Origin of the sequence: uncultured Rothia sp. (genome assembly GCF_963555405.1) — a bacterium.
Taxonomy (GTDB): Bacteria; Actinomycetota; Actinomycetes; order Actinomycetales; family Micrococcaceae; genus Rothia.
Genome location: NZ_CAUVVO010000003.1, coordinates 230,686 through 278,399 on the forward strand (window position 1 = coordinate 230,686; position 47,714 = coordinate 278,399).

At 59.8% G+C, this 47,714-nt stretch carries 33 protein-coding genes; 12 read left to right on the forward strand and 21 right to left on the reverse strand.

Annotated features, from left to right (window positions below):
* Positions 1–511: 511 nt before the first annotated feature.
* Positions 512–2,110: a ribosomal protection-like ABC-F family protein gene (gene abc-f / locus RWL87_RS03750; protein ID WP_049356978.1), complete on the reverse strand. Its 1,599-nt coding sequence runs from the start codon at positions 2,108–2,110 to the stop codon at positions 512–514.
* 291 nt (positions 2,111–2,401) lie between these two features.
* Between abc-f and RWL87_RS03755 the strand changes: the two genes are divergently transcribed.
* Genes RWL87_RS03755 through RWL87_RS03765 form a run of 3 tightly spaced genes read left to right on the forward strand, consistent with a single transcriptional unit; the run spans position 2,402 to position 4,633 of the window.
* Positions 2,402–3,043 (forward strand): biotin transporter BioY, encoded by a 642-nt coding sequence (locus tag RWL87_RS03755; RefSeq protein ID WP_313968962.1) that lies wholly within the window; start codon positions 2,402–2,404, stop codon positions 3,041–3,043.
* A gap of 32 nt (positions 3,044–3,075) precedes the next feature.
* On the forward strand, positions 3,076–3,969 hold the full coding sequence (locus tag RWL87_RS03760; protein WP_313968963.1) for an ABC transporter ATP-binding protein: 894 nt from the start codon (positions 3,076–3,078) through the stop codon (positions 3,967–3,969).
* On the forward strand, positions 3,959–4,633 hold the full coding sequence (locus RWL87_RS03765; protein ID WP_313968964.1) for an energy-coupling factor transporter transmembrane protein EcfT: 675 nt from the start codon (positions 3,959–3,961) through the stop codon (positions 4,631–4,633). The genes RWL87_RS03760 and RWL87_RS03765 overlap by 11 nt, the downstream gene beginning before the upstream one ends.
* Positions 4,634–4,765: 132 nt before the next feature.
* Here RWL87_RS03765 and RWL87_RS03770 read toward each other — a convergent pair whose 3' ends face one another.
* On the reverse strand, positions 4,766–5,620 hold the full coding sequence (locus RWL87_RS03770) for a DUF4253 domain-containing protein (RefSeq protein WP_313968965.1): 855 nt from the start codon (positions 5,618–5,620) through the stop codon (positions 4,766–4,768).
* A gap of 549 nt (positions 5,621–6,169) precedes the next feature.
* On the opposite strand from RWL87_RS03770, the gene RWL87_RS03775 reads away from it, so the two are divergent.
* Positions 6,170–6,670 (forward strand): HD domain-containing protein, encoded by a 501-nt coding sequence (locus tag RWL87_RS03775; protein ID WP_313968966.1) that lies wholly within the window; start codon positions 6,170–6,172, stop codon positions 6,668–6,670.
* Between the two features lie 96 nt (positions 6,671–6,766).
* Here the strand turns inward: RWL87_RS03775 and RWL87_RS03780 are convergent, their stop codons facing one another.
* The 5 genes from RWL87_RS03780 to RWL87_RS03800 all read right to left on the reverse strand — a co-directional run bounded on the left by RWL87_RS03780 (position 6,767) and on the right by RWL87_RS03800 (position 11,699).
* Entirely contained in the window at positions 6,767–7,096 is a 330-nt protein-coding gene (locus tag RWL87_RS03780) for a metal-sulfur cluster assembly factor (RefSeq protein WP_060824818.1), read from the reverse strand.
* A 39-nt stretch (positions 7,097–7,135) separates the two neighbouring features.
* Positions 7,136–7,894, reverse strand: coding sequence for a Fe-S cluster assembly ATPase SufC (sufC, locus tag RWL87_RS03785; RefSeq protein ID WP_294631093.1), 759 nt, complete (start codon positions 7,892–7,894; stop codon positions 7,136–7,138).
* Positions 7,895–7,913: 19 nt separating this feature from the next.
* Positions 7,914–9,188, reverse strand: a complete 1,275-nt coding sequence (sufD, locus tag RWL87_RS03790) for a Fe-S cluster assembly protein SufD (RefSeq protein WP_313968967.1) — start codon at positions 9,186–9,188, stop codon at positions 7,914–7,916.
* A complete protein-coding gene (sufB, locus tag RWL87_RS03795; protein ID WP_005506110.1) occupies positions 9,188–10,645 on the reverse strand; it encodes a Fe-S cluster assembly protein SufB in 1,458 nt (485 codons plus the stop codon). Before sufB ends, sufD begins: the two co-directional genes overlap by 1 nt.
* 187 nt (positions 10,646–10,832) lie before the next feature.
* Complete coding sequence (locus RWL87_RS03800) at positions 10,833–11,699, reverse strand: metalloregulator ArsR/SmtB family transcription factor (protein WP_294626461.1); 867 nt, start codon at positions 11,697–11,699, stop codon at positions 10,833–10,835.
* Positions 11,700–11,875: 176 nt separating this feature from the next.
* Between RWL87_RS03800 and RWL87_RS03805 the strand changes: the two genes are divergently transcribed.
* The 8 genes from RWL87_RS03805 to RWL87_RS03840 all read left to right on the forward strand — a co-directional run bounded on the left by RWL87_RS03805 (position 11,876) and on the right by RWL87_RS03840 (position 22,330).
* The gene (locus RWL87_RS03805) at positions 11,876–13,009 is read left to right on the forward strand and encodes an ABC transporter ATP-binding protein (RefSeq protein WP_070616332.1); all 1,134 of its coding nucleotides are present in this window, start codon (positions 11,876–11,878) and stop codon (positions 13,007–13,009) included.
* Complete coding sequence (locus tag RWL87_RS03810) at positions 13,006–13,941, forward strand: ABC transporter permease (protein WP_313968968.1); 936 nt, start codon at positions 13,006–13,008, stop codon at positions 13,939–13,941. Before RWL87_RS03805 ends, RWL87_RS03810 begins: the two co-directional genes overlap by 4 nt.
* Positions 13,942–14,592: 651 nt before the next feature.
* Positions 14,593–16,695, forward strand: coding sequence for a transketolase (gene tkt / locus RWL87_RS03815; protein ID WP_313968969.1), 2,103 nt, complete (start codon positions 14,593–14,595; stop codon positions 16,693–16,695).
* 171 nt (positions 16,696–16,866) lie between these two features.
* Positions 16,867–17,967 carry a transaldolase gene (gene tal / locus RWL87_RS03820; RefSeq protein ID WP_049327155.1) on the forward strand — a complete coding sequence of 367 codons (1,101 nt, stop codon included), beginning with the start codon at positions 16,867–16,869 and terminating at the stop codon, positions 17,965–17,967.
* A gap of 277 nt (positions 17,968–18,244) precedes the next feature.
* Positions 18,245–19,792: a glucose-6-phosphate dehydrogenase gene (gene zwf / locus RWL87_RS03825; RefSeq protein WP_313968970.1), complete on the forward strand. Its 1,548-nt coding sequence runs from the start codon at positions 18,245–18,247 to the stop codon at positions 19,790–19,792.
* The gene (locus tag RWL87_RS03830; protein WP_049347008.1) at positions 19,789–20,775 is read left to right on the forward strand and encodes a glucose-6-phosphate dehydrogenase assembly protein OpcA; all 987 of its coding nucleotides are present in this window, start codon (positions 19,789–19,791) and stop codon (positions 20,773–20,775) included. Before zwf ends, RWL87_RS03830 begins: the two co-directional genes overlap by 4 nt.
* A complete protein-coding gene (locus RWL87_RS03835; RefSeq protein WP_313968971.1) occupies positions 20,768–21,862 on the forward strand; it encodes a 6-phosphogluconolactonase in 1,095 nt (364 codons plus the stop codon). The genes RWL87_RS03830 and RWL87_RS03835 overlap by 8 nt, the downstream gene beginning before the upstream one ends.
* Before the next feature lie 120 nt (positions 21,863–21,982).
* Positions 21,983–22,330 carry a type II toxin-antitoxin system HicB family antitoxin gene (locus RWL87_RS03840; protein ID WP_294627951.1) on the forward strand — a complete coding sequence of 116 codons (348 nt, stop codon included), beginning with the start codon at positions 21,983–21,985 and terminating at the stop codon, positions 22,328–22,330.
* A gap of 152 nt (positions 22,331–22,482) precedes the next feature.
* On the opposite strand, the gene RWL87_RS03845 is transcribed toward RWL87_RS03840, so the two are convergent.
* The 14 genes from RWL87_RS03845 to RWL87_RS03910 form a co-directional block, all read right to left on the reverse strand.
* Entirely contained in the window at positions 22,483–25,086 is a 2,604-nt protein-coding gene (locus tag RWL87_RS03845; protein WP_313968972.1) for a hypothetical protein, read from the reverse strand.
* 449 nt (positions 25,087–25,535) lie between these two features.
* Positions 25,536–27,155 carry a DUF6493 family protein gene (locus RWL87_RS03850; protein ID WP_313968973.1) on the reverse strand — a complete coding sequence of 540 codons (1,620 nt, stop codon included), beginning with the start codon at positions 27,153–27,155 and terminating at the stop codon, positions 25,536–25,538.
* A gap of 6 nt (positions 27,156–27,161) precedes the next feature.
* Positions 27,162–27,893, reverse strand: a complete 732-nt coding sequence (locus tag RWL87_RS03855; protein ID WP_313968974.1) for a hypothetical protein — start codon at positions 27,891–27,893, stop codon at positions 27,162–27,164.
* Complete coding sequence (locus RWL87_RS03860; RefSeq protein ID WP_313968975.1) at positions 27,886–30,786, reverse strand: endonuclease; 2,901 nt, start codon at positions 30,784–30,786, stop codon at positions 27,886–27,888. The genes RWL87_RS03855 and RWL87_RS03860 overlap by 8 nt, the downstream gene beginning before the upstream one ends.
* Before the next feature lie 78 nt (positions 30,787–30,864).
* A complete protein-coding gene (locus RWL87_RS03865) occupies positions 30,865–33,648 on the reverse strand; it encodes a DUF6493 family protein (RefSeq protein WP_313968976.1) in 2,784 nt (927 codons plus the stop codon).
* A gap of 69 nt (positions 33,649–33,717) precedes the next feature.
* Positions 33,718–35,127 (reverse strand): SWIM zinc finger family protein, encoded by a 1,410-nt coding sequence (locus RWL87_RS03870; protein WP_311449214.1) that lies wholly within the window; start codon positions 35,125–35,127, stop codon positions 33,718–33,720.
* A 187-nt stretch (positions 35,128–35,314) separates the two neighbouring features.
* Positions 35,315–35,572 (reverse strand): preprotein translocase subunit SecG, encoded by a 258-nt coding sequence (secG, locus tag RWL87_RS03875; protein ID WP_005506130.1) that lies wholly within the window; start codon positions 35,570–35,572, stop codon positions 35,315–35,317.
* A 108-nt stretch (positions 35,573–35,680) separates the two neighbouring features.
* On the reverse strand, positions 35,681–36,145 hold the full coding sequence (locus RWL87_RS03880; protein ID WP_049345374.1) for a hypothetical protein: 465 nt from the start codon (positions 36,143–36,145) through the stop codon (positions 35,681–35,683).
* Between the two features lie 238 nt (positions 36,146–36,383).
* Complete coding sequence (gene tpiA / locus RWL87_RS03885) at positions 36,384–37,160, reverse strand: triose-phosphate isomerase (RefSeq protein WP_005509126.1); 777 nt, start codon at positions 37,158–37,160, stop codon at positions 36,384–36,386.
* Positions 37,161–37,404: 244 nt separating this feature from the next.
* Positions 37,405–37,980: a histidyl-tRNA synthetase gene (locus tag RWL87_RS03890; RefSeq protein ID WP_313968977.1), complete on the reverse strand. Its 576-nt coding sequence runs from the start codon at positions 37,978–37,980 to the stop codon at positions 37,405–37,407.
* Positions 37,981–38,049: 69 nt separating this feature from the next.
* The gene (locus RWL87_RS03895; protein ID WP_313968978.1) at positions 38,050–38,904 is read right to left on the reverse strand and encodes a DUF6318 family protein; all 855 of its coding nucleotides are present in this window, start codon (positions 38,902–38,904) and stop codon (positions 38,050–38,052) included.
* A gap of 29 nt (positions 38,905–38,933) precedes the next feature.
* Positions 38,934–39,533, reverse strand: coding sequence for a DUF6318 family protein (locus tag RWL87_RS03900; RefSeq protein ID WP_313968979.1), 600 nt, complete (start codon positions 39,531–39,533; stop codon positions 38,934–38,936).
* Positions 39,534–39,545: 12 nt separating this feature from the next.
* Positions 39,546–46,418, reverse strand: coding sequence for a DUF6531 domain-containing protein (locus tag RWL87_RS03905; RefSeq protein ID WP_313968980.1), 6,873 nt, complete (start codon positions 46,416–46,418; stop codon positions 39,546–39,548).
* 281 nt (positions 46,419–46,699) lie between these two features.
* The gene (locus tag RWL87_RS03910) at positions 46,700–47,560 is read right to left on the reverse strand and encodes an IS3 family transposase (protein ID WP_313968981.1); all 861 of its coding nucleotides are present in this window, start codon (positions 47,558–47,560) and stop codon (positions 46,700–46,702) included.
* Positions 47,561–47,714: the final 154 nt, after the last annotated feature.

The following is a 47,714-nucleotide window of genomic DNA, read 5'->3' on the forward strand; positions in this document are numbered from 1 at the left end:
CCTCGCAATGGCGGGAACAGTTATAAGTCTACGCCCCACGCATGTTGTGTTTCTACCATTTTTCCCACAATGTATGTAGAGACACATGAAAAATTCGAAAAGCCCACACAGACCCCCTGAAATATCGCCTGAGAGCTTTTCTTTCCCTCAGAAAAACCCACAAGGCAACATTATTTCCCGTCAAATACGCCGCAAGTTTCGTGTGTCAGAACCCACAGTTCCCATGCACAGGAACGCAATTACACCACATATGATCAGAAAACAATACAACCCCACGGGTCAGGTCACATTTTTCCGCACTATTCACGAGATAAATACCGACAATATCTCCGCAACACATTTTCAGAACACAAAAATACGCCCTGGACAATACACCCCAGACAATACGCCACAAACAATACCCACCGGACAATAAAACAACGCGCAATACACGCAAAGAGGCCCCGGCACCACACGGTACCGGAGCCTCCCCCGTACTTTTATGTCGGCTTTTATGTCAGCGGATAATGCTTTACGCCAGCGAAATCAAATCCTGGTAATCCTTCGACCATAGGTCCTCCACCGCATCCGGCAGGAGCAGCACGCGCTCAGGATCCAGCGCCTCCACGGCACCCTCATCGTGAGAAACCATCACGATAGCGCCCTGGTACGCCTTCAACGCGTTCAGAATCTCCTCACGCGAGGCGGGGTCCAGGTTGTTGGTCGGCTCATCGAGCAGCAGCACGTTCGCGCTCGACGCCACCAGGGTCGCCAGGGACAGACGGGTCTTCTCACCGCCGGAAAGCACACCGGCAGGCTTATCCACGTCATCACCGGAGAACAGGAACGAACCCAAAATCGTGCGCACGCGGGTGTCATCCAGATCCGGCGCAGCAGACTTCATGTTCTCAAAGACAGTGCGGTCACCATCAAGAATTTCGTGTTCCTGCGCAAAATAGCCCAGCTTCGCGCCGTGACCGTACACGACCTCACCCGTATCAGGCTCGGTGGAACCAGCCAGCATGCGCAGCAGAGTGGTCTTACCGGCACCGTTCAGGCCCAGCACCACCACGCGCGAACCGCGGTCAATCGCCAAATCAACGTCCGTGAAAATCTCCAGAGAGCCATAGGACTTCGACAGGCCCTGCGCAGATAGCGGGGTCTTACCGCACGGCGCCGGATCCGGGAAGCGAATCGCCGCAACCTTATCGCTCTGACGCTCATCCTCCAGGCCGCGCAGAAGCTTCTCAGCACGCTTAATCATCTGCTGAGCAGCAACAGCCTTCGTCGCCTTCGCGCGCATCTTATTCGCCTGCTCCATCAGAGCATTCGCCTTCTTCTGCGCATTCGCACGCTCACGCTTGCGGCGGTGCTCATCCTGCTCACGCTGAGTCAGGTAGTTCTTCCAACCCATGTTGTACTGGTCAATCACGCAGCGGTTCGCGTCCAGGTAGAAGACGCGGTTGACGACCAGCTCCATCAGCTCAACATCGTGGCTAATGACCATCAGGCCACCTGAGAAGTTCTTCAAGAAGTCGCGCAGCCACAGAATCGAATCGGCGTCCAGGTGGTTGGTCGGCTCATCCAGCAGCATGGTGTCCGCATTGGAGAAGAGAATACGCGCCAGCTCCACGCGGCGACGCTGACCACCCGACAGAGTAGACAGCGGCTGGGCGAGCACACGCTCCGGCAGGTCCAGGTTGGAGGTGATGACCGCCGCCTCCGACTCAGCCGCGTAGCCGCCGCCGGCAATGAACTCAGCCTCAAGACGGTCGTAGCGGCGCATACCCTTAGCGCGCACCGCCGGGTCCTCACTCGCCATATCGTCCTGCGCCTGACGCATCTTGCGCGCCACACCATCCAGGCCACGCGCCGAAAGGATGCGGTCACGCGCCAGCTGGCTCATGTCATCCACCTTCGGGTCCTGCGGAAGGTAGCCGATAGTGCCGCTGCGGGTGACCGTACCGTCAGCGGGCAGGGTCAGACCGGCAAGCACCTTAGTCATAGTGGTCTTACCAGCACCGTTGCGGCCCACCAGACCAATCTTGTCGCCCTTATCGATGCGGAAGGTGACCTCTTCCATGAGCAGGCGCGCGCCTGCACGCAATTCGAGGTTCTGTACAGCAATCATGGGTGCCTTTCCGGATGGCGGTCTGGTGTGTGGGTTGATAGTGCTCGGTAGGCGGGATTTGCCGGGTTAGAGGCGGCGAGCGCGCAGAGCACCTCATCAATTTTAGTGCAGGTGTGCCGAGTGCGCATGTGGGGCACCTTTTGTTTTTGTGGTATGCGGTGTACTATACATACCGAACACCATTCATAGAACATTGTTCAAAACTGGGTTGTGACAAACAGTCAACCACCGCCACCCTCAACTCTGTAGAAAAATCTGCAGAGCAATACGCATCAAAGGAGTACCACCCCAATGACCGATTCCGTGCGCGAATCAGCCCAGGAACCCCAGGCACCCCAGGCACCGCGCCGTAACGTAGCGGCAAAGACCTCCCTCGCCACCGACCTCTCCCTCATCGCAGTGTTCGCGGGCTTCATCGCCGCGCTCGCCATCATGCCCGCCGTCAGCTTGGGCGGCGTTGCGGTTCCCTTCACCTTCCAAACCCTCGGCATTTACATCACCGCTCAGGTACTCGGCGGCAAGCGTGCCACCGCCTCCGTGGCGCTGTACCTGCTGGTTGGTTTCGCTGGCCTGCCCATCTTCGCTAAGGGCGGCGCCGGTTTGGGTACGCTCGCCTCCCCGAGTGCCGGCTACCTGCTCGGCTTCCTGCCCTTCGCCGCTATTGCCGGTACCCTCGCCTACCTGTTCACCCGCAACACCCGTTCGGTTGGTGCGACCTTCCTCATGGCTCTGGTCGCGAACTTCTGCGGTTTTGTGGTTCTGACCGCCTGCGGTATCGCCGGTATGATGGTGAACGCCCACATGACTTTTGACGCCGCGTTCAGCGCGGCAATGGTATTCGTTCCCTGGGATCTGGTGAAGTCCACGATCGCGGTTCTGGTTGGTCTGTCGGTACGCCGCGCCTTCCCGTCCCTGGCTTCTACCCAGCGTTAAAGGCACACGATGTGCCACACGAGAGGATAGCTATGTTTTTTCGCCGCTCCACGCGCCAGAATGCACCGCAGCAGGTGCAAGGCGAGCAGGCGGTGAGCGCCTCTACCAGCATGCCCGCTCTTGAGCTTGAATCGGTGAGTGTTTTCACCGAGCTGCCCGAAGGCGGGCATCGCCGTATCCTCAAGGATGTGAGCCTGCGTTTCACGGCGAAACGCACCGCGGTGCTGGGCCTGAATGGTAGCGGCAAGTCGACCCTGCTGGGGCTTTTTAACGGGCTCACCCACCCGGATGAGGGTATTGTGCGCGTGAACGGTGTAGACACCCTGGAGGCGCCGAGCCGCGGCTCGAAGAGTGCTGGTTCTCACGCTGGTTCTCAGGGCGCTTTTGAGGGTGTGGGCATGCTCTTCGCCCAGCCGGAGGCGCAGCTGATTATGCCCACCGTTGCCGAAGATATTGACCTGAGCCTGCGCCGTGCCGCAGCCGTTGAAGGTAGTGCCCTCAGCGGTGAGCAGCGCCGCGAGCGGATTCGTGAACTGCTCCGCGAGCGCGGCCTCGAACGTCTGGAGGGCCAGAGCGTTTTTACCCTCTCGGGAGGCGAAAAGCAGCTGGTCGCGCTCACCAGTGTGCTGGCGGCGCGCCCGCAGATTCTTCTGCTGGATGAGCCGACCACCCTGCTGGATTTGCGTAATCGCGCGCGGCTACTGAAGCATTTGGAGTCGCTGGATCAGATGCTGGTGCTCAGCACGCACGACCTGGATTTGGCGGCATCCTGCGATGAAGCTGTCATTATTCATGACGGCCGCCTACTCGCTCAGGGGGATGCGGCGCAGCTGGTACAGCAGTACCGCGTATGGTGCGCCGAAGGGTTCCCCAACGAGGATGCTACCGAAGGTCTAGACTCGTCAGGAGGCACGCATGGGCGCTAACACGCCGCGCGTGAATCCTCGCCCCGCCTCCCAGGGCTCGGATTTCAACCCCGGTACTTTGCTGGTGGGTTTCTACCAGCCGTTGAACACGCCGGTGCATCGGGCGCCGCTGTGGTTCAAGGGCACGCTCTTCTTTGGGCTGTTTCTGCTGTTGGCAGTGACCGGTTGGCAGGTGGCGCTGGTGGCTTTGGCGGCATCCACGCTGTGCGCTCTATGGGCTGGTGTGCCCGCCTCCCAGCTGTGGCTGGTGGTCCGCACGCTGTCTCTGCTGCTGCTGATTATGGTCGCCTACTACGTGTTCACGGGGCAGTACGCCTCCGGCGCGGACGCTATCGCGACCATGCTGACGGCTTTCTACGCTTCCCGCGCTCTGCTGGTGAGTACTCCCCTGCCGGTTCTGATTGACGGCTTTGTGCGGCTCTGTTCGCCGCTGCGTTTCGTGGGTCTTTCGCCCGAGCGACTGGGTCTGCTGATTGCGTTGATGGTCCGGTCGATTCCGGCGCTCATGGACCGCTGGGGTGCGTTGCGTCGCGCGGCGGTGGCGCGTAACCTGCCCAAGCGCATGTATTGGCGACTGCTGATTCCGTGGGTGGTGCAGGCGGTTGATTACGCAACGGCGACCGCGCGTGCTTTGCGGGCGCGGCACGTGGACGAGCTGAAATAGCGCACGTAGCACAGCATCGCAACCCGGAACGGACCTGCATATATACGCGAAAAGGCGCAGACACGCAAAAGGGTGGGGCGAACCATGTAGGTTCACCCCGCCCCTCCTTTTAACTCACATTATTCAAGCGGTTTAGAACGGCTCGACAACTAGTGCCGCCGGGAGCTGCTCCCACCACAAGTACCAGTCGTGCTGGCCGTAGAGCGCCTCCACAAGCTTGTCGAAGCCGCGGTAGACGCGCACCGGCATCGCCGAGGAAACCATCGTGTGCTCGACCGCCAGGATCTCTGCGTCGCGGCGGGTCGTGACCGGTACCGGCGTGTAGAACTCGATAAAGTCCGAGGCAATAACAGCCGGGTAGGCATCATCGCGTTCAAACCAGTAGCGGGCGATGGACAGCATCGCCTCGGGGCTGGGGCTGGAATCCCACCCGCCGAAGGGCAGGTAGGCAAATACCCCGGAAGCGTCCCGCAGTGGCAGGTCCATAATCAGCAGTTCCGCGGCGCTGTCAATGTCGGTGGCTTTGACCTTCTCATTGATGATGCCGGCGGTCAGCTCGAAGGGGTACTCCGCTTTCAGGGGCGTGCCGATGTCATCTTCACCGAGTTCGCCGTTCTCCATGAGGCGGCGGTAGGTCTGCAGGTAGGCGCTCTCGTTCAGGTGACGGAATGCCTCGTGCGCGGCGATTTCTACACCGACCTGGTCCAGGTAATGGTGGTGGTCGGTGATGAGGTCGTGTGCGTACCGCTCGATGGTTTCGGCGGTGATGTTCTGCACGGGCGTTGAGGTGCGCAGGGAAACGTTATTCTCAATGGTCCCGAGCAGGGTCGGGTCGAGGGCAACCACGATGGGGGTTGTTCCCCGGTTCTTGCCCTCGTAAAGGTGTTCGAGGTATCGCCGGTTAAGTTCGGCTCGTGGGGCGCCGTGGCGGATTCGCTCGTGTGGGTAGGGGTACAAAGCGACGAAGCGCTCGTAGAGCTCTGCCATGGTGTTCTCCGATGTTTGGTTGCCCCCAGTTTAGCGTGTATTTTCGCGGAAAAATACGGGTTTCTGGAGGTTTTGGGAGGGCACACAGGGCGGGTGATTTTTTCGTTTGATGAGTGTGTATCGGTGTGTGCTAAACACGCTTAAACTGCCTTTGTGTTGGGCGGTTTGCGTGCCTGTTTTCGCCAGAAAAAGTTAGAAATTTTTCGCCACCATGTGAGATTTTGGGCGGGTTACGCCGGGCGGTACCGAAGGGTACGGCAGACACTTTCGCGGAGGTGATGGGCGCCTCCTGCGGCGCTATCTTCAACCGCAGATACGAGGCAGAACGGGTACCAAACCCACCATTTTTTGAGGATAAACACCCTATTTTCTTCTTCGGCGCGTCATATTTGACGTATTACGGGTATTTTGGGCGAGTTACGCCACAGCCTCCCCACAGCTGGCGTAGAGTGTTGGTACCAGCTACCGTTCCGTATCGGCTTAGCGCAACGTACCGGCACGGTGGCGGGTGCCGTGAACTCGTAAGAGTTTTAACCAATGGAGGTTCTCATGTCGAATAGCTACTACAAAGAGATGATTCGCCTGGCTGACAGCATTGCTGATAAGGCGCATGAGGGGCAGACTGACCGTAACGGCTGGCCCTACATCTCCCACCCCCGCCGTGTGGCTCTTGGGGCGCGTAAGCTTGCCTCTGAAATGGCTGCCGCCGTTCATCCCGATGTGTCTTTGGAAGAGCTGAAGACCGAGGCTCAGATTGTGGCGCTGCTGCATGACACGGTGGAAGATACCGGCGTTTCTCTCGCATATCTGGCGCGTCATTTTTCGGCGCGTATTGTGGATGCGATTGAGGCGTTGACTCGCCGCCCGGGTGAGTCTCGTGAGTCGTATCTGAGCCGGGTGCGTGTGAATGATTTGGCTCGTCTGGTGAAGCTTGCCGATATTGCGGATAATACTGACCCGCAGCGTTTGGCGCTTCTGGAGGAACCGACTCGTACCTGCCTCATGATCAAGTATGAGCACTCGCTGAAGCTGCTGCACCTGAACGACTAGGTAGGCGCAAAACCCAAAAGACACAAAAATACCCGCCCGGTGCCGAAGGCATACACCTTCCGCACCGGGCGGGCACTCTATCTGCGAGTCAGGAGCTTAGATGTTGAAGCCCAGCGCGCGCATCATATCGCGGCCGTCCTCAGTAATACGCTCTGGGCCCCACGGCGGCATCCAAACCCAGTTCACACGCCAAGAATCAACCAGGTTATCCAGGTTAGCCTGAACCTGCTCCTCAATAACCTCCTGCAGCGGGCACGCAGCAGTGGTCAGAGTCAGATCCAGAATGAGGGTTCCATCCTCATCCCAGCGCAGACCGTAGAGCAGACCGAGGTCAACAATATTGACGCCGAGCTCCGGGTCAATAACCTCCTTGAGGGCTTCCTCAATCTCTTCCTGAGGAACACGACCCTGCACAGTCTCAGTCATAGTTCTATCTTTCTGTCAGAATCCGGTAAGAGAAGAAGCTTACTTCTTACCCACGTAAGCTACGTAGCCCTCTTCTTCCAGGCGGTCAGCCAGCTCGGGGCCGCCCTGGTCAACCATCTTGCCGTCCACGAACACGTGCACGAACTGCGGCTTGATGTAGCGCAGGATGCGGGTGTAGTGGGTAATCAGCATGACGCCCATGTCGTTTGCCTCGTGCGCACGGTTCACGCCCTCAGACACGATCTTCAGTGCGTCAACGTCCAGACCGGAGTCGGTCTCGTCCAGGATGCCGAACTTGGGCTTGAGCAGCTCCAGCTGAAGGATCTCGTGGCGCTTCTTCTCACCGCCGGAGAAGCCCTCGTTCACGTTACGTGCGATGAACGCGGGGTCAATCTCCAGGTTCTTCATGGCTTCCTTAACGTCCTTGGTCCAGGTACGCAGGGAGGGAGCCTGACCGTCCACAGCGGTCTTAGCGGAACGCAGGAAGTTGGACATGGTCACGCCGGGGATCTCAACCGGGTACTGCATAGCCAGGAACAGGCCTGCGCGTGCACGCTCGTCCACGCTCATCTCGGTGATGTCCTCACCGTCGAGCAGGATCTGACCGGAATCAACCTGGTACTTGGGGTGGCCAGCAATGGTGGAAGCCAGAGTGGACTTACCGGAACCGTTCGGGCCCATGATGGCGTGAATCTCGCCCGAGTTGATGGTCAGGTTAACGCCCTTCAGGATGGGCTTGGTGGTTTCGTCGTCGAGGATAACCGAGACGTGAAGGTCCTTGATTTCAAGAGTAGACATTGATTTCTCCTGGTAAAGCTTAGTTGTTGCTGAGGGCGAGCTCTGCCTCAAGGGCCTCGGTGAGCTGCTCTTCAAGTTCGGGAACACGAATCTGCTGAATGATCTCGTTCAGGAAGCCGCGCACGACCAGACGGCGTGCCTCAGCCTCCGGAATACCGCGAGCCTGCAGGTACCACAGGTGCTGCTCATCGAGCTGGCCGGTGGTGGATGCGTGGCCGGCGCCCTCAATCAGGCCGGTCTCAATCTCCAGGTTCGGCACGGAGTCGGCGCGGGGGCCAACTTCCAGCAGCAGGTTACGGTTCAGCTCGTAGGTGTCGGTGCCTTCTGCATCCTTACCAATCAGAACGTCACCAACCCATACGGAGTGCGCACCCTTACCCTGCAGCGCACCCTTGTAGGTCACGCGGGACTTGCAGTTGGGTACGGAGTGGTCCACGAACAGGCGGGACTCAATGTGCTGACCTGCGTCTACGAAGTACAGGCCGTACATTTCAGTCTCAGCGCCGGGAGCGGTGAACTTGGTGGAGGGGGTCACGCGCACCAGGTCGCCGCCGAGGGACACCACAACGTGCTTGAAGCGTGCGTTGCGGCCCAGCTTAGCGTAGTGTGCGGAGGTGTGGATCGCGTCGTCAGCCCACTGCTGCACGGAAACAACGTTCAGCTCAGCCTCGTCGTTCACCACGAACTCAACGTTCTGTGCCAGGACGGTGGAGCCGGTGTGGCGCAGAACCACGACAGCCTTCGAGAAGGGCTTAGCCTCAATCACGATGTGCTGCGCGGCAGGCTCGTTGCCGGTGCCGGTGATGTCGATTTCCACGTGCTCAGCCAGTTCAGCTTCGGCGGGGATGGTCACCACGGTTGCTTCGGTGAAGCTGGACCACGCGTTCGCTGCCACACGGTCCTCGGGGATACCTGCGGAGCCGATGCGTGCATCCTCGCGGGAGACGGTCTCAACCTGAACCTGCTCGGGTGCGGTCACCTTCGGTGCCGGTGCGGTGCCGGTCAGCTTCTCCAGGTGCAGGCCGCCCAGACGCTTCAGCGGGGTGAAGCGCCAGTCCTCTTCACGACCGGTCAGGGGCGCGAAGTCCTCCACGTTGTAGGAGGTCTTACGCTCTGCACGGGATGCTTCGAGTACCTTCTGGACGTTGTTCGGGTTGGAGCCCTGGTGGTGTGCCTCGGTGGCGCGCATCAGGGTGTCATCGTGGGCGAACTCGGTGGCGAGCTTCTCGCCCTCCTGGTCCATGCCGGGGATGATCGGGGAGTGGTAACCCAGGGTTTCTTCGTTGGTCGGCATTAGCCCACAGATCCTTCCATCTGAAGTTCGATCAGGCGGTTCAGTTCGAGTGCGTACTCCATCGGCAGCTCACGTGCGATAGGCTCAACGAAGCCGCGGACGATCATCGCCATTGCTTCTTCTTCGCTCAGGCCGCGCTGCATCAGGTAGAACAGCTGGTCCTCGGAGACGCGGGAAACGGTCGCCTCGTGACCCATGGTCACATCGTCCTCGCGGACATCCACGTAGGGGTAGGTGTCGGAGCGGGAGATGGTGTCCACCAGCAGTGCGTCACAGACCACGGAGGACTTGGAGTGCTTAGCGCCCTCACGAACCTGAACCAGGCCACGGTATGCGCTACGGCCGCCGTTACGTGCCACGGACTTGGACACAATGGTCGAGGAGGTGTTCGGCGCAATGTGAACCATCTTCGAACCGGTGTCCTGGTGCTGACCCTCACCCGCGAATGCGATGGACAGGGTCTCACCCTTAGCGTGCTCACCGACCATGTAAACAGCCGGGTACTTCTGGGTGACCTTCGAACCGATGTTGCCGTCCACCCATTCCATGGTGGCGCCCTCGTGCGCAACCGCACGCTTGGTCACCAGGTTGTAGACGTTGTTCGACCAGTTCTGGATGGTGGTGTAGCGAACGCGTGCGTTCTTCTTCAGCACAATCTCAACCACTGCGGAGTGCAGAGAGTCGGACTTGTAGATGGGGGCGGTGCAGCCCTCAATGTAGTGAACGTAGGAGCCCTCGTCAGCGATGATCAGGGTGCGCTCGAACTGGCCCATGTTCTCGGTGTTAATGCGGAAGTACGCCTGCAGCGGGATCTCAACGTGAACTCCCGGGGGAACGTACACGAAGGAGCCACCGGACCATACGGCGGTGTTCAGCGCGGAGAACTTGTTGTCACCAATCGGGATGATGGAGCCGAAGTATTCCTTGAACAGTTCGGGGTATTCGCGCAGACCGGTGTCAGTGTCGACGAAGATCACGCCCTGCTTCTCCAGGTCCTCACGGATCTGGTGGTACACGACCTCAGACTCGTACTGTGCAGCCACACCCGCGACCAGCGAGTTACGCTCCGCCTCGGGAATGCCCAGACGCTCGTAGGTGGTGCGGATGTCCTCGGGCAGTTCCTCCCAAGAAGCCGCCTGACCCTCGGTCGAGCGCACGAAGTACTTGATGTTGTCGAAGTCGATTTCGGAAAGATCCGCACCCCAGGTGGGCATGGGCTTACGCTCGAAGAACTTCAGCGCCTTCAGACGCATATCCAGCATCCACTGGGGTTCGTTCTTCTTTGCAGAGATGTCGCGCACGACGTTCTCGTCCAGGCCGCGCTTTGCTACCTGGCCTGCTTCGTCGGAGTCTGCCCAACCGTACTCGTAGTTGCCAATGCCCTCGAGTTCGGGGTTCATCTCCAGGATCTCTGAAATGACGGTGTCGTTGGCGTTCTGCCCAACTTTCTCAGTCATTACGGCCTTTCTTCGATGGTTATTACATTTCTCTCCGTCACCTGCCGGTTGCAGGCGCGGTAGTTTAGGGGGCTGATGCCGCGCTCAAACACGACGCGTAGCGGTGCGTGGTGTAGGCGGGTTTCAGCGTGCGGGTCGCAACCCTTTGGGGTTCATCGGGGTGCGCCGCTGGGTACTGCGGTAAGCCTTACGCGGAAGGTTTCTCTGCGGAGTCCTCAGCGTTCTTCTCGCTCTCGGCGGTGACGCGGTTCAGGGGCACATGCGTGGTACACACGTGAGCACCCGAAGCCATGGTCGAGAGCCTACGCACATCAACGCCGAGCAGGTCGGAAATAATCCCGGTTTCCTGTTCACAGAACACCTGGAAGTCGCCGGCGAGGTCGCGTACCGGGCAGTGGCCCTGGCACAGCTGAATGCTCGCAAGGAAATGCTCGGGAACAGTTCGTCCTGCAGGAGGCGCGGTGACCTGAGCGGTCGCTACAAAACCGTCCTTACTCATTGCTTCTGCGAGCGCCTGTGCTCGGGCTGCCACATCGTCACCGGCGGCTTCTACGACGGGTCGGTAGCGGGCTTCCATTTCTGCGGCTCGGGCGGAGGCGAAAGCTTCGAGGGCTTCTTGACCGACCGTGTCGCGGAGCATTTGTAGGGCGTCGCGGGCGATGATGAGGTAGTCGTTGCCGAGGCGTTCGTGGCCCTGGGGGGCGATCACGTAGCGGCGGGCGGGTCGTCCGGCTCCGGCGCCGTGCTTCTTGATGGGCGCGACCTCGATCATGTTGTTGGATTCGAGGGCGTCGAGGTGGCGGCGTACCGCTGCGGGGGTGAGGCTGAGGAGCTCACCGAGGGTTGCTGCGGATACGGGGCCGTTGTTGAGAACTTCGCGGAGAACGCGATCCCTGGTGCGTTCTTCTGCCTCGGCTTTGCGCTTGGATGTGCGTGCCGCGGAGGACTTTGTACTGGAAGCACCAGTAGAGCCCGAGGCGGCGGTTCGGGTGCCGTTTCGGGTCTGCGTCTCGTTCATTGAGGCGCGCTGAGAGCTCTTGTTCACGGAATACACAAATAAAGTATGTCCTAATTACTTTTTATTTGGCTAGTTAGGTACCCCTACTTGATAACTTTTCAACCTGAAGGTGAACATTTGAGTCGTAACGGGTGTGCCTTAAACGTGAGTTAGGGCATAAGATGAAAGGTGCACACACGCTCATTCATCGAAAAACTCGAAAGTGACTGTCTATGGAGACCACCACCGCGGGCCAGCAGGACCACCCGGGGCGTGCATCCGCCGCACCAACGGCGCGCACTGAGCACCACACGGAGCCCAGCGCCTCCCCCACCGCACGACGACGCACCATCGCAGAAGAACCAGCGCTCAGCATTAAAGACCTCATCAAAGAGTTCAAGCCCTCACGCGCCTTCCGCACCAAATACCCCGAACGGCTCACCGCCAGCGGGCTCTACCGCGCCGTCAACAAGGTCAACCTGCGCGTCTTCCCCGGTGAAGTGGTCGTCCTGCTCGGCGCTAACGGCGCCGGCAAAACCACAACCCTCGCCTGCGCACAGGGCCTGCTCAAGCCCACCCGCGGTACCGTGCGCCTCCTCGGCGAAAACCCGCTGCAGGCGGACCCGGAGCTACGCGCCAAGGTCGGCATTATGCTCCAGGACGGCGGCCTGCCCAACGCCATGCATCCTGTTCCGTTGCTTGAGCACATCTCGACCATGTACACCGACCCGTACCCGGTCGAAGAGCTCGTGGAACGCCTGGGCATTGACACTTTTAACGGCACCACGATTCGCCGCCTCTCGGGTGGTCAGAAGCAGCGCGTCTCCCTCGCCGCAGCCCTCATCGGCCGCCCGGACGTGCTCTTCCTCGACGAGCCCTCCGCGGGTCTGGACCCGCAATCCCGCAACGTCGTCTTCGACATTATTCGTGAACAGCGTGAACTCGGCACCGCAATCGTGCTCACCACGCACCTGATTGACGACGCGCAGAAGCTCGCCGATTACGTCTACATCATCGAAAACGGCACCACGGTTCAGGAAGGCACCGTCTCCGAGCTCATCGCCAGCGACGGTACGAACCGCCTGCAGTACACCCTGGATGCGCCCACCCCCACCCGTGAGCAGCTGCTGCCCGCGCATCTGCGCGCCGGTGTGGAGCTCATCGAAAAGGTGCCCTACACCCCGGCTCGTGACGGTGCGCCCTCCGTGCCCGGCGCGTATGAGCTGGTCGGCGCGCTACGCCCCGAGCACCTGGCGGCGTTCACCTCCGCTCTCGCCGAGCGCTACCTCATGCCCATTTCTCTCACCATGGAACCGAAGACTCTTGAGGATGTCTTCCTCGACATTTCAGGACGTGATATCCGATGAGCAACACCGCACGCACTAACAATAACCGGGCGGCAGAAAACCAAGTAAAAGAAAAGCCTGCAGAAGAGAACCAAGCGGAAGGGAACCGAATGGAAGAACGCGCCGCGAACACCCGCCCCGCCGTAGACACTCGCCCCAAGGTCTCCTCCATTGACGAAGATGAAGAATATATTCCCCCGCGCGCGAACTACCCGCTCGTGCGCGTAATTGAGCAGGGCCGCTACGAGACGATGGCGATGCTCCGCAACGGCGAGCAGCTGATGCTCAACATTATTTTTCCCGTCATGGCGCTCATTGCGTTGCGGTTCACCGGCCTCATCGATGAGTACGCAAACTCAGTCGGTGTATCCCGCATGGATGCGGCGGTCCCCGGCGTTCTGGCGCTCTGCGTGATTTCTACGGCGCTATCCGGTCAGGGCATTGCCACCGGTTTTGATCGCCGCTACGGCGTGCTGCGATTCCTGGCGACCACTCCCCTGGGCCGTAACGGCCTAATCATGGGCAAGTGCATTGCGGTGCTGGTGGTCGTGGCAATTCAGTTCACGCTGGTTGCGGTGCTCGGCTACGGTCTAGGCTGGCGCCCGGACGCTATCGCCGTCTCCCGCTCCATCATCACGATGCTCATGGGTGCCGGCGCGTTTACGGCGCTGGGCCTACTCATTGCCGGCACGGTACGTGCGGAGGCGACCCTCGCCATCGTGAATATTGCCTGGGTGATTCTTGCCGGTGCCGGCGGCGTGGTGTTCCCGTTGAAGTCCTTCCCCGACTGGTACGCCGGGGTTGTGGCATGGTCGCCCTCGGCGGCTCTGGGTGATGCGTTGCGCGGCAACTTCATTCAGCATCAGTGGCTTGCCGACCCGCACTGGGTCCTCATTGTGTGGACCGTGGTCATTGGGTTTATTGCCTCGCGCAAGTTCAAGTGGTCCGACTAGAGGCAGCGCAAATACAGACAGTGCAAGCGCAGACAGCGCTTCTTCTAATCGCAGATTAAAAGGCGGGCGCCGGATATGTTCCGATCCATATCCGGCGCCCATTCATATAACACAAACCTTTAGCCTCAAACGCGCATAGAATATGCAGTCCGCGACTAAAAGAAAGCACCCTCCTCCAGAACCTTTTATCTCACCACCACAGTAAGATAATCAATGGTTCTTACGCGGAGGAGGGGCTTCAATCACCGAGATGCAGACCGACCCAACCACTGTTTCGGTCTGCAACCTTCCTGCTCAACCTTAACATGAGCTTCACCACTTACACAAAAATTGTTACGTTACTGAACAATATTCAGCGCATAGCTCAGAAACACAGCTCAAACGTGCACCGCGAAATCCGCGGAGCCCGCGTTGTAGCGTCGCTTTTTCTCCATCTCAGCCCCGTATCACCCTGTGAATGTCTGCATTCACACACCGGATCCTGCCGCCTCGTGAACTATCCTGTTAAAACGAAAGGGTCGAAACATCCTCCGGGCACCCAGCCACACACGGCACGGGAATAACAGCCTGATGAGAACCGTTACACCCGACGGACAGCGCGCTAGCACAAGCCTGCTGGCGCATCCACTCACGTTGTGAAAGGACACCCACGTGGCAGAGAACTTCCAGTGGACAGAAACCGACCAGCGCGCCGTAGATACCGCACGTATCCTCGCCGCAGACGCCGTAGAAAAGGTCGGATCCGGCCACCCCGGCACCGCAATGAGCCTGGCGCCGGTCGCCTACCTGCTCTTCCAGAAGGTCATGAACCAGGATCCCTCCGACGACCGCTGGGAAGGTCGTGACCGCTTCATCCTCTCCCCCGGCCACACCTCCCTCACCCTGTACACTCAGCTGTTCCTCGGCGGCTACGGCCTGGAAATGAAGGACCTAGAAGCCCTGCGCACCTGGGGTGCCCTCACCCCCGGCCACCCCGAATACAAGCACACCAAGGGCGTAGAAATCACCACCGGCCCGCTCGGCCAGGGCCTGGCATCCGCCGTTGGCTTCGCCTACGCACAGCGCCGTATGCGCGGTATGTTCGACCCCGAAGCAGCGCCGGGCACCTCCCCCTTCGACCACCACGTCTACGTCATCGCCTCCGAAGGTGACGTGCAGGAAGGCGTCACCGCCGAGGCGTGCGCGCTCGCAGGTCACCAGGAGCTCGGCAACCTGATTGTCGTCTGGGACCGCAACCACATCTCCATTGAGGAAGACACCGACGTTGCCTTCACCGAAGACGTGGCAAAGCGCTACGAGTCCTACGGCTGGGATGTTCAGCGCGTGGACTGGACCCGCACCGGCGACTACGTTGAGGACGTCGCAGAACTGTACGCCGCTATTGAGCGTGCGAAGGCTGTCACCGACAAGCCCTCCTTCATCGAGCTGCGCACCATCATCGGCTACCCCGCCCCCACCAAGCAGAACACCGGCGCAGTGCACGGCTCCAAGCTCGGCGCCGAAGAGGTTGCCGCAACCAAGGAACTGCTCGGCTTCGACCCCGCCAAGAGCTTCTTCGTCGAGGAGAACGTCCTGGCGCACACCCGCCAGCTCGTCGAGCGCGGCGCAGCGGCACACAAGGCATGGGACGAGAAGTTCGAGGCATGGGCTAAGGCTAACCCCGAGCGCGCCGAACTGTACAAGCGCCTCGTCGCAGGCGAACTGCCCGCAGACTACAAGGCTGCCTTCCCCGTGTTCGAGGCTGGCACCTCCGTGGCAACCCGCGCGGCATCCGGCACCGTCATCAACGCTATCGCTGACACCTTCCCCGAACTGTGGGGCGGCTCCGCTGACCTCGCTGGCTCGAACCTGACCACCATCAAGGGTGCGGAGTCCTTCAACCCCGCATCGCGCAGCACCGAAGACTGGACCGGCAACCCCTACGGCCGCGTTCTGCACTTCGGTATTCGCGAGCAGGCCGCCGCAGCAATCGTCAACGGCATCGTGCTCTCCTCCCCCACCCGCGCGTTCTCGGGCACCTTCTTCGTGTTCTCCGACTACCAGCGCCCGGCTGTTCGCCTCTCCGCGCTGATGGGCGTTCCCGCACTGTACGTGTGGACCCACGACTCCATCGGTGTGGGCGAGGACGGCCCCACCCACCAGCCGATCGAGCACCTCTCCTCCCTGCGCGCTATCCCCGGCTTCGACGTGGTTCGCCCCGCGGACGCAAACGAAACCGCCGTCGCATGGCGCACCATCCTGGAGAAGTCCGACCGCCCCGCAGGTATCGTGCTCTCCCGTCAGAACCTGCCCGTCTGGGCTCGTGAAGACGTGCACGCGGACGCTGAGGGTGAGAAGTTCGCTTCCGCTGAGGGCACCGCACGCGGCGGCTACATCATGGCTGACACCGAGGGCACCCCGGACGTCATCCTGATCGCTACCGGTTCCGAGGTTGAGCTGGCCGTTCAGGCTCGCGCAACCCTCGCAGAGCAGGGCATCGCCGCCCGCGTGGTTTCCATGCCTTCGCGTGAGTGGTTCGCCGAGCAGAGCGAAGAGTACCGCGAGTCGGTTCTGCCCTCCTCGGTTGCGGCACGCGTCTCCGTCGAGGCTGGCCTGGCGATGAGCTGGTACGACCTGCTCGGCACCGCTGGCCGCGCCGTGTCCATCGAGCACTTCGGTGCATCCGCCGATGCGAAGACCCTGTACCGCGAATTCGGTATCACCGCGGAAGCTGTCGTGGCGGCCGCTAAGGAATCCATCGAGGCCGCTAAGTAGGCAATAACAACGCCGCGGTAACTGCCGCGCACACTGCGCTCCCCCTGTACGGGTGGGGTGCGGACGCAACGGGTAGGCTCCGGCTGACCGCTCAGCCGGAGCCTCCCGCCGCCCAGAAGATTTCACTGATATCTCAAATTTCAATTTCGACAAAGAATCGAAGGTTTTCACATGTCTGAGTCCACTCAGAAGCTTTCCGACGCCGGTGTCTCCATCTGGCTTGACGACCTCTCCCGTGAGCGTCTGACCAGCGGCAACCTCGCCGAACTCATCAAGACCCACAACGTCGTCGGTGTGACCACCAACCCCACCATCTTCGCTGGTGCTCTCTCCAAGGGTGCCGCATACGCCGAGCAGATGCGTGAACTTGCCGCCGCCGGCGCAAGCGTTGAAGAGGCAGTCTTCGCCGCAACCTGCGACGACGTACGCAACGCCTGCGACGTGTTCGCACCCGTCTACAAGGCATCCAACGGTTTTGACGGCCGCGTCTCCATCGAGGTTGACCCCCGCCTGGCACGCGACGCCGAAGGCACCGCCAAGATGGCACGTGAACTCTACGAGCGCGTGGATCGCGAAAACGTCATGATTAAGATCCCCGCAACCCAGGAAGGCCTGCGTCCCATCGCGGAGACCCTGGCTGCTGGCATCAGCGTGAACGTGACTCTGATCTTCTCTCTGACCCGCTACCGCGAGGTCATCAACGCCTACATGCTCGGCCTGGAGCAGGCGCTGGAGAACGGTAAGGACCTGTCCACCATCCACTCGGTCGCATCCTTCTTCGTCTCCCGCGTAGACACCGAAATCGATGCACGCCTCGAAGCTGCCGGCGGCGACGCTGTGCAGCTCAAGGGCAAGGCAGGCCTGGCAAACGCACGCCTCGCCTACGAGGTGTTCGAGGAAATGTTCTCCTCCGAGCGTTGGGCACGTCTGCAGGCACACGGCGCGAACGTACAGCGCCCGCTGTGGGCATCCACCGGCGTGAAGGACCCCTCCCTGCCGGACACCCTGTACGTCACCGGCCTGGTTGCACCCAACACCGTGAACACCATGCCCGAGGCAACCCTGAACGCTGTTGCCGACCACGGCGAGGTTACCGGCAACACCATCGTGCCGAACTACTCCGAGTCCAACAACGTTCTGGACGCTATCTCCGTTCACGTCTCCTACCCGGAGGTCGTGGAAAAGCTCGAGGTTGAGGGCCTGTCCAAGTTCGACGTCTCCTGGGAAGAGCTACTGCAGACCGTCCGCGAGGCACTCGAGCAGGCTAAGTAGCCGCGCCCCAGTAGCCGCCGAAAATATAGCGCGGCACTAAACACTGTCGGTGTGCACCGCCCGATGCGCACCGCGGCACCGCATCCTAATCCGCCGGGGTTCCCGCCAGAGCTTCACCGTTCGGGGAATCTCGGCGAATTAGGGTGCCACTGAGACAATCCCGTCAAAACCGGTACAATACAGGGTACACACCTTCCAGAATGCGGCATCGCCTCCGCGCGACAAGGTACGAACCGCGCGCCGCACGAACCAACCAAGGCAATCAAAGGAATATATTGTGACTATCGGTCATGAAGCGAACCCCCTCAGGGACACTCGCGACCGCCGCATTACCCGCATTGCGGGGCCGTCCGCGCTCGTCTTCTTTGGCGTAACCGGTGACCTGGCCCGCAAGAAGCTGCTTCCGGCAGTATACGACCTCATGAACCGTGGTTTGCTCCCCCCGAGCTTCGGCCTCGTCGGCTTCGGCCGCCGCCCCTGGAGCGATGACGACTTCCGCGCCTACGTGCGTGAATCTGTTGAGGCAAACGCCCGCACCCCCTTCCGCGAGGACGTATGGAACCAGTTCCAGCAGGGCATGCGATTCGTCGTCGGTGCCTTCGACGACGACGCAGCCTTCGAGAAGCTGAAGGGCACCCTCGCCGAACTCGACGAGCGCGGTGCACACGGCAACCACGCCTTCTACCTCTCCATCCCCCCGAAGGCATTCGAGCAGGTCCTCACCAAGCTCGCCGAACACGACCTCGCATCCCGCGATAACGACACCGTCAACCCCGTTGACGGTTGGCGCCGCGTGGTCATCGAGAAGCCCTTCGGCCACAACCTTGAGAGCGCACGCGAACTGAACTCCATCGTGGAGGCAGTCTTCCCGCCCGACGCCGTGTTCCGCATCGACCACTACCTGGGCAAGGAAACCGTTCAGAACATCCTGGCGATGCGTTTCTCCAACCAGATGTTCGAGCCCCTCTGGAACTCCCACTACGTGGACCACGTCCAGATCACCATGGCTGAAGACATCGGCATCGGCTCCCGCGCAGGCTACTACGACGGCGTGGGTGCGGCCCGCGACGTCATCCAGAACCACCTGCTGCAGCTGCTCGCCCTCACCGCCATGGAAGAGCCCCTCAGCCTCGATGCGAAGCACCTGCGCGCCGAAAAGGCTAAGGTCCTCGAAGCTGTGCGCATCGACGACCTGCCGAACTCCTTCGCACTCGGCCAGTACGCCGCAGGCTACCAGGGCGGCGAACACGTCAACGGCTTCTTCGACGAGAACGACATCCCCGCAGACTCCCGCACCGAAACCTTCGCAGCGCTGAAGGTGTCCATCGCAAACCGCCGCTGGGAGGGCACCCCCTTCTACCTGCGCGCCGGCAAGCGCCTGGGCCGCCGAGTCACCGAAATCGCCGTGGTCTTCAAGAAGTCCTCCGACCGTCTCTTCGGCGAACGTGAAAACCCGCAGGTCGGCCAGAACGCCATCGTCATCCGCGTGCAGCCCGACGAAGGCATGACCATCCGCTTCTCCGCAAAGGTGCCCGGCACCCAGATGGAAATCCGCGACGTCAACATGGACTTCGGCTACGGCCACTCCTTCACTGAAGAATCCCCCGAAGCCTACGAGCGTCTCATCCTGGACGTTCTGCTCGGCGAGCCGCCGCTGTTCCCCCGCCACGAAGAAGTTGAGCTCTCCTGGAAGATTCTCGACCCCTTCGAAGAGTACTGGGAAGAAAACCGCATTAAGCCTGAACCCTACGAGTCCGGTTCGTGGGGTCCGCGTTCAGCACACGAGATGCTTGAGCGTGACAACCGCGCTTGGAGGCGCCCGTGATCTCGCACCTGCATAACACCACCGTTTCCGCTATCAACAAGGAACTGAGCCACCTGACTGCCGCCAACGGTAGCCTCAGCAGTGGACGAGTACTCACCCTCGTTGTTCTCGCGGAAAAGGGCCACTCCCGCGAAGCAATGCGCGCCGCGATTCGTGCCTCCCACGAACACCCGAGCCGCATTATTGTGCATATCTCCCACGACCCGCTCGACCCCGACCAGCTGGATGCAGAAATCCACCTCGGCGGCGACACCGGCGCATCCGAGATGATTGTTCTGCGCGGCTGGGGTAGCGCATCCCGCCCGACCGAGGCGCTGATTTCCGGTCTGTTGCTGCCGGACTCCCCCATCGTGGTCTGGTGGCCGCACTCGGTACCCGAGAACCCGGCACAGCACTCCATCGGTCGTATCGCGCAGCGCCGCATCACCGATTCGGCACGTGCAGCAGACCCGAAGGAAGCCCTCAAGCACCTCGCCGAGGTGTTCCGTGCCGGCGACACCGACCTGGCGTGGACCCGCCTCACCCTGTGGCGCACCCAGCTGGCAGCGCTCATGGAACAGATGCCTTCCTCCCCCGTGCGCCGCGTGGTTGTGTGGGGTTCGGGCAAGTCCCCGTCCGTGGTACTGCTCGGTACGTGGCTCGGCTGGAAGCTTGAAGCGCCCGTGCACCTCGCCACCATTGGCGCAGCAAACCGCGGCCTGTACCGCGTCAGCATTGAGCGTGAAGACGGTTCCGTGACGATGTTCCGCCCCGGTATTTCCGTGGCGACCATCTCCACCCCGTACGCACCCGATCAGCAGATTGCGCTGCCGGTGCGTACCCTCGCCGAGTGCATCTCTGAGGAGCTGCGCCGCCTCGACCCGGACGACACCTACGGTGACGTGCTGAAGCAGGCGCTGCGCACCGTAACCCTCGTGGACGACACCTGCCAGCCTGAAGATATGCTGGACCTCGAAGAATACCCGGAGGTTTTCGATGCCTAAGATTCAGAACATGGGCGCATCCACCCCCGTCCTGGTGGCGCACCCGACCCGCGAAGCTCTCGCGGCAGACGCGGTGACCCGCATCCTCGACATCATTGAGCACGTGCTCTCTGAGCGCACGATTGCCCACATTTCGCTGACCGGCGGCACCATGGGTATCGCGACTTTGAAGGCGTGGGCTGAGAACGAGCGCGTGAAGGATATCGACTGGTCGCGCGTGCACTTCTGGTTCTCCGATGAGCGTTTCGTGCCCGAGCGTAGCCCCGAACGTAATGACGGTCAGGCTATTGAGGCGTTGCTCGCTCCCCTGCTGTCGCACGGCCTGGTTGTGGGTAACGTGCACCGCATGGGTCCGTCCGATATTTTCACCGGCCTTGAGGCTGCCGCCGAGCACTACGCTTTTGAGATGCGCGACTACGCCGGTTCCGCACCGGCTGTGAGCGTGCAGATGCCCGAGGGCGCAACCGAACTGCCGCTGGCTGGCGGTCACGGTGGCGGCGCAGGTCACGAGCACGGCGGTTCCGGCGGCTGTGGTTGCGGTGGCGGTGGTTGCGGTTCGTCCGCACCGGAGCAGTCCATCGAAGAGACCACTCTCGAAGACTTTGACGCTGAGGCTGCCGAATCCGCCGGTGGTTGCGGATGCGGCGGCGGAGGCTGCGGTGGTGGCGGTGGCGGCCAGTGGCCCGCCCCGGTCTTTGACATCACCCTGCTGGGCATGGGCCCTGATGGCCACATTGCGTCCCTGTTCCCGGACCGTAAGCAGGTTCTGCTGGGTACCGGCCTGCCGGAGGATCCGGTTGAGGGCGGTAAGGCTGTGACCGTGATGGTTTCTGATTCGCCGAAGCCTCCGGCTGAGCGCGTGTCGGTGACCCTGCCGATTATCAACAATTCCCGCAACGTCTTCTTCCTCATCACCGGTGAGGATAAGCAGGATGCGACCAGCCGTCTGCTGGCTGGCGCGAAGCTGGACGCTGAGGACCTGAACGCGGAGCTGCTGCTGGAAACCCCGGCGGTGGGTGCGCGCGGTAAGAAGCAGACCCTGATTTTTGCTACTGAGGAGTCGCTGGCTCCTGAGAACCGCCCGTAAGGTGCTGGTTCTGAACTACATATCAAATAAAGGGTGGGGCCCCGGTTAGGTGACTATCCGGGGCTTTTCTCTATGGTTTTTGAACCAGTCGAAATGGTACTAGAAGTGGTACCATTAAGTATGCCGAGTCACTCTCTCCCCCGCCAAGAGCTCTACACCTACCGCGTCGAGTGGTCTGAAGACGACCAGGAATTTGTCGGAACCGTCGCCGAATTCCCCAGCCTCTCATACCTGGCACCGACCTCGACCGAAGCATTCGCAGGTATTCGAGAAGTCGTCGCCGATACCCTCGAAATTCTTGAAGAAGACGGCCGCGAGGCACCCGAGCCGTTCTCCCTGCGTTCCTTCTCGGGACGATTTAACTTGCGTGTTTCACCGCAATTGCACCGTCGTCTGGTTCAGCAGGCAGCGCTTTCTCACCAGAGCCTGAACCAGTACGTGAGCCAACAGCTCGAGGCAGTCGCCTAAGTAAGCCAGTACATCTTCATCATCCAACGAAGATTCTAAAATGTTATGACATGACAAAAGGGTGGAGCCCCGGATAGTTGCTATCCGGGGCTCCACCCTTTCCTATGCCCGCTTACTGCTCAGGGGCGGCAGGATTCTACGGTTCTTGCACCTTACGAAGATTCGTCCGCCTCGAAGCCCACATACAGTGCCGCCAGCGACGGAACCGTCGCCTCCAGCACCTCCTGCGCCTCCTCTGCGGTCGGGGCGAGCTTCGCGCCGGTCAGCTGCAGGTACTCGCGCACCGTCATCGGTTGCGCCCAGTCGAAGTGCTCACGCACGGCGGTGATGTTCGCGCCGGACTGCAGCACGTTAATGCCGCGGGCAAGACCGATGTCCGTCACCTTCACGATGGCGTCGGTCTCATCGGGAATGTCGTACGGGTCGCGGTTCTGCAGGTCCACGATGAACGGAAGCACGCCGCGGCTCTCAGCGCGCAGGGCGAACTTGGTGTGCACCTGGCTCACCTCGTGCACTTCACCCACACCCACGGCGGGCACCACCATGAAGCCCGCCTGCAGGTCGTTCACCGCGTCTAGGGTACTTGTCTGCCCGAAGCCGGAGTACAGCTGCACCACCGGCACGAGGTAGCACACCTCCGCCTTGAGCGCCTTGCGCGCCTCAATGTCGATGTACTCCCAGGCGCCGCCGGTACCGTCCGTAATGTCACCGGAGTGGTGCGCGTAAATGGCGCCCTGGCTGTTCTTTGCGGTCTGCGACCAGTAGCTGATCTTGTCCATGTAGTTGCCTTCGGCGTCGAACATCATCAGCGACAGGTCAATGTCCACGCCCTCATCCCAGAAGCAGAAGAGGCGAATCACGCCGGTGGGCGACAGGTGCACCATGGAGGTGTTGTAGCGGCCCATGCCGTCCAGGGAAGGGCGGGCGCTGCGGGTGTTCAGCGGCATAACCATGTCCCCCACCTGCTCGGGCAGGTAGATGCTGGTCTCGGCAAGGCGGCCGGCCAGGCCAATCTCAACCAAGCGCTCCAACAGGTCCAGCACCGCCGGGCTGTACTCGCGCGCCGGAATCATGGTGGCGATACCTGTCTTTGACAGGTTCATGCGCTGCGGGGCGGCAGGCTGAGTCTTCTGAGCGGACGCCGCACGGCGCTCCTCACGCTGGTTCGCGGGGCTCTCGGAACCAACTGGGATGGACGGCAGTGGGTTCTCCGGGCCGGAATTAGCGCCAAAAAACGAACCCAGCGGGTTCGGGATGCCCGCGTTCTGCATAATGTTCTGAACCCTGGCGACGCCCTCCGGGTTGCGGCGCGCGTAGTCCGCCAGTTCCTGCTCTTCCTGCACCGCCACAGGGTTGGCGGGGCGTTCCTTCGGCGGGTTCGCGAGCGCGTTGCGTTGCAGGGTCACCAGGTTGCGAATCTGCACCAGGATGGGTGCGGACACGCGCGGCGCCACGGCGGCAAACGCGTCAAAGATGACCTGCTGACCGAGGCTCGGGGCGGTGTCGATGCCGTAGCGCGGCGCCTCAAAAGCGGTCAGGGCGCGCACCAGCTGGCGCGCAAACACGCCCGGACGCGTGGAGAGCAGACGTGCCACGTTCTGCGCATCCCCGGTGGCGTAGGCGCGGTCCACCAGCGACTCGAAGCTGTACACCTCACCGCGGTACAGGTCGTCAGCCCAGCGGCTCAGCGCGGTCAGCGAGGGGTAGTCGCCTGGGTGAATCGCCTTGACGAGGCGCTTGTACATTTCAGCGGCGGGCGCGCTGTCGTAGCGGGCACCGACCGGGTCAGCCTCAATGATGCGGTTGAGCAGGTGCGCGATGCGGGTGCGTTCGTTGCGGCGCAGCTTCAGGCGCGGCGCGTGGCTCAGGCTCAGGTCGCCCACCGTGCCGTTGAAACGCAGGCGCGAGTAGGCGGCGGCGAGGGCGAGCGCCTCCTTCATGGTGCGCAAGTGCTTAGCGTCTTCGGGGTGCAGGCAGGCGGCGATGAACACGCGGTTCTCGCGGCTGGTGTTCTCCGGCCGGGCAGCCGGCAGTGCATCATGCTGGGCGAGGAAGCGGCGCAGCGCCACCAGGTCGCGCTGGTCGGTCTGGCTGTACGCCTGCTGCTGACCGAGCAGTTGCCGATAGAGGGCATCCGCCATAATCAGGGCGTTCTGTACGCCGCTGACCATCTGCAGGGGTCGGCGGTTGCGTTCCATACTCGTCAAGTTGGAGCGGCTCATCGGCTGCTGCCACTCATAGGGCACGTAGTTCTCGGGCAGGCCGCCAACGATGCGCTCGGTGCCGTCCGGGTTGTAGTACGGGTTGGAGAGGTAGTGCATGATCTGCTCGGTGTAGCGCTGCTCCTCGGTGAGCGTCAGGGCGCGCAGATCAAAGTCGCGGCGGAACACGCGGCCGGGGCGGTACCCGTATTCGTAGGACCAGATGGTCAAGAACAGGGCAAATTCGTTGGTGCTAGCCTTCAGCGCCTGGGCGAGAGATTCCTCGCTGAGGGTCAGGCCGCAATTGCTCAGGGCGGACACTCGCCCCAGGTCGGTATCGAATACGCCGGCCTGGTGCCGCTCATTAATGCTCGAGTAGTTTGAGCGGTAGTAGGGGCCGTACAGGTCGGTGAAGACGTACACGCCGTAGCGGCGCATCAGGATGAGGCGCACGAGGGGGCTAAGCCCTTCGGGTGATTCGCCGTGAAGGTATGCGGATTCGTTGAGGTAGGGTGATTCCTGCAGGTAGGGGGATGCGTCGTAGGGAGTGGTCACGGGTCGTCCTTTCCGTTGGTCTCACCCGACTGTCACCGTCGGTGGTGTGTTTATGTTCTTATCGTAGCGTCGTGGGCGCGGGCTGTCGTTGCGTTTGGTCATCGGTGACCTGCGGGGGTGCGTATTCGCGAGGCAACAGGCGGTTACGTCATTCCGTGCGGGGCTCGCCAGTCATCTGCACCCCGTCATCGCGGTGGGAACGGCGGTTAAAAGAAAAATGGCGGGAAGCGAAGAATCCGACAAATATAAGAAAAAGATATTTCAGAAAGTAGGACTCTTCATGATCCGCCATTACCTATAGAGTACTCCCGCCCCGCGACGGTGGTCAAGCCGTTTCGTCACGGGGCGGTGAGTGAGGTTGGGTGCACAAGGTTGGGTACACGGGGTTGTGCGCATAGGGGCGCAGTTACGGGTTGCTCCCCTATGACTCCCCTACTGTAAGCTACCCTTCAGCACCTGCCGGTGAGGTGCCCCCCACCCGAGGTGTCCCCGCTCGAGGTTTCTCCACCCAGCAGGGCGAGCGCGGCTTCGCGGGCGGCAAGCGCCTCCTCAGTCACGCGCGGGGTCACCGCTGCCAGGGCGCGCAGGCTCTTCGCCAGCACCGTGGATCCCTTCATCTTCGGCTCCAGGACGGCGGGAATCTCAACAGCCACACCGTACAGTTCGGCAAGCTCCACCGCCAGCTTCACGATGGAAGCGCCCTGCCTCACCTGCGGAACTAACGGAAGGATTTGGCGCACCGTCTGGAAGACAGACCACCCCGCCAAAGGGCTCAGCAAAGCGGCATCGTTCAACGTCTGCACCAGGCGATTCACCCCAAACCAGCCGCGCTCCAGAAGGTACCCAAGCTCGCTGGCAAAAAGGTGCGCATCCCAGTTGCCGCGGTCAATGAGGGAGGCAATCGTCTCCGCCGTCAACGCGCGACGCTCCGGGGCGTGCACCACAGAAGCCCACGCCAGGAAGTTATACGACGGCACGCCCAGAGCACGCTCAGCCGCACCGAGCGTCTGCAGAACCTCCTCAAAACCGTAAAGGCGAGAGAACTGATACACACTCAGCAATGGCTTATACTGCGCCGCCAGAAGGTCCGGGTTGTGGCGCATCGCCCAGGCGTACCAGCCACATACCAGGGCAACAGACGGCACCTCGGTATGTTCCAGGGAACGCCCCGGATACTCCGCGCAGGCACCAGCCACCGTGTACGCCGCCGCCGTGAACGTGCTCCGTTCCGTAGCGGGTTCCTCCCCCGGCACCTGCCACAGCTCATAGGTGGAATCATTCACCTCATACTCGCCGTGCAGAACCTTCGGAAACGCCTCACGGTACGACTTGAAACGAATCACCGTACGCTCAAAAGAGCGCTCCACCGCAGGCAACGGCTCAGCCAGCAGAGGCGCAAAACCCTGCCCAGCCGCGCCCTCGCTACTATAGGGCTGATCCCCGAACGCAACGCGAAGCTGCTCGTGGAATAGCGCCGTCGGCGACCGGTACGCCCAATATTCGCTACCCTTGCGCGGGTACCCCCTGAAGTAAAAATCAGAAGGCTGAAAACGCCCCACATGCTCCGCTACCGCCCCGGGGTCTGAGGCGTGCACATGCTGGACCAGCAGACGGTACGCCAGATACCGCAACTGGTCGCGACCGTCATGCCAGGCACGACTCAGGTAGCGGCGCAGATGCCCCTGAAAAGCAGGACTGAACTCAATGATTCGCCCCTCCTGATGCGCCCGGTGCAGGTAGGCCAGCAGCACCGGGATGCGGCAGACAGACTGCTCCCTCTCGTTGAGGTGGTAGAGGGTGAACAGTAGCTCCTCGCAGTCCCGGTCGTCGCGAATAGCATCACAGGTGGCTTCGGAGGCGCGCCCAGCCTGCGGCGTTGCTCTGAGAGCGGCGTTCAGCTCAGCAGCTGAGAGCCCAAGGGCGGGGACATCCGAGATCTGCACGCTATGGGGCGGCAGATCTGAGGCGGGCTGAATCGAACTGGGCTGCATCGAGCCGGGTTGACTGGGCACAGTGCCAGGGCACAGCTTCTGGGCGCGGTCCTTGAGCTCCAGAGGAAGAACCTCCACAGCATCCTACACGTATGCAGACACCTCACCGGCACGTTCCGGCACCGCCCGAACACTCAACTCAAGCACCTTCAAACCGGCGGTCATCAGCTTCTTCTCACGCCGGAACAGCAACTGCGCGGCGGCAGGTAGCGCCTCCACCACCAAGGCTTGAAGCTCATCAGCAGTCAGCGGCGCCTGACCGGCAGAAACAGAACCGCCAGACAGCACGCAGACCTGCAGAATACTCAGCAGCATCTGCGCACCCAAAGCAGCCGTAGTCGCCACCGGCGAAGCCAACAACGCCGGAATCAGCGTACCGTGCCGAGCATAGGATTGCGCCTGCTCCGCCAAAGCCTGCTTACGTTCAGCACCCCGCAGACCCTTCGGAACCGCCGTCAGCGCCTCAAAGGCACGCGAGAAAACGCGGGCGTTCTGCGGCGCATAATCACACAGCAACGCCTGAACGCACTCCTCCTCAATCCGGGCGCGATACTGCGGAAAATGCTCCGCCAAATACACCAGCAAATCATGACCGCAGATGGTCAGCTGAGCATCATAAATAAACCAGATTGCGAAACCATTCGAGGGCATGGCACCCTCCACGGTAAACAGCGCCCAGATCTTTTCCCAGTGCTCCGGATGCTCCCTCAAGAATTCAGCAATCGCCTCATCATCCATAGAACGCATGGAACGGCCCGGCACAATACGCCACAGAAACTCCTGCAGGTATTCGGCACTCCACGTCTTCTCAGCCACGCTGGGCTTCCTCAGAGCCTGACCCAAGCAGGGCGAGCGCGGCCTCGCGGGCGGCAAGCGCCTCCTCAGTCACGCGCGGGGTCACCGCGGCCAGGGCACGCAGGCTCTTCGCCAGCACCGTGGATCCCTTCATTTTCGGCTCCAGTTCGGCGGGAATCTCAACCGGCGTACCGTACAGTTCGGCAAGCTCCACCGCCAGGCGCACATAGTCGCCGCCCTTTGTCAGCCCACCAACCATCGGCAGGAGCAGACGCAGAACCTGCAGCACACGCCAACCCGCCAGAACGCCGATGCCCGACACCTCACGCAGAGTCGCCACCAGGCGATTCGCAAGGACCATCCCGTCCTCCAGAGCCCACTTCAGGGTCTCTGCGAAGGTTGACGCATCCAGCAGGCCCGCCTCAAAGAGCGCCGCAATGGCTTCAGCTGCCGCCAGACGGTACTCGGAGTTCTTCGCGCTCGCCACATAGCCGAGCAGAGTGCAAGTCGGAGCGCCCACCTGCACGGTGGAATCCCTCAGCGCGCGCATCAGCACGGGGACGGGGGTTATGGTCTTCTCCTCAACGCACTGCGAAGCGGCAAACAGGAAGTATGCAGAGAGCAGGTCCGGGTTGTTCTGAAGCAGCCAGGACGCCCACTCGGTGAGCACGATAATATAGTCGCCCCGCCACCCATCGACGCTATCGAGATTCAGTAGGTACACGAAGGGAATCAAGGCGGTGTTAAGAGCCTCATAGCTGATGGCCTCCTCGGGGCTCATGCCAGCGGTTGCACGGCTCAGCGCCTCGCGCGCCTCATCTGCGGTATCCACGATGTCGCCCTTGACCTGCCACATGGGCTGGTACTTCACGAATTCCTCAACGTTAAAGTTTTCGAAACCTGCCTCGCGGAGACGACCCGACCTGCTGGCCTCCTGGTATTCCCAGACTCGATCATTGTCGAGACCACGGTTGAATCCGCTCCAGGGCATATCCAGGCCAGAAACAGTGCGATAAGTCCAGTCACTGTAGGTCAGCTGACGGGCAGGTAGTGGTGCGCTCAGCAGACGCACCGTGCGACCTTCTGTGTGGTACTCTCCCCCGGCGGCGACGGCACGCATCTGCTCGCGGAAGATCTCATAGAGGTCACGGTAACCCTTCAACGGCTTGTAGTCAGCATTCCAGAGATGGTGTTTATTCTGAATAGTCAGACGAATCATCTCTTCCTTGCTCAGGAGCGCGTTACTCGGGCGAGCTCGTGCAACCATCTCACTACGGTCGGAATACTGCAGGAGCGGCGTCAGCTCGGATAGCTCCCAGGATTTGCATCCCATGGCCTCGGCGTTAGTATCCAACACGGCGCACAGCGCAGGCATACACGCGACGTTGTTGTAGTAATATTCGCTGGAAATCTTGCGCAGGGTACGAAGCTGCTGCTGATCCGCCGGTGCCAGCTTGTCGGTCGCCGCAAAGTGGTAAAGACGAGCCAGGTTCTCTCCCCTCGCAACGGGGAGTTCGGCCCCCACGATTTGACCGAGATGGGCGTTCGATTCCTCGATCAGCAGAGTGCAGAACTCTTCCACGTCCGTAATCGGGGTGAACGGCTCATGATTCATCGTGCCGGGCAACAGCACCGGCGGCACCTCTACGGAGGCGCCCGCCGCCTCCGCCTCTTCAGGCTGAGGCAGGCGGTCTTCGGGCAGGCAGGCTTCCGCGGCACCGCGCAGCTCCAGGGGCAGCACCTCGTAAGCTTCGAGGACGCGGTCAGCAACATAGTTGGCGAGCGCCACCTGCTCGGCGGTTTGCGTCTTCTTGCGCTTGGCTTTGCTCAAACCAGCGTATTGGGTGGCGATGAGCTTGAGCAGGCGCAGGGCGCCGCGCTGAATCTTCTTTTCGGTGCGGTAGAGGTTCGCGCCGAGTGCGTCGATGAGCTGTTCCAGGTCGAGCTGTTCGAGGGGCTGCAGGTCGGGGGTCTTCTGCAGGGCGGCGGGTGCGCAGGCTTTGAGCACGTTCTGCAGCATGGCCTGGGCGAATCCTACGGAGGCGCTGGGCTCTGCGGTGAGGACAGCCATGAGCTGCCCGAAGCGTGCCCGGTTTTCCGCGTCGGTGGGTTGCAGGTCGGTATAGACGGAGTGGAACGCAGCCGAGTTGAATGCGCTGAAATCGCTGGTCAGGCCGCGTAGCAGGGCGTCCAGAATCTCGTCGCGAATATCGAAGTGTTCGCCCATGAGGCGGCACAGTTCCGCGCTTTCGCCCATGTGGTTGCCGTAGCCCTTGAAGAGCACCCCCTCGGTGCGGAAGACCGCCCAGAATTCCTGGTCGAGCAGGGTCATGTCGCGGGTGAAGAAGGTCTTGAGCTGGGCGTGGTTGCTGGTGCTTCCCTTCTTCACGCAGGGCAGGGCTTCGTGCAGGAAAAGAACCAGGTATTCGGGGGCCTCGCAGCTCAGGTTGCGGGCGCGAAGCAGCGTGTAGCAGGTTTCCCAAATTTTCTTCGAGCGCGCCCAAGAGTTCGACAGGCCCTCAATAAAACGCAGAATCCACTCGTCGGGGCGTTCGGTGGCGCCGAGCAGGAACGCGTCAATCAGCTGCTGATCCGGGCGCCCCTCCCAGAGCAGGGTGCGCATGGCGCGGCCGGCGGAGCGGTGGTATTCCCAGGGGTCGCCGTTGGGGGTGCGCACGAGCGCCCCGGCAACGTAGGCGGCGAGCGGGGTGCGGTTAATATGGTCGCTACCGATCACGCTCCTGGGGGTGAGGGTTCGGGCGAGGGAGGCGCGTTCCTCCTCGGTGGTGCCGGTGATGACGGCGTGGTATTCCTGCACGTCAGTTGATTCTGCCGCAATGAGGGCTTTGAGGGCGGCGCGGCGCTCTTCAAGGGTGCGCCCGCTGGGGTTATGCGGCTGGGCGGTATCAGTCATTGGTACCTGCTTTCGGAGTTGATGGTGAATGGTTGTAACGAGTTGAACGGAAGCGTTGAACGGGTGCGGGCGGGACGGTTAGCCCTGCACCTGGTTGAGGATATTCCGGGCGTACCGCGCCTTCTGTGAAGAACCGGTCAGCGAACCCAACCAGGTAAGCAGCGGCTCATCCACGAGCTCCGCACGGGTGGCGGGGTCGAGAGTCGCCAACGCCTGGCTGAAAGCACCCAGCAGCTTACCGAGTGAGTTCGCCCCGGTATCCAGGTGCGGGATGAGGCGCGCGAAGAAGCGCACCGCCCGGCGTGCATCCAGCTGAGCGAAGTCGGTGAGGGCGAGCGCCCAACGGTTCAGCATCGCCAGCGGCACAAAGTTCACGAAACCGGTGGTGGCGTCCTCGAGGCTGAGCTGGTCATCCAGCACGCGATGCATGATCTCCACGGCAAGGGAGCGAATCTCGACGCGCTGCTCCGAGAAGCCCGCGGCAAACACGAACGCGCAGGCAGGACCCCACACGCCGGGGTGCGCCGCCAAAGCCAGGTAGAGTTCGCGGTCGAAGGCGGAGTGGTCCAAGATGTACCAGTTGCTACCGGCGCAATAGTACGCCAACGGTTCTGCCCGCGAGGGGTAGAGCAGGGCGTACTGTCCTTCTTCGTTGTGGTGGGCGGTGGCGAGACCGCGGAAAGCGTTCAGCTCGGGCGTAGAGGCGCCGTGCGCCACCCCGTTCAGCTGAAGGCCCCAGCTGGTTTCCCGCTGGGATACCGTGACGGATTCCAGGTAAGGGTTGATACGCCCGGTGGCGAGGGTGCCGTCGAGGGCGGAGCGGAGCACGCGAATCTGTGTAGGAGCAGAGCGCGGAGCGTCCTCCTGAGCGTTCTTCACGTATTGGTCTTCGAGGCTTCCAAGCAGGGTCAGCGCCTCAGCGCGGCGGCTCTGTGCGTCCTGCCGCTGCTCGTCGGTAGCGTACGGAGGCAACACTTCCGGCACGCGCACACGCAGTAGCGCCGCCGTGAAATCATGGCGCAGGATAGTGGCTCCATCAGCCAGGTTCTTGGCGTACCGGCGCACCAGGGTATCCGGATGCACCCACCCGCCAAACAGTTCGGAGGTGACAAGCGGGGTGTAGCTCTGCCTGCTCTGCAACACCCCGAGGGCATCCTTAAAGCTGGTGCTGAAGAACGCGGCGTGGCGGGAGTACATGGTGTGCAGGTTCGGCACCGTACCGGGGTCTTCCTTCGGGGTCATCTCCGACGCCTTCGGGCGCTCACTCAGCTTCCCGGCGGCGGCAAGAACCGTCAAATGCGCGCGCATATCGAACCATGTCAAACCCCAGTGGTTCAGCTTTTTCAGGCAGAGCGGAACAAGCTGTTCGAGCAGGTTCGGGCTCTGCGCGATACCTTCGACGCTGAGCAGGTAGGCGGTGAGCAGTTCCAACTCCAGCTCGCATCCGGCGTGCGTTTCGGGCTGGTCCGCTTCATTGAGCGTATCGGGGGTGGCGCAGGGCGCAACCTGATGGTGCAGGAGCGCACGGGCGCGTTCTTGCACGTCGGATGCGGTCACGGGGCGCACGGGAGTGTCCCAGTACCGGTGGATTACGGCGCGGGAGGCGGCGAGCGCCTCCGCGGCGGCGGCCTCAATGTCAGCAGCTTCAGTGAGGGCGGTGCTTGCCTCGCCGCTCCCCCGACCATTCCCCAGGCTATTCTTCAGGTCGTGCATTTCCTCAATAAGCGGCGAGCCCTCTTCCTGAATCTGCGCCACAACAAGCGGATCCAGCTGCGATCGGTAGTCGCGGTAGAGTTCGCGGGCACGCTCAGCGAACACAACAGCGTCGGCGCTCGCATTGTCTGCGGCGCCTGCCTGCACCCATTCTTCAAGGTGTTTGAGGGCGGCGGCCTGCACCTGCGCGTGGGCGTGGCTGAGCGCCATGACTACCGCATCTTCGCAGGCGGCAGCGTCGAGGGTGCCCTCCCGGTAGAGCGCCTGGAGCATGGTCAGGATTTTGAGCGTATTTGCTTTGGTTCCGGCGCACACGGCGGGTGCCGCGTGAGCGAAGGCGGTGGCGTCCAGCGCCTGCGGGTTTTTGGTCCAGAGGCGGTGAATATGCTGCACGCCGAGGGTCACGCTCGGGCCGATGGGCGAGGAGAAAAGCGTCAGAAATTCGCTCTGACGTGCCGCAATTTCTTCGGCGGTAAGTTTGAGTCCGGTGACCAGACGCGAGAACCAGCCGACCCGATACGCCGGAAAGTCGCTCATGAGGGAGCTCAGGAGCGCATCAATCAGGCGGTCACGGCTAATCAGCCCGGTTTCGCTGGCTTCGATGAGGGCGCAGGACCAGCCGGGGTTGTTGTCCTTCTGCCCGGGCTTGTAGGAGTCGCGCTGGGTGAGGGATACGTCCCGGTTGCCTTCGACGGCGAGCATGCCCCAGATGAGTTCTTCGCGGAGCTGTTCGTCCTCGCGCAGTAGCGGGAGGATCAGCTCGCGGTCGCAGTTAATGAGGGCGGTGTAGTATTCCTCGTCGTGTTCAAGGTGCGCGCCGTCGTAGAGTTCGGCAAGTCGCATGGAGGCGGCACCCGAGAACCAACCCGTCTGAATGTAGATTTTCACGCGGTCCTGGGTGACGGTTCCGGGCTTATTTTTGCCGACCTCGGAGCCGAACGGAGTGCTGATAATGTCGAAGTACTGCCAGCGGCGGTAAATCTGCTCGAGGGTACCGCCGACCGCCAGAATGTTGGCGAGGTTGCGGTTGAAGTGCATGATTCCGCTCCAGGTTTTCTGTTGCCTGCGGAGCGGGTGGATGACTTCACCGGGAAGCGGCTCGGTGATGACCCCTTCGGGGAAGGTGTGCGGTTCGGGTCGTGCGTTCATGATGGTCTTTCGGGTGGAAGCTGAGGCGAGCTTTTGGGGCGTCGTCTTTTAGTGCGGTGCGTGGTGTGTCTAGCCGGCGGCGTGTTCGCGGTAGAGAATACTGACCGCCAGCGCGTGCTTGCAGGGGCCGCGTGTACCGCGGTACTTCAACCACCAGGGGCAGGAGCAGAGGTATCCCTCCACGGCGTACGGGTCGGCGGGCAGCGTCACGGTGTACGTGTTCTCGCCGCTACGCACACTGTACTCACCGGTGCCGTGCTCGCCCGCCCCGACCCGCTCAATAGCGCCAGAGTCGGCAAGCTTTTTCGCACCGACCAGGCGCGGGTGCATGGCGGTCAGCGCCTCCGGATGCACGGGCAGCGGACGGTGGAAATACTCGCCGGCATGAGCGTCAAAACCAACCTGACCGGAGGATGCCAGCAGGGCGAGCGCGTCGCGGGTTGCCGCTTCGTCCAGGCCTGCGCGGGCAGACATGACGGGCACGTCAATGCGCGGCTCGAAGGAGAGCAACACGCTGAGCATGTCAGCATTCTGTGCGGTGTTCGGGTTAGACAGCGCCTGCAGCACGGACCCCTCACCGGAGAATCCGCGTGACTTTTCGGGGCTCAGACCAATGCTCAGGCGGGCGCCGGGCAGGTGCGCCACCCACACGCTGGGCACGGGCGCGTTACCGGCGGTCACGGGCTCACTGTACGCGTCCAGGCGCTGAATGTGGCGGATGAGCGGCTCAAGCACGCGCAGACGCTCGGGGCCCGCCACGCATACGGAACCGGCGGTGGCGCGGGTGGCAAGGCGCAGGGAGCGCACGGCGCGGGTCGCCCACAGGACCGCCTTGGTGCTGGAGTTGCGCGGCAGGGAGTGGATGAAGGTGCGGGCGGCGGCAGCGTCCAGGCTGTGCACGGGGCTCATGCGGGATGAGAGCATCTGCGTTTCTGCAAAGCCTTTGAGCCAACGGATCGGCAGCGGCACTTTCTCCTCCATGACGGAGCCGTCAAGGGTGGTGGTGAGCAGCCCGTCGTCGCCAACGTTCAGGTGGATGGGCTCCCCCGCCCGCAGGGAGGCGAGCGCGGCGCGCAGGGGCGGGTTGACGTCTACGTTGGTGACGCCTACGGCGCTGTGGCTGGCGTCGAGTGCGCTGGAGTCAACGTCGAGGCGTGCGTACACTCCGCAGCAGGCGCTGAACGATTCGAAGCGTAGGCCTTCGGCGGTGCTGGTGACGACGGGGTCTGCGGCGCGCAGGGCTCCGGCGAGGGAGCTGGGCGGCACGTAGAAGCGGGTGCGTGCCACCCTGGCGACGACCAGTAGTGCGGTGGCGTAGACGTCTGCTCGTTCGAGGAACCCGGAGAAGAAGTACGGGTGGGAGGCGGCACCTTCGGGGGTGCTGCCGCCGCTGGTGGCGAGGCTGAGCGCGCGGGAGTCGGCGCCGTCGATGAGGGCTGACGGGGCGGTGTACGTGTAGTCGAGGGTGTAGGCGCTCATGGCTTCTTTGCCTTTCGTATGTGGTGTATACGTCCTATCATGCCGTAAAGATTCGCGTCCCGCTACCGCTTTCGTCATTGCCGTTTGGTGCATAAAAAATCCCCGGCATTCTCGGTTGAGAAGTGCCGGGGAGAAGCTCTATTGGCTCACCCTCGGTGGGGTGGGCGTGGGCTCTGGTAGAGGCTGGCTAGACGACAATCTGGCCGTTGAAGCGCATTGCCAGGCCGTACAGGACCACTGCGATAACCCAGATGACGATCACGGTGACGGTCAGGCGGATCAGGTTCTTGGACGCCATACCGGATGAGTTCAGGGAGTTGGTCATACCGCCGCCGAACATGTCGGAGAGGCCGCCGCCCTGACCGCGGTTGAGCAGCACAAGCATCACTGCGATCACGCTGGTGATGGCGATGATGACCATGAGTACGTTCATGATGACGTCCATGGGGACCTTCCTTCGTTGTCTTCTGGTGGGGTGCCTGGGCTGCGGGGCGCAGACAGACGGGTTTAACTATACGCTACCGCCGCCATTCGGTCACGTTGAGGCGGCTTTTTATGCGGCGCGGTTGCTGCGGCGCTGGTATTCGCTGGGGGTCAGCTGCAGGGCTGCGGGGCGGTCGGTGAGCACGCGCTGGGCGGTGAGTTCGTCGCCTTCGGTGTCGTAGGCGCGCACGTATCCGCCGTCGATGAGGTAGTAGGTGAACTGCTGCGCGGCTGCCCAGTAGGCACCTCCTTCAGCGTAGAAGCCCTGGTCTACCCAGTCGCGCAGGGTGAGGGTCACGGGGATTTCCGGTGAGGAGGTGCGGCTGTAGAGTTGGTCGAGGAATGCTTCTCGGCGGCTCTCGAAGTACTGGTATTCGGGCGAGGGTTCCTGGTATTCTGCGCCGCCTGCGTAGCCGATGTTGCCGCCTTCGTTGCCGGGTAGGCGCGGGGCACTCACTTTGCGGTTGCGCAGGTAGCTGTAGAGGATCATGCCGACGAGGGCTGCGATGACCAGGGAGAATCCAAAGCTGAACATGCCGTTAAGTGTACGGGGCGAACCGCGGGGTTGGCGTATTCTGGGTGGGTTTTGCGGTTAGGGGCGAACGCGCCCGGCTCTTCTCCCCCGCCTCTTATGCCTGACTCCTACTCCCGGCTCATGCACCCACCTCTTACGCCCGCCGCTAGCTCGGTGGCGGTTAAATGGTTCAGCGCCCGGTCGGGTGGGTACCCGCCGGGCGCTGTAACGCTATGAGACGCTGTGGTGCGTCGGGGTTTTATGCGTCGAAGCGTGCGATTGCTGCGAATTCGTCAGCCTGCAGGGATGCGCCGCCGACGAGCACGCCGTCCACGTCTTCCTTGCCCATGATGGAGGGTGCGGAGGAGGACTTGACGGAGCCGCCGTAGAGAACGCGGACCTTCTCTGCAACGTCTGCGGAGTAGAGCTTAGCGATTTCTGCGCGGATTGCTGCGGACATTTCCTGCGCGTCGTCTGCGGTTGCGACCTTGCCGGTGCCGATTGCCCAGACGGGCTCGTATGCGATGACGAGGGTTTCTGCCTGCTCTGCGGTCAGACCTGCGATGGAGCCGCGCAGCTGCTCGAGGGTGTACTCGACGTGGGTGCCTGCTTCGCGGATTTCGAGGGGCTCACCGACGCAGAGGACGGGGGTCAGGCCGTGCTTGTATGCTGCCTGAACCTTTGCTGCGCACAGCTCGTCGCTTTCGTGGTGGTAGGTGCGGCGCTCGGAGTGGCCGACGAGCACGAAGGTTGCGCCGAGCTTGGAGAGGAATGCGCCGGAGATTTCGCCGGTGTATGCGCCGGAGTCGTGGACGGAGAGGTCCTGGCCGCCGTAGAGGATGTCCAGCTTGTCGCCTTCGACGAGGGTCTGCACGGAGCGGATGTCGGTGAAGGGCGGGAAGACGGCTACTTCGGTTGCGGAGAAGTTGAAGTTTGCGTCGTCGAGGGTCCATGCGAGCTTCTGGACGAGGGTGACTGCCTCTGCGTGGTTGAGGTTCATCTTCCAGTTGCCTGCGATGAGGGGCTTACGCGACATAGTTCGCTCCTTAGCTTTCCCGCGCGGTATGCCGGGCGGGGTTGTTGTTCGGAATTTTCCTTTTCTATTTTAGAGGGTTGGCGGCATATTTTCACTGGTTCGGCGCGGTTTTATGCTGTGCCTTGACTATTCTCACCCCGCGTTCGCTGATTGCGTGGAGCCCCGGATACGAAGTACCGGCAGGGTGGAGCTTAGGGGGCTCTACCCTGCCGGTATTCTGCCGGTGGTGTTTGTCTGCGGTGTGTTAGAAACGGCTTCGGAAGAGGGACGCTTCAATGCAGAAGAAGGCAATCGTCAGAATAATCACAAGAAGCGCGGTAGCGCGCGCACTTATGGCGAGGGAACGACCCCAAGGCAGTTTTCGGGTAGCAATCTTCTCAACGATGAGTGCCGCAAGAGCACAGTAGGTGAAGCAGACGCACAGCAAAACAACAAACGAAATAATCAGAGTAGTCGTTGCTACCGAGGAAGATTCCCAATATGCGTAGTACATCCAGAGGTAGGGAATGTTTGCGATGAAGTAAGCCGTGAATCCGCCGGTGGGGAGGCAGATAAGCGAGTAGAGGCCCATGCGCTTGGGTTCTGCGGGGGCGGGTGCTACCGCCTCGGCAGCAGCTGCGGAGGCGGTGTCTGCTAGAGCCGGGTCATGCTCGGGGCTCTGGAGGGCGGTTGTGGCAGGTGCCGCAGTGGCTTCTACCGCGATGCTTTCAGCAATACTGCCCTGCGCGGTATAGCCTTGCGAAGCATTACTCTGCGCAGTATTCTCCGGCAAGGGGCTGCCCTGCGCGGGTGTGCCGGGGTTCTGGGGCGACTGTTCCATATGTCTCCTAGGGTGGTTGGTGTGGTGTGGTTATCGGTGATGTCGTGCGGCTACCGGGAAGGTGGGTTCTTATACCTCTAGCCCTTCGAGGGAGAATCCCGGGGGGTACAGTGGCGTGGCGTCCTTATCGTCTTCCACCAGCACCCAGCGGCCGCGCAGGTGCTCTGCACAGAGGAACGCATACTCTTCCTCACCGGTCTTCAAGAACTTATCGATGGGTAACTTCTCCCCCGTTTGGGGCACATAGAAGACAGCTTCATCACGAATACGTCGCCTTGCCTGGTATCTCAATATCTGCCGACCATTCTTACTGCGGTCATTAATACCGGCGGTGGTAACCTGCAGGCGGTACACGTCCTGATTAGCAATAAGCCAGCCGCGATTTTCCCGGTACAGCCGAAGAAGCTCGGGTGAAATGATCTCTTCGGGGTTGATCACTTCAGAGAGCGGTTTGGTATCTCCGGTGTAGTAGAAATAGTTCAGGGCGGCATAAAAGTACGCCTGAAAAATATAGAAACCACCGCGGTTATACTCATTCATTCCCGGCTGCAGAACGGGGTACGGCACATTCTGAGCGGCGTGCTCTTCGGTGGCGGGCACGTACCTTCCGCTGCGTTCGTAGGCGGTGTACACCATAAACCCCGCTGCGCTTCCACGGTCTACGTAACCAGCATCAAACTTCTCATCAGGTTCTAGAGCGATTAGTGCCCTATCCCATTTAAGAAGACGCACTTCTTGCTTTTCCTCATTGGTGGCAAGGATACCGGCCTGTCGACCAACGAAGAGAGCACCGAGGGTGCCTGCGCCTGCTATTGCGAGGGCACGACGAGAAAAACGGGGCTTCCGTGGTTCCTGCTGATGAACGAGTAGCCGACCAGAAGATGCCGGCGGAGCTTCCGGGGAGGAATTCTGCTGGGTGTTCATCTCTTGTTCCTTGCGTTGGGGCTCCATTGTTATGCCTCCTTTTCAGGGATGAAGTGGATATCCCATCCGGGATTGAGGAAACGCGAGCGCAGGGTGCCGTGGATTGCTCCGTCGCGGAGGAGTCCGCGCGTGTCGAATTCGGCGATGGGCTGTAGCTGCCCGGTGTCTTTCCGGAAAACTTTTGCTTCGGGAAGGATGTCGAATTTGACGTTCCAGTCGAAGATTTTTTGTTCTTCGTTATGGATGCGCGGTTGTGCTTCGAGAATGTGCATGGTCAAGATTTGTTGGTTGGGGGTGATGACCCACCCTTTTCCGTCGTCAAAGATATCTTGGATGGCGGGGAAGAATAGTTCTTCGGCGGTCATTGCATATTCGAGGCGACGCGAATCGGATGCCAAAAGCATATAGTTTTGGCATTGATAATAGTAGATATTATAGAATTCCAAATCAGCGGACGTTAGAAATTTAGTAAACGTGTAGGTGTAGTCTGGCGGCGGCGCAGAATATGCAGGGTGCTGCTGGTCTGCCGGGGTATAAATTCCAATCATGTCAGTATTGACAAGATGGTATGCTCCCTTATAGTCTTCTTGGTTGAAGAATTTTTTAGTCCACTCCGGGTCGATAGTCATTTCCTCTCCTTCCTAAAACGTATTTCCCCGAAGGGCTTCTCGTAACGCACGATTGTAATAAGTAGTCTTAGAAGTATTTCTACCGGTATATAGCCCAGTTCCTTCTTCTACTCCTTGCACTTCTTGTTGCGCGCTGTACGCCTGTGCATCGATATCAACGCCTTCATCATCACCGTAGCCACTAGCAACATAACGCTGAGTAGCATCGACATAAATATTCATACCGTGAGAATCCATGCCCCCCCTAGCTTTATCACTTTCGACGACATGTACACGATTAGCGGGCTCGCCGTATTGCTTTCCAGGTGTTAGGCCAGGAACCACGTCATTCTCGTTCACAACAGCCACATAGTTAAAGTGATGGTCAAGATCATCTCGTTGTCCCTCAAGATTGCTGGTCGGTGCACCATAGGTTACAACATTAGATACCTTATATTTACTATTAAATTCCTTATTATTAGCAAGTGAATACGCCACGGCACCGCCCTGAGAGTGACCAACCATTACTACTCGGTCTACGTCTTGTAGCTTAGCATCCTTCATTGCCTTTTCCACCATTCGGTGGTAGGGCGACAGATCATCAACAGGTTTATCAGAGGTATTACCAGCCAGACCAAGATTATTTCCTATAGAGCCAATCTCACCATCTTTCATCGAAAGATCAAAATCAGTGCCGGGAATATAAACATATGCTACCTTCTCATTCGAACCATCAGGCTTCTTCCCGTCATAAACGTCAATTTGAACGGCTGAGTACCCTGCGTTTCCTTGCGATTTCTCCATGTCTTTAACATGTTGATTGTCATTAACTGAATTCATGCGTTGCGCCACTTGATGAATATTTTGCGGAGGAACAGGAGGAATATCCCCACTATGCCCATGCTGCCGCTGAACATTCAAATCCTCAATCTTTGGATCTTTATTAAAGTAATTATATATTCCAAAGGGGGAAAGTGGTGAATAATCAATTATCCCCATTATAAACAACAGTATTTGGGCACCAGGACTATACTTTATCTCGTTAATAATCTCGGATGTATCATGATTTTTCTTCTCTGTTTTTCGAACCTGATAGTCCCTAAATTCCTGCACTGACATCGGGCGCAAACCCCACGGGTCAGCTAGGGAAATAGGGTTCCAGCCCGCAAAAGAGTTCGTATCCATACCGTGCACAATACCCGGCACCGAGCTCAAAGCATCGGTGGACACGAAACGGCGCACGCCAGCATCAGCCACACGGAAACCCATGAAATCAAGACCAGCAATATTGACAGAAGAAGCCGCCGGACCAGCACTAACCACGCCAAGACCAGGAACAGTAGGAACAGCAGCTACATCGCTTTCCCACGGGTTAGAAGACATAGACCAGCCCAAGCCATAGCCCAGTTCCTCTTCAGAAGAGATATTCTCCAGCACAGAACCTGCACTCATCCCGCCCGCGCCCAGCACCATAGGTACGGATGAGACAGCATCCCATACCAAAGGCATAGACGAACCGGGGGCATCCACCGTGGTGCTAGTATGCACGGAGGCAAGCTCACCAGTCATGTCATGGTGCAATGACCATTCTTCACCATCCTGGCGAATAGCGTTCACCTGCCCCATGTTGCCCCACCCAAGGGTACGCTCACGATGCTGTCCAGTCAGCTCATCCGTAGTCACCTCACGGACGCGCTCACCGGCAGCGTTATAGAAATACTCAGTTCGAGAACGATTCTGGACAGTACCATCGGCACCATACTGCACCTCAGAAACAGCGCTGAGAAGGCCAATTGAATTGTGGCTGAAGGCGCGTTCCAGCAGCAGGGCGTTATCTCCCTGCTCACAATTGCGCTTATACAATGCCTCGGCGACCATCATGCCGTTTTCGTAGGTCCAAGTTCGTTCCTGAATACCATCAGATACAGAGATAAGAGCACCAGAAGCATCATAACGATACTTCATAGTGCGCGCCTCAGAGTTATTTTCTGCATCTTCAAGAGTGCAGACAGCAACCCGAGAAGAAGTATCACGTTCCACATGAGCAGCAAACGTACTGACAGGTGCAGTCCCAGTTCCCAACTCACGGGTACCGGTACGCTCTACCTTGTAGCCCACGGGAACATTCTTAACAGGATTGAGTTTCCACACGGCGCGAGTGTCTTCTGTACTCATCGAGGTCAAAGCACCACATGAAGCATGGGTAAATTCCATCTCCCTGGTGCGAGCAAAAACGTCCTTAGACTGAGTATGGCGCACTCGACCCGCACCATCACGCATCCAGCGCACTGAGCCGTACGGGTTGCTACTCATTACCAGAACACCATCTGCATCGTAGGTATAGTTCAGCGTATATTCACCACGCTGCTTAAACGCTTGCAAGGCATGGAGAGTACGCTGGTTCACGTCTGGGGCGCGAAGAATACCCGTGATGTGATCAGCAATAGACACCGTGCTTGAGATACGCTTCATGCTCATATCACCATGGGGTACGCGAGTACGGCTCAGCAACCTGCCAGATGCAGAGTACTCATAGATGTGCTCTGCCTTTGCATCATTGACCGAAACCTTCAACGTGCCCTGCTGCGAGCCACGTCCACTCATCAAGGAATATTCAAAAGTTCCCTGAACTTCACCATCAACCGTGACTGAGCGGAGTACACCGCCACGAGCGTAATCGTACTCAAACGAACGGATACGTTCGCCGTCATTCATCGTCAGAAGACGACCTGCAGCATCGTAGGAGAAAGTACGTACGAGAGAGTCTGCCGCACTTTCAACCGTAAAACTTGTACCCGAGCGTTCTTCACGCAGAAGGCGTCCTGCCGCGTCCCATTCGTAGCTCGTTACGATACCCGCAGGCGTAATCCAGCGCAGAGGACGTGCGAGGGCATCATATTCACAGCGGGAGGTGCCGCCCAAAGCGTCTTCAACGTTTACAAGGCGACCTGCCGCATCGTATGAGAAAGAACGGGTACCTTCAACGCTATCTTCAATACGTGCAATAAGTCCACGTGAAGTGTAGCTGTAGCAGGTAACCTTTTCCCCCGTATCTTCTTTAATGCGTCGGCCAGCAGCATCGTAGGTGTACTGCACAAGACGCGACGGGGCAGTTGAAGCATCTGCAGAATCCCTAATGGTCTTCTCCAACAGGCGACCTGCAGCATCATAGGTAAAGATAGTTTCCAGGTAACCTTCGTCAGTATCGAGCTCACTCGTCTTCTTGAGAACCTTCTGACTGATACAACGACCTGTAGCATCATATTCAAAGATGGTCTCTCGACCAGCTGCGCTAACGCTACGACTCATGAGCCCCTGAGAATCATACTCGAAGCTAACTACCGCTCCATTTGCAGAGATAATCTGAGCAACCTGGCTCTGAGCGTTATACCCAGCCTGTGCAGAACCATCAGAGGAAGAGCTGAGAAGGACGGAGGCGTCCGGAATATTCAACTTAGGAACGGGCACGCCAAAGAGAGCCGCCATATCTTGACGGTTCTCAAACATCGTAATAACAGACGGAAGATGAGCAGCAGTAAGGGCGCTATCGCCTCGCGATACGTTATTGTGGGAACCCAAAATAGTGGGAACACGAAGTTCCGGCTGCGCCAAGCTCCACGACGCCCAAGGACCTGCAGGACGCTCAGAAGACTGCTTACCTGCTGAAGCAAGCCCTGCAAGAGAAGAATCAGAGTGCAAGGAGCCAGCAGGGCCCAGACCCGGCACCATAGTCATCAGAGAATTTGATGCAGAGACAACTCGTCCCAGGGCGTCGGTTACAGCGGCGTAGTTACCAGGCGCGTCCTCAACTCGCATTGAATACTCACCGTGAGCGCGCGAGTGGGTAATGCTCAAAGCTACACCAGTAGCGTCCACAATACGGCTCAGATCGCCAGTTAGAGAATATTCGTACTCGGTACGAGCCCCGCAGGGGTCAATGATAGCGACGAGCTGCGAGAGTTCGTCGTATTCATAATGAGTCTGGGCTCCTGCGGCGTCAGTCATGGAGATAACGTTGCCCCAGGTGTCGCGTTCGACACTGGTTCGGTTACCCATGGGATCAATCACAGCGCTTAGGTGACCAGCTGAGTATTCAAAAGTAGTGATGTTACCTTCAGGGTCGGTCAGCGCTGTCAAGTGCTGCTCGGAGGTCGGCGTAGCGTTCTGAGCTGCTTCTGCATAAGACAAACCCCAACGAGCACCCATTGCGTCGACCACCGTGCTGAGTCGCCCACTCGCATCCCACTCAAAATACTGGGTATTGCCGAGAGGATCAGTTACTGAGCTCAGGTTACCAGCAGCATCATACGAATACTGCGTTTGCGCACCACTAGAGTCCGTGGAGCTCAGAAGCTGTCCACGGTCATTGTAGGTAAAGTGCTGTTTGAATCCTGATTCATCAGTGACGGCGGTGCAATGACCGGCGTTGTCCCATTCAAGATAAGTTGTATTGCCTCCGTTACGGGTAATAGTCAGGGGATTAGGGTCCAGGGGGTTCTGGGAGTAGGTATAGCGTGTTTCGGTGAGGGTGCCTGCACGCCGATTCTTATTCATAATTCGGTGGGCAATCATACGGTCGTACTCATCCCACGTATAACGGTGGACTGCACCTTCCGGAGTATTTTCCGAGACAAGGCGAGCACGTTCATCGTAGCTACGATGCGTCACGGATCCGTCACGCTCGCAGATATAGGTACGGTAACCGTAGGAGTTGTATCGCATGGACTGGCGGCTTCCGTCACCAGCCACGAGGGAAACAAGCTGACCGTGTTCATTTGAGCGCCAAATATTAGCGTGCTCACCAGTTCCGGAATCTTCAATCACGGTCATTAGACCGTGCTCATAGCGGTAACTGATATTTCGACCGTGCTCAGTTCTCTGGGCTACGATGCGACCGTCAGCGTCATAGCTATTCTCAACCTCGCAATATCCCGTTTCATTCCAGACACGGTGGATGAGGTTTTCTTCCGTCTGCTCATAACGGCGGGTGCCATCAGGTCGCTGAACTTCGCAAAGCACGCCAGCAGAATTGTAAATATAGCGCACATCGTTCAGCTGGCTTTCGACCTGCGCTGATGAATGTTCTTCAGAGGAGCCTTCATTGAAGTTGACAAGAGATGCAGCAGATACAAAATCCTGTGCGTCATAGCTGAAAATAATGCCCTGCGCGCTAAGAGGCTGAATCAAAGCACTCAGTCGCTGAGCTACGAATTCCCCATCGGCATTAGCCTTTGGGCCACGGTTGTAAAGAGCAACTACAGCTGAGCTGGGGTGCCCCTCCATGTAAGCAACCAATTCACCCGAAGGAGCATAGAAATAACGGCTACCAGAATGGTTAGTAACAGACCAGTAGTAGGTGGGTTCAGGCGATTCTGCTACGTCAAAAGATGACGACAGTAGACGATGGGCAGATTTGACCGCGTTACTCACCACAGAGTAGAGGGCGCGACAAAGGGCCTCTTGTCCTTCGGTATTTTCTTCGAAGGGCGCAGAGACTGAATCCACATTATACGTAGGTGCCACGTCTAGAGCCGACTCGGATACCTTCTCCAGCCAGTAGGGGGCGTTGGGAGTTCGTGCATACCCGCTAGCCGAGGTCGTATCACGTTCAAAGACGAGTTCACGACCGTCGGCAGTGTGCCATGAGATGCTGTCAGATTTTTGCTCAAGTCGGCTATCCAGCATGCTTGACCAGCCCTTACCAAAAGCACCGTGAGGGGTATTCGGGAGGGCGGCGAGAACACTGTTGTAGGTGCGTTCAAGACGTAGTACCGAGTTCACGCGTGAGCGAAGGTCAACTTCACTTTCAATGAAGTTACCGGTTGCAACGTTGACGGGGTCATTTGCATAGCCGGATGAGATATTTACACCGGTAATGCTAGCGCCAGGAACCTGCAGTAGGTGATGCATGGGAATATCATCATGCATCAGCTCATTCAGAAGGTTCATGTCGAGGCTAATTTGAGCCTTCGCCCCAGGCCCTGAAAGATCGGCATGATGCTTCGCTGATGTATTGGTTAGGTTGCCATGAGTTGCAACATCAAGCATTACCTGAGCAACTTTTCCTAGCCAGGTAGCATCTTCATGCACATCTTCAACCCAGGTGTGCAACGCAGCAATTAAAGAATCAGCGTTAAAAGTTCCCCATGAAGTATTCGAACGGAACTGAGCATAGGTGGACGCTACGCGAAGCTGCACCTGGTCAAGTTCAGCATTCATAGAAAGAGTGACCTGACGATGCTGATACGCATTGTGCGGCACGATAGAAACCGTAGATCCACCAGAAGCAAGCGCAATCTGGGTATTCAAACGTTGAGTACCCTGAGCAGAGGAATTTTCCTCCGCCAAACGACCAAGAGTGCTCTGAGAGGCTCCTGAAGATACAGAATTTCCCTGCCCTCCGGTGAGGGGATCAGCTACAGGTCGTGGTGTGTAGACCTCAAAATGCGGGGGGTGGGAAGGCATAGGACGAGGAGGGATTTCCAACTTAGAATCTGGGTTATCTTCACCTGTTTGTTCATACCAGGGACCGCTATGCTTACTATGAATCGCGTGCTGCTTACGTTTGTTGAGCTTCTCCCATTCAGTAATCTCTCGGCGAATACGCTCTTCCTCGCGGGCAGCTTTAATATAAGTCTCCATATTACGAGCTGCGTTGCTAAAGCATTCCTTAAACTCTCGCAACAGCGCAAATGACGAAGCAAGCTTTGCCCTATACACCCGTGCATAGCCACCGGTGAAACCTTCCAGAGCGAGCTGAGCGGCACCACAAGTACCATCGGCGCCATAGCGTGCAGGGAGCTGATGCTCGATTACTTGAGTTAGATGCGTCAAATGTGTTTTGAGAGCCTCGGCGCTCTCAAAGTCAAAAGGAACAGCTTCAGTATTAGCGTGGACGTTATCCATATATTTACTTCCGGAAGTTGATGTGACAGTGAACGAGCATCCTCGCTCACATTCGTTGCATGTGTGTTCCCTCTCGGTGACAGTGAGAATCACACACCCTTCAAGGTAACACACGCACACTCTGCGCACGAACTCAGCAGGACGGATTCCGCTTCCCGTTGCTTCCGCCTCCCACAGCCAACCGCAAGGAACCCACCCGGAAAGTCCAGCAAGAAACCCCCGCCAGTACAGTACCGAAAGTGAACTGCGCCCCGAAACTTGGACGCTTTAAATACTAGCCGTTACGCGGCCTCCTGCAGGGCCTGATCCCGGTACTCTACCGGGGTCAGGCCCCTAAGCTTCACCTGGCGCCTTACCGTATTCCAATGCATGATATAGGCGTCAAGGTCAGCTTTGAAACTCTCAAAGGTCTGCCAGTCTTGGCCGCGAAAAAACTCGTCCTTGAGGTGTCCGAAAACTTGCTCGGTGGCACCATTATCAATGCAGTTGCCTTTGCGTGACATACTCTGGATAAAACCGTTCTCGGCAAGCGTGCTGATGTAAATCTCGTGCTGATACTGCCACCCCATATCCGAATGCAAAATCGGCTTAGCTCCCTCGGGTTTGGCATCCACGAGTACCTGAAGCATCTCTTGCTGCTGGACGAGGTTGGGGCACCTCGAGATGGAGTGGGCAACAATCTCCTTGCTGGCAAAGTCATAAACCGGAGCGAGATAGGCCTTACCGAAGGAGAGCTTAAACTCGGTAACATCGGTACCCAACTTCTGCCAAGGACCAGTCGCCGTGAAGTTGCGACCGATGATGTTGGCGAAACTTTGCCCCACAGACCCCTTGTAGGAGTTGTACCTGCGGTAGGCCCTCTCACGGCGTATACCGCAGCGCAGCCCCATCTGACGCATCATCTTCAAGACCGTCTTATCGGCGATACGCACCCCTTCCTCAGCGCGCAGGCACATGGCCACCTGCCTGTGACCGCACCCGTTGGGCGTTCGCGAAAAGATCTGGGCGACCTTGGGACGTAGCTGTACTCTGGTTGGCTGCTGGGGGTGAGCCAGTGCGTAGTAGTAGCTCGACCTGGCAAGGCCTGCCACCTCGAGGAGGTCGTACAGCTTATGTCCATGCCCTGAAAGCTCGGCGACCACTAGGGCTTTGTCCCGGTTTGGGAGCGCTTCTGCGCCTTCAGGGCAATCGATTTTTTTAGGTACGCCACCTGCGCCTCAAGCTTGCGCACACGCTCGGCAAGTTCCTCCTCACGCGTTGGTGGCACCGCCCGTACCGACCCCTTCGGCCTGCCCT

What these genes read in the sequence shown, in the direction of transcription:
- secG (WP_005506130.1), bottom strand. Translation starts at nt 35,572, where the DNA reads ATGGACGTCATCATGAACGTACTCATGGTCATCATCGCCATCACCAGC.
- tpiA (WP_005509126.1), bottom strand. Translation starts at nt 37,160, where the DNA reads ATGTCGCGTAAGCCCCTCATCGCAGGCAACTGGAAGATGAACCTCAAC.
- RWL87_RS03860 (WP_313968975.1), bottom strand. Translation starts at nt 30,786, where the DNA reads ATGACTGATACCGCCCAGCCGCATAACCCCAGCGGGCGCACCCTTGAA.
- sufC (WP_294631093.1), bottom strand. Translation starts at nt 7,894, where the DNA reads ATGTCTACTCTTGAAATCAAGGACCTTCACGTCTCGGTTATCCTCGAC.
- RWL87_RS03810 (WP_313968968.1), top strand. Translation starts at nt 13,006, where the DNA reads ATGAGCAACACCGCACGCACTAACAATAACCGGGCGGCAGAAAACCAA.
- RWL87_RS03770 (WP_313968965.1), bottom strand. Translation starts at nt 5,620, where the DNA reads ATGGCAGAGCTCTACGAGCGCTTCGTCGCTTTGTACCCCTACCCACAC.
- RWL87_RS03780 (WP_060824818.1), bottom strand. Translation starts at nt 7,096, where the DNA reads ATGACTGAGACTGTGCAGGGTCGTGTTCCTCAGGAAGAGATTGAGGAA.
- sufD (WP_313968967.1), bottom strand. Translation starts at nt 9,188, where the DNA reads ATGCCGACCAACGAAGAAACCCTGGGTTACCACTCCCCGATCATCCCC.
- RWL87_RS03905 (WP_313968980.1), bottom strand. Translation starts at nt 46,418, where the DNA reads ATGGATAACGTCCACGCTAATACTGAAGCTGTTCCTTTTGACTTTGAG.
- RWL87_RS03895 (WP_313968978.1), bottom strand. Translation starts at nt 38,904, where the DNA reads ATGAACACCCAGCAGAATTCCTCCCCGGAAGCTCCGCCGGCATCTTCT.
- RWL87_RS03870 (WP_311449214.1), bottom strand. Translation starts at nt 35,127, where the DNA reads ATGAGCGCCTACACCCTCGACTACACGTACACCGCCCCGTCAGCCCTC.
- RWL87_RS03890 (WP_313968977.1), bottom strand. Translation starts at nt 37,980, where the DNA reads ATGGAACAGTCGCCCCAGAACCCCGGCACACCCGCGCAGGGCAGCCCC.
- tal (WP_049327155.1), top strand. Translation starts at nt 16,867, where the DNA reads ATGTCTGAGTCCACTCAGAAGCTTTCCGACGCCGGTGTCTCCATCTGG.
- RWL87_RS03840 (WP_294627951.1), top strand. Translation starts at nt 21,983, where the DNA reads ATGCCGAGTCACTCTCTCCCCCGCCAAGAGCTCTACACCTACCGCGTC.
- abc-f (WP_049356978.1), bottom strand. Translation starts at nt 2,110, where the DNA reads ATGATTGCTGTACAGAACCTCGAATTGCGTGCAGGCGCGCGCCTGCTC.
- RWL87_RS03765 (WP_313968964.1), top strand. Translation starts at nt 3,959, where the DNA reads ATGGGCGCTAACACGCCGCGCGTGAATCCTCGCCCCGCCTCCCAGGGC.
- RWL87_RS03880 (WP_049345374.1), bottom strand. Translation starts at nt 36,145, where the DNA reads ATGTTCAGCTTTGGATTCTCCCTGGTCATCGCAGCCCTCGTCGGCATG.
- RWL87_RS03755 (WP_313968962.1), top strand. Translation starts at nt 2,402, where the DNA reads ATGACCGATTCCGTGCGCGAATCAGCCCAGGAACCCCAGGCACCCCAG.
- RWL87_RS03805 (WP_070616332.1), top strand. Translation starts at nt 11,876, where the DNA reads ATGGAGACCACCACCGCGGGCCAGCAGGACCACCCGGGGCGTGCATCC.
- RWL87_RS03835 (WP_313968971.1), top strand. Translation starts at nt 20,768, where the DNA reads ATGCCTAAGATTCAGAACATGGGCGCATCCACCCCCGTCCTGGTGGCG.
- RWL87_RS03760 (WP_313968963.1), top strand. Translation starts at nt 3,076, where the DNA reads ATGTTTTTTCGCCGCTCCACGCGCCAGAATGCACCGCAGCAGGTGCAA.
- RWL87_RS03900 (WP_313968979.1), bottom strand. Translation starts at nt 39,533, where the DNA reads ATGACTATCGACCCGGAGTGGACTAAAAAATTCTTCAACCAAGAAGAC.
- RWL87_RS03865 (WP_313968976.1), bottom strand. Translation starts at nt 33,648, where the DNA reads ATGAACGCACGACCCGAACCGCACACCTTCCCCGAAGGGGTCATCACC.
- RWL87_RS03775 (WP_313968966.1), top strand. Translation starts at nt 6,170, where the DNA reads ATGTCGAATAGCTACTACAAAGAGATGATTCGCCTGGCTGACAGCATT.
- sufB (WP_005506110.1), bottom strand. Translation starts at nt 10,645, where the DNA reads ATGACTGAGAAAGTTGGGCAGAACGCCAACGACACCGTCATTTCAGAG.